51 protein-coding genes and 2 riboswitches (1 of these 53 only partly in view) are annotated in these 57370 nt (G+C 74.7%); of the genes, 27 read left to right on the forward strand and 24 right to left on the reverse strand.

From position 1 onward, the window contains the following. Positions 1-347: 347 nt before the first annotated feature. A complete protein-coding gene (locus Ae505Ps2_RS19160; protein WP_170917141.1) occupies positions 348-1211 on the reverse strand; it encodes an EamA family transporter in 864 nt (287 codons plus the stop codon). 362 nt (positions 1212-1573) lie between these two features. Between Ae505Ps2_RS19160 and Ae505Ps2_RS19165 the strand changes: the two genes are divergently transcribed. Beyond that, the gene (locus Ae505Ps2_RS19165; RefSeq protein ID WP_020623547.1) at positions 1574-1759 is read left to right on the forward strand and encodes a hypothetical protein; all 186 of its coding nucleotides are present in this window, start codon (positions 1574-1576) and stop codon (positions 1757-1759) included. A 107-nt stretch (positions 1760-1866) separates the two neighbouring features. Here the strand turns inward: Ae505Ps2_RS19165 and Ae505Ps2_RS19170 are convergent, their stop codons facing one another. Beyond that, positions 1867-3570, reverse strand: coding sequence for a choline dehydrogenase (locus Ae505Ps2_RS19170; RefSeq protein ID WP_075553831.1), 1704 nt, complete (start codon positions 3568-3570; stop codon positions 1867-1869). Positions 3571-3687: 117 nt separating this feature from the next. Here Ae505Ps2_RS19170 and Ae505Ps2_RS19175 point away from each other — a divergent pair, with 117 nt between their 5' ends. Then, positions 3688-4116 carry a hypothetical protein gene (locus tag Ae505Ps2_RS19175; protein ID WP_075305748.1) on the forward strand — a complete coding sequence of 143 codons (429 nt, stop codon included), beginning with the start codon at positions 3688-3690 and terminating at the stop codon, positions 4114-4116. Positions 4117-4125: 9 nt separating this feature from the next. Here Ae505Ps2_RS19175 and Ae505Ps2_RS19180 read toward each other — a convergent pair whose 3' ends face one another. After that, the gene (locus Ae505Ps2_RS19180; RefSeq protein ID WP_075305749.1) at positions 4126-4848 is read right to left on the reverse strand and encodes a hypothetical protein; all 723 of its coding nucleotides are present in this window, start codon (positions 4846-4848) and stop codon (positions 4126-4128) included. Positions 4849-5084: 236 nt separating this feature from the next. Beyond that, positions 5085-5174: riboswitch (TPP riboswitch) on the forward strand. Positions 5175-5181: 7 nt separating this feature from the next. Here Ae505Ps2_RS19180 and Ae505Ps2_RS19185 point away from each other — a divergent pair. The 7 genes from Ae505Ps2_RS19185 (at position 5182) to Ae505Ps2_RS19215 (ending at position 12572) form a co-directional block, all read left to right on the forward strand. Then, on the forward strand, positions 5182-6207 hold the full coding sequence (locus tag Ae505Ps2_RS19185; RefSeq protein WP_075553832.1) for an ABC transporter substrate-binding protein: 1026 nt from the start codon (positions 5182-5184) through the stop codon (positions 6205-6207). Next, the gene (locus Ae505Ps2_RS19190; protein ID WP_020626771.1) at positions 6204-6971 is read left to right on the forward strand and encodes an ABC transporter permease; all 768 of its coding nucleotides are present in this window, start codon (positions 6204-6206) and stop codon (positions 6969-6971) included. Before Ae505Ps2_RS19185 ends, Ae505Ps2_RS19190 begins: the two co-directional genes overlap by 4 nt. Further along, positions 6968-7696 (forward strand): ABC transporter ATP-binding protein, encoded by a 729-nt coding sequence (locus Ae505Ps2_RS19195; protein ID WP_020626772.1) that lies wholly within the window; start codon positions 6968-6970, stop codon positions 7694-7696. The genes Ae505Ps2_RS19190 and Ae505Ps2_RS19195 overlap by 4 nt, the downstream gene beginning before the upstream one ends. Before the next feature lie 203 nt (positions 7697-7899). Next, positions 7900-9048 carry a substrate-binding domain-containing protein gene (locus Ae505Ps2_RS19200; protein WP_075305752.1) on the forward strand — a complete coding sequence of 383 codons (1149 nt, stop codon included), beginning with the start codon at positions 7900-7902 and terminating at the stop codon, positions 9046-9048. A 74-nt stretch (positions 9049-9122) separates the two neighbouring features. Beyond that, entirely contained in the window at positions 9123-9896 is a 774-nt protein-coding gene (locus tag Ae505Ps2_RS19205) for an ATP-binding cassette domain-containing protein (RefSeq protein WP_075305753.1), read from the forward strand. A gap of 50 nt (positions 9897-9946) precedes the next feature. Then, a complete protein-coding gene (locus Ae505Ps2_RS19210) occupies positions 9947-11398 on the forward strand; it encodes an ABC transporter permease (protein WP_043281127.1) in 1452 nt (483 codons plus the stop codon). Position 11399: 1 nt separating this feature from the next. Then, complete coding sequence (locus tag Ae505Ps2_RS19215) at positions 11400-12572, forward strand: ROK family protein (RefSeq protein WP_043281129.1); 1173 nt, start codon at positions 11400-11402, stop codon at positions 12570-12572. A 43-nt stretch (positions 12573-12615) separates the two neighbouring features. Here Ae505Ps2_RS19215 and Ae505Ps2_RS19220 read toward each other — a convergent pair whose 3' ends face one another. Continuing rightward, complete coding sequence (locus Ae505Ps2_RS19220; RefSeq protein WP_075305754.1) at positions 12616-13278, reverse strand: haloacid dehalogenase type II; 663 nt, start codon at positions 13276-13278, stop codon at positions 12616-12618. A gap of 18 nt (positions 13279-13296) precedes the next feature. Here Ae505Ps2_RS19220 and Ae505Ps2_RS19225 point away from each other — a divergent pair, with 18 nt between their 5' ends. Beyond that, a complete protein-coding gene (locus tag Ae505Ps2_RS19225; RefSeq protein ID WP_075553833.1) occupies positions 13297-14052 on the forward strand; it encodes a cobalt-precorrin-6A reductase in 756 nt (251 codons plus the stop codon). On the opposite strand, the gene Ae505Ps2_RS19230 is transcribed toward Ae505Ps2_RS19225, so the two are convergent. Then, on the reverse strand, positions 14053-14817 hold the full coding sequence (locus Ae505Ps2_RS19230) for an SDR family NAD(P)-dependent oxidoreductase (protein ID WP_249265301.1): 765 nt from the start codon (positions 14815-14817) through the stop codon (positions 14053-14055). Between the two features lie 58 nt (positions 14818-14875). On the opposite strand from Ae505Ps2_RS19230, the gene Ae505Ps2_RS19235 reads away from it, so the two are divergent. Continuing rightward, a complete protein-coding gene (locus tag Ae505Ps2_RS19235; RefSeq protein ID WP_075305756.1) occupies positions 14876-15505 on the forward strand; it encodes a TetR family transcriptional regulator in 630 nt (209 codons plus the stop codon). A gap of 129 nt (positions 15506-15634) precedes the next feature. Here the strand turns inward: Ae505Ps2_RS19235 and Ae505Ps2_RS19240 are convergent, their stop codons facing one another. Next, complete coding sequence (locus Ae505Ps2_RS19240; protein WP_075553834.1) at positions 15635-16651, reverse strand: alcohol dehydrogenase catalytic domain-containing protein; 1017 nt, start codon at positions 16649-16651, stop codon at positions 15635-15637. 56 nt (positions 16652-16707) lie between these two features. On the opposite strand from Ae505Ps2_RS19240, the gene Ae505Ps2_RS19245 reads away from it, so the two are divergent. Continuing rightward, positions 16708-17337, forward strand: a complete 630-nt coding sequence (locus Ae505Ps2_RS19245) for an HAD-IA family hydrolase (RefSeq protein WP_233147510.1) — start codon at positions 16708-16710, stop codon at positions 17335-17337. On the opposite strand, the gene Ae505Ps2_RS19250 is transcribed toward Ae505Ps2_RS19245, so the two are convergent. From Ae505Ps2_RS19250 to Ae505Ps2_RS19270, 5 genes are all read right to left on the reverse strand, one after another. Beyond that, positions 17318-17773, reverse strand: coding sequence for a GNAT family N-acetyltransferase (locus Ae505Ps2_RS19250; protein WP_075305758.1), 456 nt, complete (start codon positions 17771-17773; stop codon positions 17318-17320). The genes Ae505Ps2_RS19245 and Ae505Ps2_RS19250 overlap by 20 nt on opposite strands. A gap of 58 nt (positions 17774-17831) precedes the next feature. Next, the gene (locus tag Ae505Ps2_RS19255; protein WP_075334218.1) at positions 17832-19388 is read right to left on the reverse strand and encodes a precorrin-2 C(20)-methyltransferase; all 1557 of its coding nucleotides are present in this window, start codon (positions 19386-19388) and stop codon (positions 17832-17834) included. 89 nt (positions 19389-19477) lie between these two features. Beyond that, positions 19478-20119, reverse strand: a complete 642-nt coding sequence (locus Ae505Ps2_RS19260) for a precorrin-8X methylmutase (protein ID WP_060714708.1) — start codon at positions 20117-20119, stop codon at positions 19478-19480. Further along, positions 20116-21315: a precorrin-3B synthase gene (locus Ae505Ps2_RS19265; protein ID WP_139318692.1), complete on the reverse strand. Its 1200-nt coding sequence runs from the start codon at positions 21313-21315 to the stop codon at positions 20116-20118. Before Ae505Ps2_RS19265 ends, Ae505Ps2_RS19260 begins: the two co-directional genes overlap by 4 nt. 75 nt (positions 21316-21390) lie before the next feature. Then, entirely contained in the window at positions 21391-22371 is a 981-nt protein-coding gene (locus Ae505Ps2_RS19270) for a C40 family peptidase (protein WP_075305760.1), read from the reverse strand. A gap of 193 nt (positions 22372-22564) precedes the next feature. Between Ae505Ps2_RS19270 and hisD (Ae505Ps2_RS19275) the strand changes: the two genes are divergently transcribed. The 5 genes from hisD (Ae505Ps2_RS19275) to Ae505Ps2_RS19295 all read left to right on the forward strand — a co-directional run bounded on the left by hisD (Ae505Ps2_RS19275) (position 22565) and on the right by Ae505Ps2_RS19295 (position 27756). Continuing rightward, a complete protein-coding gene (hisD, locus tag Ae505Ps2_RS19275) occupies positions 22565-23884 on the forward strand; it encodes a histidinol dehydrogenase (RefSeq protein WP_075553835.1) in 1320 nt (439 codons plus the stop codon). Between the two features lie 6 nt (positions 23885-23890). Next, positions 23891-25231 (forward strand): extracellular solute-binding protein, encoded by a 1341-nt coding sequence (locus tag Ae505Ps2_RS19280; protein WP_083696049.1) that lies wholly within the window; start codon positions 23891-23893, stop codon positions 25229-25231. 66 nt (positions 25232-25297) lie between these two features. Continuing rightward, positions 25298-26164 carry a sugar ABC transporter permease gene (locus Ae505Ps2_RS19285; RefSeq protein ID WP_075305763.1) on the forward strand — a complete coding sequence of 289 codons (867 nt, stop codon included), beginning with the start codon at positions 25298-25300 and terminating at the stop codon, positions 26162-26164. After that, positions 26161-27060 (forward strand): carbohydrate ABC transporter permease, encoded by a 900-nt coding sequence (locus Ae505Ps2_RS19290; RefSeq protein ID WP_075305764.1) that lies wholly within the window; start codon positions 26161-26163, stop codon positions 27058-27060. The genes Ae505Ps2_RS19285 and Ae505Ps2_RS19290 overlap by 4 nt, the downstream gene beginning before the upstream one ends. Before the next feature lie 3 nt (positions 27061-27063). Then, positions 27064-27756: an alpha/beta hydrolase gene (locus Ae505Ps2_RS19295; RefSeq protein WP_083696048.1), complete on the forward strand. Its 693-nt coding sequence runs from the start codon at positions 27064-27066 to the stop codon at positions 27754-27756. Between the two features lie 347 nt (positions 27757-28103). Here Ae505Ps2_RS19295 and Ae505Ps2_RS19300 read toward each other — a convergent pair whose 3' ends face one another. The 3 genes from Ae505Ps2_RS19300 to hisD (Ae505Ps2_RS19310) are packed head-to-tail and all read right to left on the reverse strand — an operon-like array spanning position 28104 to position 30918. After that, positions 28104-28832, reverse strand: a complete 729-nt coding sequence (locus Ae505Ps2_RS19300) for an aldolase/citrate lyase family protein (RefSeq protein ID WP_075305765.1) — start codon at positions 28830-28832, stop codon at positions 28104-28106. Further along, positions 28829-29590 (reverse strand): SDR family oxidoreductase, encoded by a 762-nt coding sequence (locus Ae505Ps2_RS19305; protein WP_075553836.1) that lies wholly within the window; start codon positions 29588-29590, stop codon positions 28829-28831. The genes Ae505Ps2_RS19300 and Ae505Ps2_RS19305 overlap by 4 nt, the downstream gene beginning before the upstream one ends. Beyond that, the gene (gene hisD, locus Ae505Ps2_RS19310; protein ID WP_075333242.1) at positions 29587-30918 is read right to left on the reverse strand and encodes a histidinol dehydrogenase; all 1332 of its coding nucleotides are present in this window, start codon (positions 30916-30918) and stop codon (positions 29587-29589) included. The genes Ae505Ps2_RS19305 and hisD (Ae505Ps2_RS19310) overlap by 4 nt, the downstream gene beginning before the upstream one ends. 124 nt (positions 30919-31042) lie before the next feature. Between hisD (Ae505Ps2_RS19310) and Ae505Ps2_RS19315 the strand changes: the two genes are divergently transcribed. The 5 genes from Ae505Ps2_RS19315 (at position 31043) to ugpC (ending at position 36321) form a co-directional block, all read left to right on the forward strand. Continuing rightward, complete coding sequence (locus Ae505Ps2_RS19315) at positions 31043-32038, forward strand: LacI family DNA-binding transcriptional regulator (RefSeq protein ID WP_020626026.1); 996 nt, start codon at positions 31043-31045, stop codon at positions 32036-32038. Between the two features lie 94 nt (positions 32039-32132). Then, a complete protein-coding gene (locus Ae505Ps2_RS19320) occupies positions 32133-33128 on the forward strand; it encodes an ester cyclase (protein ID WP_075553837.1) in 996 nt (331 codons plus the stop codon). 13 nt (positions 33129-33141) lie between these two features. Continuing rightward, a complete protein-coding gene (locus tag Ae505Ps2_RS19325; RefSeq protein ID WP_075305769.1) occupies positions 33142-34308 on the forward strand; it encodes a hypothetical protein in 1167 nt (388 codons plus the stop codon). A gap of 82 nt (positions 34309-34390) precedes the next feature. Next, positions 34391-35278 (forward strand): nitrilase-related carbon-nitrogen hydrolase, encoded by an 888-nt coding sequence (locus Ae505Ps2_RS19330; protein WP_075554276.1) that lies wholly within the window; start codon positions 34391-34393, stop codon positions 35276-35278. After that, complete coding sequence (gene ugpC, locus Ae505Ps2_RS19335; protein ID WP_020624048.1) at positions 35266-36321, forward strand: sn-glycerol-3-phosphate ABC transporter ATP-binding protein UgpC; 1056 nt, start codon at positions 35266-35268, stop codon at positions 36319-36321. Before Ae505Ps2_RS19330 ends, ugpC begins: the two co-directional genes overlap by 13 nt. A 28-nt stretch (positions 36322-36349) precedes the next feature. Here the strand turns inward: ugpC and Ae505Ps2_RS19340 are convergent, their stop codons facing one another. Both Ae505Ps2_RS19340 and speB read right to left on the reverse strand, forming a co-directional pair. Further along, positions 36350-37801, reverse strand: a complete 1452-nt coding sequence (locus Ae505Ps2_RS19340; protein ID WP_075333243.1) for a sodium:solute symporter — start codon at positions 37799-37801, stop codon at positions 36350-36352. 6 nt (positions 37802-37807) lie between these two features. Then, positions 37808-38749: an agmatinase gene (speB, locus tag Ae505Ps2_RS19345; RefSeq protein ID WP_170917059.1), complete on the reverse strand. Its 942-nt coding sequence runs from the start codon at positions 38747-38749 to the stop codon at positions 37808-37810. A gap of 106 nt (positions 38750-38855) precedes the next feature. On the opposite strand from speB, the gene Ae505Ps2_RS19350 reads away from it, so the two are divergent. Further along, positions 38856-40445, forward strand: coding sequence for a PucR family transcriptional regulator (locus Ae505Ps2_RS19350; RefSeq protein WP_170918274.1), 1590 nt, complete (start codon positions 38856-38858; stop codon positions 40443-40445). Positions 40446-40585: 140 nt separating this feature from the next. Next, a riboswitch (cobalamin riboswitch) is annotated at positions 40586-40662 on the forward strand. A gap of 90 nt (positions 40663-40752) precedes the next feature. Then, positions 40753-44397, forward strand: coding sequence for a cobaltochelatase subunit CobN (gene cobN, locus Ae505Ps2_RS19355; protein WP_075553838.1), 3645 nt, complete (start codon positions 40753-40755; stop codon positions 44395-44397). A 69-nt stretch (positions 44398-44466) separates the two neighbouring features. On the opposite strand, the gene Ae505Ps2_RS19360 is transcribed toward cobN, so the two are convergent. From Ae505Ps2_RS19360 to Ae505Ps2_RS19370, 4 genes are all read right to left on the reverse strand, one after another. Next, positions 44467-45450, reverse strand: a complete 984-nt coding sequence (locus Ae505Ps2_RS19360; protein WP_075305774.1) for a DUF4073 domain-containing protein — start codon at positions 45448-45450, stop codon at positions 44467-44469. Positions 45451-45557: 107 nt separating this feature from the next. Continuing rightward, a complete protein-coding gene (locus tag Ae505Ps2_RS19365; RefSeq protein ID WP_249265302.1) occupies positions 45558-46490 on the reverse strand; it encodes an MFS transporter in 933 nt (310 codons plus the stop codon). Next, complete coding sequence (locus Ae505Ps2_RS33555; protein ID WP_249265303.1) at positions 46475-46909, reverse strand: MFS transporter; 435 nt, start codon at positions 46907-46909, stop codon at positions 46475-46477. The genes Ae505Ps2_RS19365 and Ae505Ps2_RS33555 overlap by 16 nt, the downstream gene beginning before the upstream one ends. 138 nt (positions 46910-47047) lie before the next feature. Then, positions 47048-48604, reverse strand: a complete 1557-nt coding sequence (locus Ae505Ps2_RS19370) for an acetolactate synthase large subunit (protein ID WP_075553839.1) — start codon at positions 48602-48604, stop codon at positions 47048-47050. Positions 48605-48721: 117 nt separating this feature from the next. Here Ae505Ps2_RS19370 and Ae505Ps2_RS19375 point away from each other — a divergent pair, with 117 nt between their 5' ends. Then, the gene (locus tag Ae505Ps2_RS19375; RefSeq protein WP_075333247.1) at positions 48722-50197 is read left to right on the forward strand and encodes an MFS transporter; all 1476 of its coding nucleotides are present in this window, start codon (positions 48722-48724) and stop codon (positions 50195-50197) included. 17 nt (positions 50198-50214) lie between these two features. On the opposite strand, the gene Ae505Ps2_RS19380 is transcribed toward Ae505Ps2_RS19375, so the two are convergent. The 3 genes from Ae505Ps2_RS19380 to Ae505Ps2_RS19390 form a co-directional block, all read right to left on the reverse strand. After that, positions 50215-51543, reverse strand: coding sequence for an MFS transporter (locus Ae505Ps2_RS19380; RefSeq protein WP_020623907.1), 1329 nt, complete (start codon positions 51541-51543; stop codon positions 50215-50217). An 87-nt stretch (positions 51544-51630) separates the two neighbouring features. After that, a complete protein-coding gene (locus Ae505Ps2_RS19385) occupies positions 51631-52845 on the reverse strand; it encodes an MFS transporter (RefSeq protein ID WP_075333249.1) in 1215 nt (404 codons plus the stop codon). A gap of 78 nt (positions 52846-52923) precedes the next feature. Beyond that, positions 52924-53925, reverse strand: a complete 1002-nt coding sequence (locus tag Ae505Ps2_RS19390) for a glycosyltransferase family A protein (RefSeq protein WP_170917060.1) — start codon at positions 53923-53925, stop codon at positions 52924-52926. Between the two features lie 212 nt (positions 53926-54137). Between Ae505Ps2_RS19390 and Ae505Ps2_RS19395 the strand changes: the two genes are divergently transcribed. Both Ae505Ps2_RS19395 and Ae505Ps2_RS19400 read left to right on the forward strand, forming a co-directional pair. Then, the gene (locus Ae505Ps2_RS19395) at positions 54138-54962 is read left to right on the forward strand and encodes a transposase family protein (RefSeq protein ID WP_075553319.1); all 825 of its coding nucleotides are present in this window, start codon (positions 54138-54140) and stop codon (positions 54960-54962) included. Positions 54963-55163: 201 nt separating this feature from the next. Then, on the forward strand, positions 55164-56054 hold the full coding sequence (locus Ae505Ps2_RS19400) for an ATP-grasp fold amidoligase family protein (protein WP_075305780.1): 891 nt from the start codon (positions 55164-55166) through the stop codon (positions 56052-56054). Positions 56055-56374: 320 nt separating this feature from the next. Here the strand turns inward: Ae505Ps2_RS19400 and Ae505Ps2_RS19405 are convergent, their stop codons facing one another. Continuing rightward, on the reverse strand, positions 56375-57370 hold the 3' portion of the coding sequence (locus tag Ae505Ps2_RS19405) for an oligosaccharide flippase family protein (RefSeq protein ID WP_139318693.1). Its footprint extends 435 nt past the window's final position; 996 of the gene's 1431 nt are visible here — the last part of the coding sequence; the start codon falls outside the window, past its right edge — the gene reads right to left on this strand; its stop codon occupies positions 56375-56377.

The following is a 57370-nucleotide window of genomic DNA, read 5'->3' on the forward strand; positions in this document are numbered from 1 at the left end:
GCGGATCACCGCGCAGACTGCGGATCACCGCGCAGACTGCGGATCACCGCGCAGACTGCGGATCACCGCGCAGACTGCGGATCACCGCGCAGACTGCGGATCTGCGCGCGCACCGCGGATCACCGTGGGGATGGCGGATCAGCGCGCGGACTCCGGATCAGCGCGGACTGGGGATCAGCGAGCGCCGCGGATCAGTGTGCGGACTCCGGAGGACCGTGCGCGGACGGATCAGCGTGCGGACTCCGGATCAGCGCGCGGACGGCGGATCACCGTGCGGACTGCGGATCACCGCGCGCGGAACGGATCACCGTGGGCGTCGTGTCGCCGTGCCGGTCAGGGCGGATCGGTCAGGACGGGGCGGCCCGGTCCCGGGCGGACGTGGCGGGCAGGGGGACCGGTTCGTCGCCGTCACGGGACCGCAGGGCCACGGCGAGGACCACCAGGCCGATCCCGACCGCCTCCAGCGTCCCGGGCAGCTGACCGAGCACCACGAGCCCGACCAGGGTCGCGGTGGCGGGCAGCAGCGCCAGCAGCACCGCGAACCGGGCCTGCCCGACCCGGCGCAGCACGACCTGGTCCAGCACGTAGGGGATCAGCGAGCTGAGCACACCCAGCCCGATGGACAGGGCGAGCACCGCCGGATCGGCGAGCGGTGCGAGGTTCGCGACGCCGAACCCGGTCACGGCTCCCGGACCCCCGACGAACAGCAGCGGGACCAGGACGACGGCGGCCACGGTGAACCCCGTCGCCAGGTCGTCGATGCCGGAACCGGCGCGTGCGACCCGTTTGCCCAGCACGATGTAGACGGCCCACATCGCCGCCGCGCCCAAGGCCCACAGCACCCCGGCCGGGCTGCCGGACCAGCGGACGTCGGCGATCAGGAGCACGCCGGCGGCGGCCAGGCCGACCGCGCCGATGTCGCGGAACCGGCGGGAGGCGAGCGCCGCGACCAGGACCGGTCCGGTGAACTCGACTGCCACCGCAGTGCCGAGCGGCAGCCGGGCGATCGCCTCGTAGTAGGCGACGTTCATCAGGGCCGTGGCCAGCCCGAACACCCCCGCGCGGACGAGGCGGACGCCGCGCCAGGCGTCGCGGCCGGGGCGGCGCCAGGCCAGCAGCAGCAGCGCGGCACCGATCAGCCGCAGCTCGGCGACCGCCGACGGCGCCAGCCGGTCGAACAGCCCGACGGCCAGTGCGGCCCCCACGTACATCGAGATCCCACCGGCCAGGAACAGCAGCGGAGCGGGAACACGATCGGGCGACGGGCGGGGACTCACTCGCCCACCGTAGTCCGCGACACACCGTATTTACCGTGGCGCGCTTGCACGTCGGCCGAGTTCCCCGCATGATTCACACGCAGTGAACTTCATACGCAATCGGTCACCGCGGGTACATCGCGGCGCCACCAGACCGTGCGGCCCGCGCCACACGTGACGGACGTCGCGACGCATCCCGGGAACACGTACAGGGGCCTCGAGCGTCTGTACAGGTGTGGGCGAGCCGCTCGTGCGGTCGTCACAGTGATACGGCGGCGAGCGCCCGAAGCCCGCCGCCGCGACGGAGGGAGACCGCTATGCAGCCCGAAACGCTGACCCGGCCCGAACTGACCCTTGCCGACCGTTGCGACCGCTGCGGTGCGGCTGCCAAGGTGCGCGCGATCCTGCCCTCCGGTGGGGAACTCCTGTTCTGCAACCACCACGGTCGTGCCCACGCCGAGAAGCTGCGTGAGTCCGGGGTGCAGGTGCAGACCGGGGAGTGACGCCCGGGGCCGCCGCGGCCCCCACACACAGACCCGCGAACGGGGCGGGGATCCGATCGGATCCCCGCCCCGTTCGGCATGTCGGGGGTGTCAGGAGGTCGGGCGCCTCAGGATGCCGGTGCGAACGGCTCCTGCCCTGAGCCCGTGCCCTCGTGCGTCCCGGCCCGCCGCGACGGCGCCGGGTCAGCGGGCAGCGGGGTCGCGCCGGTGACGATGTCGGCGGCCCGCTCGGCCACCGCCACCACGGGGCCGTAGGTGTTGGCGTTGGGCACGTCCGGGAAGATCGACGCGTCGACGATCCGCAGGCCCTCGGTGCCGTGCACCTGCAGCGTCGACGGGTCCACGACGGCGTCGGCGTCGGTGCCCATCCGCGCGGTGCTGGTCGGGTGCAGCCCGTTCTGGGCGCGCCGGGACACCCAGTCGAGGATCTCGGCGTCGGAGCGGACGGCCTCCCCGGGGAAGGTCTCCCCGGCGTCGAGGTCGGCGAACGCAGACTGGTTCAGGATCTCCCTGGCCAGGCCGACGGCCTCCACCCAGCGACGCCGGTCGCCGTCGGTGACCAGGTAGTTCTGCACCAGGCGCGGCGGGACCGCGGTGTCGCGGGACACCGCGCGCACCGTCCCCCGGACGTCGCCCGCCATCACCGAGACGTGCATCTCGTAGCCGTGCCCGACCGGCGGGACGTCCGGCGCGAAGCGCATCGCGACCGGCGCGAACAGCATCATCACGTCCGGGATGTCCCCGGCCATCGAGGTGGAGGCGAACCCGCCGATCTCGAAGTGGTTGCTCGCCCCGACCCCGGTGCCCGAGACCAGCCAGCGGGCCGCCGCGGCGGGCAGCCGGTGCGGTGCCCGCTGCGGCGCCAGCGAGATCGGCTGGGAGCAGGCGTGCTGCAGGTGCACCGCGAGGTGGTCCTGCAGGTTCGCGCCGACCCCCGGCAGCGCCACCCGGGTCTCGACGCCGATGCCCGCGAGGTGCTCCGGGTCGCCGAAACCGGACACCTGGAGCAGCTGCGGGGTCGCGATGGAACCGGCGGCCAGGATCGTCTCGCCGGCGTCGACGTCGCGGATGGTGCCGTCGGAGGCGCGGTAGCGGACCCCGATGACCCGGGTGCCGCGGGCGTCGGTGCGTAGCGCGCGGACCAGGGCGCCGGTGCGCACGGTCAGGTTGGGCCGGGAGCCGGCGACCGGGTGCAGCCACGCATCGGTGGCCGAGAAGCGGCGCCCGCGCGAGATCGTGCGTTCGGTGCGGGAGAAGCCCTCCTGGACCGGACCGTTCGTCGAGTCGACCAGCGCGTGCCCGGCCTGCTGGGCCGCGGCCAGGAACGCCGCGTTCAGCGGGCCGGCCGCCGGGGCCCGCTCGAGGACCTGCGGGCCGTGGCCGCCGTCGGGCAGCGGGGTGCCGTGCTCGGAGGTTCGACGCTCCAGGCGGCGGAAGTAGGGCAGCAGGTGGGCCGAGCTCCACTGCTCGCAGCCGGGCAGGCGGGACCAGCGGTCGTAGTCGCCCGGGTGGGCCCGCTGGTAGACCATCCCGTTGATGCTGCTGCTGCCGCCCAGGACCTTCCCGCGCGGGACGGCGATCCGCCGCCCGGCCAGACCCGACTCGGGCTCGGTGACGTAGCACCAGTCGTAGCGCGGGTTGCCCCACGCCTTGGACAGCGCGGCGGGCATCCGGATGATCGGGTCCCAGCGGTGGTCGGGGCGGCCCGCCTCGAGCATCAGCACCCGGCGTGTGGGATCCTCCGTGAGCCGCGAGGCCAGCACCGCCCCCGCGGATCCTCCGCCGACGATGACGACGTCGTACCGGCCCATTCGCGTCCTCCACACGTACTGTCGGGATTGCCCTGTTCGAGGGAGCAACCCCCCTTGCGTGGATCACGGTACGCCGCGGCCACCGCCCGTCGTCGCCGCCCCCGTACGCTCGACGGCGTGACGACGACCGAGCGTGGTGCGGACGACGGAGCGGACCTCCGCGACCGGCCCGCGGACGACGCCGACACCGCGCTGGCCGCCCTCGCGGCCCAGCTGGACGCGTCGGTCGCCGCGCTGTCCTCGGCCCGCCGACGGGTGGCCGAGCTGCAGGAACTGCGGGCACAGGGGCTGAGCTGGCGGGAGATCGTCCCGCGCGAGGCACGGCCGCTGATCGTCGAGACCCTCACCCGCACCCTCGACGGCCTGGGCGCCGTGGGTGGCCGGTTCCGCCGTGAGGAGGCCGTCGCGCTGCACGGCGAGGGCGAGTCGATCGCCGGGATCGGCAGGCTGTTCGGGGTCAGCCGCCAGCGCGCGTCGGCCTACCTGCAGGAGCACCAGCAGCTCCTCGAACGGGGCGCGTCCCGCGAGGACCGGCCGGAGACCTGACCCCGGGGATCAGGTCTGGTCGCGCCGGCGGTGCCGGGCCTGCCGCTGGGCGGGCACCCGCGGCGCCACCGGTGCCGCGGGGGAGCGGCGGGCCGCCGGGATCAGCGCGGTGCGGTCGACCGCGTCGGACTGCTCGGGCACCGCGGAGGCCGCGGTGCGCAGCTGCAGCCGGGCCAGCTCGCGGACGTCGGTGAGCCGGGCCGCGAGTGCGGTGACCACCGGCGCCAGCGCGACGACCAGCCGCTCGCCCAGCGGGTCGTCGGGCCCGCCCCGGGCGAACAGCTGCAGGGCGCCCGCGGTGCGCCCGGCGACCGGGACCGGCACGGACAGCGAGCGGACCAGGCCGCAGTCGGCCGCGGCCGCGGCCAGCTCGGGCGGCCCGGTCCGGGTCAGGTCCGGGGTGGTCAGCGTGCGGTCGCCGCGCTCGGCGGCGGGGCCCGGCCCGGCGTCGGCCCGGCGCTGCAGCTCCCCGAGGCGCAGGGCGGCGGTGTCGGACCCGAAGACCCGCCGAGCCTCGGGGTCGCGGGGGTCGGCGGGCTCGCGCAGCAGCAGCGCCGCACCTCCGACCCGGGCGGCGGGCACCAGTGCGACGCAGATCCCGGACAGCATCGCGGCGACGTCCGCGTGCGCGACGGAGACGGAACCGGCCTGCAACGCGACCCGCACCAGGGCGGGTGCCGGGTCGGGCGTCGGCCGCCCGGTCGTGCCGGAGGTCCAGAGCGAGGCCGCCATCTCGTCCCTTCCGCGTCAGCTCCCGCGAGCGAGGTCCGTGACACAGCGTCGCGGGTGTGGTGGGTGAGGATAACGATCGTGGTCACCGCCGCGGACGGCGGCTCGCCCGGCGCGTCCGACCGATCACCGCAGGTGACCGAAGTCGCGGCTCCGGTGACGGGGGGTGTCCGAACGGTGCGGTGCGACCGACGTCGCCCCGGCGGGACCGGGTGGGCCGCGTAAGGTCTCCGGACGTACCGCGGGAGCCCGCGCACCGAGGCTGAGAGGGCGGCAGGACCGGCCGCCGACCGTTCGAACCTGATCCGGGTCACACCGGCGTAGGGAGGCCGCCCCGTGCTGTCACGTGCTCTCCGTCCACTGGCCGTCGTGCTGGCGCTCGCGCTCGCCCTGTCCGGCTGCGCCGCGGGCGACGGCTCCGGGGCCGCGGCCGGGGGTGGGCCGATCCGCGTCGCGCTGGACTGGACGCCGAACACCAACCACATCGGGTTGTTCGCAGCCGAGCAGGCGGGCTACTTCCGCGACGCCGGTCTCGACGTCGAGTTCCTGCCCTACAACCAGACCTCGCCGGACACCCTGGTCGGCTCCGGCGCCGCGGACTTCGGCGTCGGCTTCCAGGACTCGTTCACCTTCTCCAAGGCCGCGGGTGCCGACATCACCTCGGTCATGGCGATCCTGCAGCACTGGGCCACCGAGATCGCCGTGCGCGCCGACCGGTCCGACCTCACGCGGCCGCGCGACCTCGACGGGAAGGTCTACGCCGGGTTCGGCGGGCCCGGCGAGAACCAGAAGATGCAGGCCGTGATCCGGGCCGACGGCGGGCGCGGCGACTTCCGCACCGAGGTGCTGTCCACCGCCGCCTACGAGGCGCTCTACTCGGGGCAGGCCGACTTCACCGAGCCGTTCGTCAACGTCGAGGGGATCGAGGCACAGCTGCGGGGCGAGCCGATCCGTACCTTCCGCTACACCGACTACGGCTTCCCGGACTCCTACAACGTGCTGCTGCTGGGCAACTCGACCTGGCTGCGGGACAACCCGGACACCGCCCGGAGGTTCGTGCAGGCCGTCCAGAAGGGCTACGCGCTGGCCGCGCAGGACCCGGCGACGGCGGCGCGGATGCTGAAGGAGGCCAACCCCGGCGCGTTCACCTCCGACGAGCTGGTCGACCGGGGCGCGCAGATGCTCAGTGAGCGCTTCCTGCGCGACGCGCAGGGCCGTGTGGGGTTCCAGACCCCGCAGCAGTGGGCCGGCTTCTCCGGGTTCCTCTACGACACCGGCACCGTCGCGGGGCCGGACGGGGCCCCGGTGCGGCAGAAGCCGGACTTCTCGACCTGGTTCACCAACGACTACCTGGCACCGTGACCCGTCGGCTGTGGCCGGCCGCCGCGCTGGTCACCGCGCTGCTGCTCACCTGGCAGGTCGCGGTCACCGTCGCCGGCACCCGGCCCCAGGTGCTGCCCTCGCCGCTGCGGGTGGTCGAGCAGGGCTGGGCGTTCCGGGCCGAGCTCTGGGCGAACACCCTCCCGACGGTCCAGGTGACGCTGATCGGGTTCACCGTCTCGATGGCGCTGGCCTGGGCCGCGGCGGTCGCGGTGGACTTCTCGCCCTGGCTGCGGCGGGCGCTGACCCCCCTCCTGGTGGCCTCGCAGACACTGCCGGTGGTCGCGATCGCGCCGCTGCTCATCATCTGGTTCGGTTTCGGCCTGCTGCCGAAGGTGCTGGTCATCGCCCTGGTGACGTTCTTCCCGGTGGCGGTCGGGCTGATCGAGGGCTTCGCCGCGACCGACCGCGCCGCGACCGCCCTGCTGCGGTCGATGGGTGCCTCGCGCTGGCAGCGGTTCCGCTACGTGCGGCTGCCGGGGGCGCTGCCGTCGTTCTTCACGGCGCTGCGGATCGCGATCACCTACGCGGTGACCGGGGCGATCTTCGCCGAGTACGTCGGCGCCCGGGCCGGCCTGGGGATCTTCATGCAGCTCCAGAAGAACCAGTTCCGCACCGACCTGGTGCTCGCCGCGGTCGGCGTCACCGCCGTGCTGTCGGTGACGTTGTTCGCACTGACCTTCCTGCTCCAGCGCCTGGTCACGCCCTGGTACGTGGCCGACCACGACGGAGGAGGTGCGCGGTGAAGGTCGTGGTGCGCGACCTGTCGGTGTCCTACGGCGACCTGCCGGTGCTGTCCGGGGTGCACCTGGACGTCGCGCCGGGGGAGTTCGTGTCGCTCGTCGGGCCGTCGGGATGCGGCAAGTCGACGCTGTTCGGGGCGCTGGCGGGCATCCTCGACGGGGCGACGGTGACCGGCGACATCGAGGTCGACGGCGGCCCGGTGCGCGGTGCCCCGTTCGGTCTGATGCCCCAGCAGGACCTGCTGTTCCCGTGGCGCACGGTCCTCGACAACACCGCCCTCGGGCTGGAGGTCGCCCGCGTGCCGCGCCGCGAGGCCCGCGAGCGCGCCCGCGCGCTGTTCGAGCCGTTCGGGCTGGCCGGCTTCGAGGACGCCCGCCCGGGCGAGCTCTCGGGCGGCATGCGCCAGCGCGCGGCGCTGCTGCGCACCGTCGTCGCGGGCCGGCAGGTGCTGCTGCTCGACGAGCCGTTCGGCGCGCTGGACGCGCTCACCCGGACCGCGATGCAGGACTGGCTGGAGTCGGTGCGCGCCCGCTACGGCTGGACGACGGTCCTGATCACCCACGACGTGCGGGAGGCGGCCCTGCTCTCGGACCGGGTGCTGGTGTTCTCGCCGCGCCCGGCGACGGTGGTGCGGGAGCTCGTCGTCGACTCCGGGCGCCCGCGCAGCCGTACCGACCCGGCGCTGGCCGCGGTCGAGGCGGACCTGCTGGACACCCTGCGCGGCTGAGGCAGGGCCGGCGTTCCGGCGCTCCGGATCGTGCCCGAGGGCAACAAAGTCGGCGTTCGTGACCGGATCGTGATGACGAAACGGGAACTGTCTCGATTCAGAAGGCTGTTGCGGAGCCGGTTCCGCCCAATACGTTGGCGCTCGCAACATTCACCCGTTCGTGATCATGCGAGCGGTCCACAACGTCGTGGAGGGAGACCCCGATGGGGGCACGGAACACGGGGCGCGGTCCCCGGCTGCGTCGGGCGGTCGCGGCGGCGGGCCTCGGCCTGCTGCTGGCCGTCGCGGGCTGCGGACAGAACAGCGCGGGCGGCGGCGGGGACACCGCCGGCGGTGGCTCCGGCGGGTCCGGCGGTGGGGTGAAGGTCGGGGTGATCCTCCCCGAGACCGACTCCTCGGCCCGCTGGGAGGGCTTCGACAAGCCCATGCTGGACGCGGCGCTGCGCGCCGAGGGCATGGACCCCGACATCCAGAACGCCCAGGGCGACGAGCAGAAGTTCTCCACCCTGGCCGACGGCATGATCTCCAGCGGCGTCAAGGTCATGATCATCGCCTCGATCAGCAGCGACGGCGGCACGGCCGTCGCCCAGAAGGCGAAGGCCCAGGGCATCCCGGTCATCGACTACGACCGGCTCAACCTCGGCGGCGTCAGCGACTACTACGTCTCCTTCGACAACGAGAAGGTCGGCGCCCTGCAGGGCGAGGGCCTGGTCCAGGGCATCGGCAACAAGCCGGGCGCCCAGGTCATCGAGATCGAGGGCGCGCCGACCGACAACAACGCGACCCTGTTCTACAACGGCCAGCAGAGCGTGCTGAAGCCCAAGTACGAGTCCGGGGCCCTGAAGCTGGTGCAGAGCCAGAAGATCGACAAGTGGGACAACCAGGTCGGCGGCACCACCTTCGAGCAGATCCTCACCGGCAACGGCGGCAAGGTCGACGGCGTCGTCGCCGCCAACGACGGCCTCGCCGGCGCCATCGTCACGGTGCTGGCCAAGTACGGCCTGAACGGCAAGGTCGTGGTCACCGGCCAGGACGCCACCGCCGACGGCCTCGCCGCGATCCTGCGCGGGGACCAGTACATGACGGTGTTCAAGCCGATCGAGCAGGAGGCGCAGGCCGCCGCGAAGCTCGCCGGCGCCCTGGCCAAGGGCGACACCGCGGCCGCCGACGGCGTCGCCACCCAGACGGTCAAGGACCCGAAGGGCAACCGTGATGTCAAGTCGCTGCTGCTCGAGCCGCAGCTGATCACCAAGGACTCGGTCAAGAAGGTCACCGACGCCGGCTACGTCAAGGCCTCGGAGATCTGCAACGCCGAGACCCAGGCCGCCTGCGGCCAGCTCGGCATCAAGTAGGACCCGCAGCCGGTCCGGGCCGCGGCGGTGATCCCGCCGCGGCCCGGCCGGCGCCCACGTGGAAGGTGCCCGAAGTGGCCGACCCCATCCTCTCCCTGCGCGGTGTCTCCAAGAGCTTCGGCGCCGTGCAGGTCCTGCACGACGTCGACCTGACCGTGCGCGCCGGCGAGGTCACCGCGCTCGTCGGCGACAACGGCGCGGGAAAGTCCACCCTGGTCAAGTGCGTCGCGGGGATCCACCCGATCGACTCCGGCGAGGTCCTGTTCGAGGGGGCTCCGGTGACCGTCGCCGGCCCGTCGGACGCCGCCAAGCTCGGCATCGAGGTCGTCTACCAGGACCTCGCGCTCGCCGACAACCTCGACATCGTCCAGAACATGTTCCTCGGCCGCGAGCGCGGGCGCTCCTGGATGCTCGACGAGGGCTCGATGGAGCAGGCCGCCCGCGACACCCTCGCGTCGCTCTCGGTCCGCACCGTCACCTCGGTCCGGACCCCGGTCGCGTCGCTGTCCGGCGGGCAGCGCCAGACCGTCGCGATCGCCAAGGCGGTGCTCTGGGACTCGCGTGTCGTGCTGCTCGACGAGCCGACCGCGGCGCTCGGCGTCGCCCAGACCCGCCAGGTGCTCGACCTCGTGCGACGGCTGGCCGAGCAGGGCCTCGGCGTCGTGCTCATCAGCCACAACATGGCCGACGTCTTCGAGGTGTCCGACCGGATCGCCTGCCTCTACCTCGGCCGGATGGTCGCGCAGGTCCCGACCCGCGAGGTCACCCACTCCGACGTCGTCGCGCTCATCACCGCGGGCCGCTCCGGCGAGCTCGGGCTGCCGCGGCCCGAGCAGGCGGTGTCCTGATGGCCCCCCACCCCGACCCGTCCGGCCCGGCCGGCCCGGGAGGAGACACCGTGACCGAACGGACGCCCGCGCCCGAGCAGGAGCAGAGCGCGGCCCGCCGGGCGAACCCCGCCAACCGGGCCGCCGACTTCGGCATCGACACCACCGCCCGCACCACCCGCGAGGCGATCACGGCCTACCTGCGCGGGCTGCGCGGCGGCGACCTGGGCTCGCTGCCCGCGCTGCTCGGCCTGGCCGCGCTGTTCGTGCTGTTCAGCGTGCTCGACTCGGGCGGCACGTTCCCGAGTCTGCTCAACCTCGCCAACCTGCTCCAACAGGGCGCCGGTCCGACCATCATCGCGATGGGCCTGGTGTTCGTGCTGCTCACCGGGGAGATCGACCTGGCCGCCGGCACGGCGTCCGGGCTGGCCGCGGCGCTGATGGCGCTGCACCTGATGAGCGACGGCAACGTGCTCGGCGCCACCGGCACCACCGTGTTCGTCCTGCTGGTGGCGGTCATGCTGGCCGGTGCCGTGCTCGCGGCGCTGGTCCGGGTGTGGGCCGGGTCGGTGATCAGCCTGCTCACCGCGGTCGTGCTCGTGATCGGGGTCCCGGCGAACGCGTTCACCGTGATGGGGCTCGCCGTCGGCGTCGGGGTGGTGATCGGCTGCCTCACCGGGTTCCTCGTGGCCCGGATCGGGATGCCGTCGTTCGTCGTGACGCTGGCGTTGTTCATCACGTGGCAGGGGGTGATCCTGCAGCTCATCGGCGACGGCGGCACCATCGCGCTGCGGGACCCCTTGATCAACGCGGTGGCGAACGGCAATCTCTCGGTCACGGCGTCGTGGGTGCTGTTCGTGGTCGTCGCCGGTGGCTACGCGCTGGTCCAGACGGTCCGGCTGCGGACCCGGCTGCGCAGCGGGCTGGTCGCGCCGCCGACGGGCCTGGTCGCGTTGAAGATCGGAGCGGTGGTGGTGCTCGGCGGCCTGGTGACGTTCGCGCTGGTCCAGGACCGTTCACCGGGCGTCATCGCGATCGCCGGGGTGCCCTACGTCGTCCCGATCGTGCTCGTCCTGCTGGTGCTCGGCACCTGGGTGCTCGACCGGACCCGGTTCGGCCGCCACGTCTACGCCGTCGGCGGCAACCGGGAGGCCGCGCGCCGGGCCGGCATCGACGTCGCCCGCATCCGGGCGTCGGTGTTCGTCATCTCCACCGCCTTCGCCGCGATCGGCGCGATCGTCTACTCGTCGAAGATCGGGTCGGTGAACCCGGCGGCCGGTGGCGGCAACACCCTCCTGTTCGCGGTCGGCGCCGCGGTCATCGGCGGCACCTCGCTGTTCGGCGGACGCGGCCGGATCAGCAACGCCGTCATCGGCGGCACGGTGCTGGCCACGGTGCAGAACGGCCTCGGCCTGCTCAAGCAGCCCGCCGCCGTCGTGTTCGTGGTGACCGGCCTGGTGCTGCTGCTCGCGGCCGGTGTCGACGTGGCGTCACGGCGCCGGGCGGCGGCCACCGGCCGGTGACATGACCCAGCCCGGATCGGGGACCCGACCCGACGACGCGCGCCGGCACAACCGGGCCGTCCTCTTGCGTCGGCTGCACGTCGAGGGACCCTGCACCCGCGCGACGCTGGCCGGCGAGCTCGGCCTCAACCGCAGCACGATCAAGGCGGTGGTGGACGGGCTCGCCGAGGCGGGCGTCGTCACCGAGGCCGTCCCGGCCCGGCGCTCGGGGGCCGGACGGCCGTCGCTGCTGGTGCTGCCCGACCCGCAGGCGGCGGTGGTGCTCGCCGTCGACATCCGGGTCGAGCAGGTGGCGCTGGCGATGGTCGGCATCGGCGGCCAGATCCTCGGGCGGCACAGCTGGAACCTGCACCGCACCACCCGGCTGCCCGGCGAGGTGATCACCCACCTCGCCGAGTCCGCCGCCCTGCTCCGCGACGAGCTGGGCGTCGCCGAGCAGGCGGTCGGGGTGTCGGTGCCCGGCGTCGTCCGGCGCTCCGACGGCTTCGTGCACGAGGCACCCAACCTCGGCTGGCGCGACGTCGACCTGGGCACCCGGCTCGCCGCCGTCCTGGCCCGGCCGGTGCAGGTCGCCAACGACGCCGAGGCCGGAGCACTCGCCGAGCACCTGCGCGGGATCGGCCGCGACGTCGCCGACATGGTCTACCTGTCCGCCGACGTCGGCGTGGGCGGCGGTGTCGTGTCCGGCGGGACGCCGCTGCGCGGCACCGGCGGCTACGTCGGCGAGCTCGGGCACCTCATGGTCCGACCGGACGGGCGGGAGTGCTTCTGCGGCTCGCACGGCTGCTGGGAGACCGAGGTCGGCGAGCCCGCGCTGTGCCGCGCGCTGGGGCTGCCCGAGGACACCCCGCGCGGGGTGCTCGTCGCCGAGCTGCGCGACCTGGCCGCGGTACCGGGGCGGGCCGACCGGCTGCTGGCGGACTACGCCGGATGGATGACCGCCGGGCTCGTCACGGTGGTGAACATGCTGGCCCCGGAGCTCGTCGTACTGGGGGACCTGTTCGGGGCGCTGCCGCCGTCGGTCGTCGAACGGGTCGGCTCCGAGCTGCGCCGACGCAGCCTGGTCAGCCGGGCCACGGGCGGGACCCGGCTCGCGGTGTCCCCGCTCGGCCGCGACGGCGCGCTCGTCGGCGCGGCCGAGATCGCGTTCGAGCCGGTGCTGGCGGCGGTCTGACGCCGTGCCGGGGCCGGCCCGGCACCACGGCCGGCCCGCGGGCTCAGGCCAGGTGGCCGGCCAGCGCCGCCAGCGCGCCGACGGTGAAGGTCGGCGGGGTGAGGTACCCGGGCCAGGTGTCGCCGTGGCGGTCCAGCCAGGCCGTCGCCATCCCGACCCGCGCGGCGCCGTGCAGGTCCCACGGGTGCACCGCGACCATCACCGCCTCGCCCGCGTCGACCCCGCAGGCCCGCAGCGCGTACCGGTAGGACTCCGGCGCCGGCTTCCAGATCCCGGCGTCCTCGACCGACAGCACGGCGTCGAACTGCTCGCGCAGGCCGTGGTCGCCGAGCAACCGCTCGGCCACCGACGCGGCGCCGTTCGACAGCGTCACCAGCCGCAGCCCCGCGGCCCGCAGCGCCGCGACCCCGCCGTGCACGTCGTCGTGCACCGGCAGCTCCAGAAATCCGTCGACGACGTGCCGGGCGCCCCGGTCGGGGTCGGTGACCCCGTGCCGGCGCAGCAGCCCGGCCGCGGTCGCCGTCGCCAGCTCGGCGAAGGTCGTCAGCTCCCCGCCCGCGGCCTGCGCCATGCCCTCGCGCAGGGTCGCGGCGAACCACAGGGGCCCGAGCGACTCCGGTGCGCCCAGCGCGGCGAACCGGGCCCCCATGGGTGTCAGGCCCGACAGGGTCTCGTTGACGTCGAACACCACGGTCGTGATCGCCATCCCCCTACCCTGACGGGTGTGAGTGCTCCCCGCACGGTGCTGGTCCTCGGCGGTACGACCGACGGCCGTGCCGCGGCCGCCGCGCTGGCCGTCCGCGACGACGTCCGGGTCGTGTCGTCGCTGGCCGGGGCCGTGCGCAGCCCGGCCCTGCCCGACGGCGAGGTCCGGATCGGCGGGTTCGGCGGTGCCGACGGGCTGGCCGCGCACCTGCGTACCGAGCGGGTGGCGGTGGTGCTCGACGCCACCCATCCGTTCGCGTCGACGATGACCGCGAACGCGGCCGCCGCCTGCGCGGGCACCGGGGTGCCGCTGGTCGTGCTGCGCCGGCCGGGCTGGACGCCCGGGCCGGGGGACCGGTGGCACCGGGTCCCCTCGGTCGCCGCCGCGGCGGCCGCGCTGCCCGACCTGCTCCCCGGCCCCGCCGGGCGGGTCCTGCTCACGACCGGCCGCGGGGGACTGGCGCACTTCGCCGATGTCGACGCGGCGTTCTGGATCCGGGCGGTCGACCCGCCCGACGGCCCGCTGCCCGCCCGGCACGAGCTGCTGCTCGACCGGGGCCCGTTCGCCCTCGACGACGAGCGCGCCCTGTTCGACGCCGTCGTCCCGCACGTGCTGGTCACCAAGGACTCCGGCGGCGCGGCGACCGCGCCGAAGCTCGCCGCGGCCCGGGAGCGCGGGGTGGCGGTCCTGCTCGTCGACCGGCCGCCGCTGCCCGGTGGGGTCGCGGTGGAGTCCACGGTGGAGGCGGCTCTGGCCCGGCTGCTCGGGGACTGATCACCAGGGGACCGGCTCGCCCGTCCAGTCGACGAAGGTGCCGGTCGGGCCGCCGTCGGGGGCCAGCAGGAGCCGCACCGCGCCGGCGGCGGCCTCGGCCGGGTCCCCGGCGGACGTGGCCGCGCGGGCGTTGAGGTTGGTCGCCCGCAGCCCCGGGGCCAGCGCGTTCACCGCGATCCCGGCGTCGGCGAGCGACTGGGCGTAGGACACGGTGAGCGCGTTCAGGGCCGTCTTCGACGACCGGTAGGCCGCCGCGCCCCCGCCCGAGCGGTGGTCGAACTGCCGGTTCGGGCCGGTGCTCCAGGTCAGCGACCCGGTCCCGCTGGAGACGTTGAGGATCCGTGGATGAGCCGAGCGCCGCAGCGCGGGCAGGAACGCGTTGGTCACCGTGACGACGCCGAACACGTTCACCTCGTAGACCCGGCGCAGGTCCTCTGCGGTCGACTCCGGGGCCGTCGCGAACGAGTCGCCCACCCCGGCGTTGTTCACCAGCAGGTCCACCCGTTCGACGGCGGCAGCCGCCGCCGCGACCGAGGCCGCATCGGTCACCTCCAGCGCGAGCGGCCGGGCGCCCGCACCGAGTGCGGCGACCGCGTCGGCACCGCGGGCGGCGTCGCGCGCCCCGACGTACACGGTGAGTCCCGCGGCCAGCAGCCCGCGGGCGATCTCGAACCCGATCCCGCTGTTCGCGCCGGTGACGACGGCGACGTCGCCCGCACCCGGTCCGGTCGGCTCGGTCATGACGGCCTCCATCTCGATCTCCATCTCCAACTCCAACGATGGCGTTGGAGATGAGCGTACGCCCCTCCGCTACCGTGCGGCCATGGCCTGGGACACCGAGGGGACGCGACGCAGGCTGAAGGACGCGGCCACCGCCGAGTTCGCCGAGCGCGGCCGCGAGGGCACGACGATGAGCCGCATCGCCGCCCGGGCCGGGATCAACAAGGAGCGCCTCTACAGCTACTTCGGCGACAAGCAGGCACTCTGGGACCTCGTGCTGGCCGAGCAGCTCGAGCTGCTCGCCGCCGGCGTCCGCGCGACCGGGACCGGCCTCGACGACGTCGGCGAGTTCGCCGGGGCCACGTTCGACCACCACGCCGACCACCCGGTGCTCGCCCGGCTGCTGCAGTGGGAGGGGCTGGACGCCACCGGACACGTCGCCGGGCGCCCGGGGCGCAGCCGGCACTACCGGGAGAAGGTCGAGCGGTTCGCGGCCGCGCAGCGCGCCGGGACGATCGACGACGGCCTCGACCCGGCCCATCTGGTGTTCGCGCTGATCGCGCTGGCCGCCTGGTGGCACACGGTGCCCCAGCTCGCCTCGATGGTGACCGGTGCCGAGCCCGGTGACCCGGCCGAGCGGGCCGCGCGCCGTGCCTTCGTCGTGGAGGCCGCCCGGCGCCTCGCCGCGCCGCGGCGGTCCCCGGACGAGGTGCCCGGCCCGGATCGGGGGTAGCGGCCGGCCCACCGGTCGCGCGTCGTCCGTCGGGGCATCCGGAACCCGGGGGCTGCCGGAACCCGGGGGAGGCCGGAACGTGGGCACGCCGCACCCCGGGGCGGACCGGGTCCCGGGGCAGGCCGGGGCTCAGGGCAGGCCGACGAGGATCCCGCCCGGTTCCGGGGCCGCGGCCAGCGCCCCGGCGAGCGCGTCCAGCCCGGTCCGCCGGGTGACCAGCCGGCCCGGGTCGAGGCGGCCCTCGGCGACGAGTGCCATCAGCTCCGGGTAGTCCGCGGCGGCCATGCCGTGGCTCCCGGTGACCGTCAGCTCGTGCGCGATCATCAGCGGCACCGGCACCACCGGCTCCCGGGCGAGCAGGCCGATCTGCACCAGCGTCCCCTGCCTGCGCAGCGACCGGACGCCGAGGTCCAGGGCGTCCGCCCGGCCCGCGGCCTCCACCGCGAGGCGGGCGCCGCCGTCGCCGACGGCCTCGCGGACCGCGTCCGGGCCGTGGGCGGTGTCCACCGCCGCCGCCGCGCCCAGCTCGACCGCCCGGGCCCGGGCCGCGGGCGAGGGGTCCGCGACGACCGACTCGGCGCCCAGCGCCGCCGCGATCAGCACCGCGGCCAGGCCGACCCCGCCCGCGCCGAGCACGAGGACCCGCTCCCCGGCGACCAGCCCGCCGCGCCCGACCAGCGCCCGGTGCGCGGTGGCGACCCGGCAGCCGAGCAGCGCGGCCCCGGCGGCGTCGGCGTCGTCGGGGACCGGCACCAGGTTGTGGTCGGCATGGTGCAGCGCGACGAGCTCGGCGAAGGAGCCGTCGTGGGTGAAGCCGGGCTGCTGCTGGTGCGGGCAGACCTGTGCGCGGCCCGCCCGGCAGTCCGGGCACACACCGCAGCCGCAGACGAACGGCGCCGTGACCCGGTCACCGGCCCGGAACCGGGTGACCCCGGTGCCGGTCGCGGCCACGCGCCCGACCAGCTCGTGGCCGGGGACGTGGGGGAGCGTCACGTCGCCGTCGTGCCCGGCCCAGGCGAAGCGGTCGCTGGCACACAACCCGGTCGCCTCCACCTGCACGACCACCCCGCCCGCGGGCGGCGTGGGGTCCGGCAGGTCGACGACCTCGGGTGGCGCACCGAACGCGGTGATCCGTACTGCTCGCATGGAGGGGATCCTTCCAGGCTCGATATGCTCGCCGTCCGAGGGAAAGGGGTGGTGCGGTGTACGCCGCGATCCTGTTCGACATGGACGGCACCCTGGTGGAGTCCGACGAGGCGGTCGCCCGGTCCTGGGCCGCCTGGGCCCGCGAGTACGGCGTCGCCGAGGCCGACCTGGTCCGCGTCGCGCACGGGGTGCCGAGCGACGGCACGATCCGGCTGCTGCGCCCGGACCTCACCGGTGCCGTGCTCGACGCGGCCGCGGCCCGCCAGCTCGAGCTGCAGTACGACGACCTCGACGACGTCGTCGCGCTGCCCGGCGCGCACGCGCTGCTCGCCGCCCTCGACGCGGCGCGGATCCCGTGGGCCGTCGTGACCAGCGCCGACCGGCGGCTCGCCGAGGCCCGCCTCGGCGCCGCCGGGATCGTCGCACCGGTGCTCGTCGCCCGCGACGACGTGCGGCACGGCAAGCCGGACCCGGAGGGCTACCGCGCCGCGGCGGCCGCACTCGGGGTGGACCCGGCCACCTGCCTCGTCGTCGAGGACGCACGGGCCGGGCTCGACGCGGGCCGGGCCGCCGGCGCGGCGACCGCGGCGCTGCGGGGACTCGACGGGGACCTGCGACTCTCCGGGCTGCCCGAGCTCACGGCCCTGCTGGGGCTCGCGGACGCGGTCAGACCGGGCGGCTCATGACGGTCAGCCCCGGACCGGGCACGCCGTCGGCGACGAACCCGGTCCGGAGGTAGAAGGCGATCGCGCGGGCGTTGTCCGGCTCCACCTTCAGCGACAGCGTGCGCGACCCGTTCTCGCGAGCGACGGCGGTGACCGCGTCGACCAGCGCGTCGGCCACCCCGGTACCGCGAAGGTCGGGGTGCACCCACATGCCGTACAGCAGGCCGTCGCCGTCGTCACCGGCCCGCCAGCACGCGGTGCCGACCGGGCGGTCGCCGTCGAAGGCGGCGAAGCGGACGTGCTCGGTCAGGACCACCCGCCAGGCGGCCGGTTCGAGGGCGGCCTGCTCGCGGTAGAAGTCGCTGTCCTCACCGAACCCGTCCCGCACCGACGCGAGGCGGGCCACGCGGGCCTGCTCCCAGTCGTCGGGCCCGAATCGCCACACCCGCAGTTGCACGGCGTGACGCTAGCGCGGAACCGGCATCCGTCAGGATGTCGTCAACGAGCCGATGTGATCAGTCGGTCGTCGTGCCGCCGGGGCCGTAGTGCCGGGGGGTGAACACGACGGTCGTGCCGCCGCGCTCGACCGCCCGGGTCGTCGACGAGCCGACGACCACCAGGGTCCGCATGTCCACCTGCTCCGGGTCCAGCTCGCCCAGCGTGGTGACGACGACCCGCTGCCCGGCGCCGCCGACGTCGCGGCCCAGCACCACCGGCGTGTCCGGGGCGCGGTGCTCCAGCAGCACGTCGCGGGCCGCCCCGACCTGCCACGGCCGGGCCTTCGAGCGCGGGTTGTAGATCGCGATCGCCAGGTCGGCCGCGGCCACGGCACGCAGCCGGTCCGCGACGACGTCCCACGGCTTGAGCCGGTCCGACAGCGAGATCAGGGCGTGGTCGTGCCCCAGCGGGGCGCCGACGGCGGCCGCCACGGCCTGCGCCGCGGACATGCCGGGCAGCACCCGGACCGGGACGTCGTGGTACTTCGGCTCCGCGGCCACCTCCAGCACCGCGGTCGCCATCGCGAACACCCCCGGGTCCCCGGCGGAGACGACGGCGACCCGCCGACCCGAGGCGGCGAGGTCCAGCGCGTGCGCGGCCCGCTCGGACTCGACCTTGTTGTCCGAGGCGTGCCGCGTCTGACGCGGGTTCGGCGGCACCCGGTCCAGGTAGGGGCCGTAGCCGACGAGGTCGTCCGCCTCGGACAGCGCGCGGGCGACCTGCGGGGTCAGCCAGTCCCGCCCGGCGGGCCCGGTCCCGACGACGACGACCTCACCCGGCCCGCGCACCGACCGCTCCTCGGCCGCCGCGCCCCCGCGCTCCGCGACGGACGCCACGGCCTCCTCGGGCACCGATGCGGCGACCTCGCCGGGCACCAGGGTGATCGCGAAGTAGGGCACGTCCGAGGGGTCCACGTCGGACAGTGCCCCGGTCCGCTGCCCCTCCATCGTCGCCCGCTCGACGTAGCGGGCCCGGTCGAGCACGCCGGCGTCGGCCATCGCCCCGCGGACCGCGGTGAAGGTGCGCCCGAGCTTCATCACCGCCGCCGAGTCGGTCCCCGCGAGCCGCCGGGCCAGCTCCTCACGGGGCAGCGTGCCCGGGAGCACGGTGAGTACCTCGTCGCGCTCCACCAGCGGCTGCCCGATCGCCGCGGCCGCACCGCTGATCGAGGTCACGCCCGGCACGACCTCGGTGCGATAGCGCCCCGCCAGGCGCTTGTGCATGTGCATGTAGGAGCCGTAGAACAGCGGGTCGCCCTCGGCGAGCAGCACGACGTCGCGGCCCGCGTCCAGGTGCGCGGCGAGCCGGGCGGCGGCCTCGGCGTAGAACGCGTCGATCGCGCCCTGGTAGCCGCCGGGGTGGTCGGTTGCCTCGGTGGTGACCGGGTAGACCAGGGCCTCCTCGATCGCGGTGCCCGACAGGTGCGGCTCGGCGATCCGGCGCGCGATGGAGCGGCCGTGCCGCGCGGAGTGGTAGGCGATGACGTCGGCGTCGCGGACGAGCCGGGCGGCCTTAATGGTCGTCAGCTCGGGGTCGCCCGGACCGAGGCCGACGCCGTAGAGGGTGCCCGTCACGCTGTGCTGCTGCGCGTCACTCGCAGGCTCGTTCTCGCTGTGCTGATGCGCGTCACTCGCAGGCTCGTTCTCGCTGTGCTGCTGCGCGTTCACGCGATGATCTCCTGTTCGTGGGCCAGCGCGTTCAGCGCCGCCGCGGTGATCGCCGACCCGCCACGACGGCCGTGGACGACGAGGTGCTCCAGGTCGGTCCGCTCGGACAGGGCCACCTTGGACTCGGCGGCACCGATGAACCCGACCGGGATGCCGATGATCGCGGCCGGGCGGGGTGCGTCGCCCCGGTCGATGAGGTCCAGCACGTGGAACAACGCGGTCGGGGCGTTCCCGATCGCGACCACCGCGCCCTCGAAGCGGTCGGCGAGCAGCTCCAGCGCGGCCGCGGACCGGGTGTTGCCGATCCGGCGCGCGTGGTCGGGGACCCGGGCGTCGCGCAGCAGGCAGAGCACCTCGTTGTCCGCGGGGAGCCGGGCGGCGGTCACCCCGGAGGCGACCATCATCGCGTCGCACAGGATCGGGGCACCGGCCCGCAGCGCGGAGCGGGCGGCCGCGACGACGCCGTCGGAGGCGGCGATGTCGTCGACGAGGTCGACCTGGCCGCAGGCGTGGATCATGCGGACGGCGATGTCGTCGACACCGGGCGGGAGCCCGGAGAGATCGGTCTCCGCGCGGATCGTCGCGAACGAGCGGCGGTAGATCTCGTTGCCGTCGGTGATGTAGTCGTACCCGCTCAGCGGAGCTCCTCGGTCGTGATCGTGCGTCCGTCGATGACGTAGGTGTCGCGCCCGGTGGCGACCGCGTCGCGGTGCGCCGTGTGCGGGGCGCCGCAGCGCCGGCCACAGCCGACGACGTGCACCGCGTCGGGCCCCGCGCCCGCTCGCGGCCCGCCCCGCGCGATCAGCACGAGCGCGTGCGCGCGGACGTCGGCCCGGGACTTCGCGCAGCCCGGAGCGCCCGCGCAGGCACTGACCCGCACCGCCGGGTGCCCGGGGTCGACGACGAGCCCCGCCGCCGCCAGCCGGGCCGCGGCACCGGGTGCGGGGGTGGGCAGCACCAGGGTGCGCCACGGGGTGACCAGCAGCTGCGCAGCCGACTCGGCCAGCAGGTCCAGCTGCCCGGCCGACAGCTCCCCGAGCACCGGCGCGACCCCCAGCGCGCCGCCACCCAGCGCTCCGACGAGCACCGGGCCGGGACCCCCGGGCGTGCTGTCGTCGAGCCCCGGACCGGGGGAGGACACCGACCGGTGTCCGCGCAGCCGGGCCGCCACCCCGGTCGCGGCGCCGGGCAGCTCCGCGGCGCGCCAGGCCCGCGCGGCCGGGTCGGCGGCGTGCGCGGCCCGCAGGTCGAGGAACGCCGCGGCCGCGTCGAGCAGCAGCGCGGGCGCCTCGGCGGGGGAGCAGCACAGGCCGGTCGGGACGCCCGCCACGAGGAGCTCGCCCTCCTCGGGGCCCCGTGCCCGCCAGCACAGGTCGGCACGCTCGGCGGCGACGTCGCCGCGGCCGTCGTCGAGGGCGAACAGGAACCGGCCGGGCAGCGCCGACAGCGCGGGGCGTGCGCACAGGCCGCGGTCGAGCGCGGTGGCCAGACCGCGGACGTCGGCAAGACCCCCGGCGATCCCCGAGAGCGGGGAGGCCAGCACGTTGCGGACCCGCTCGTGGGTGGTCGACGGCAGCAGCCCGGCCACGGTCAGCCGCTCCACCGGGCGCGGGTCGGCCGGGTCGAGGCCGCGCAGCTGCAGGTTCCCGCGCGAGGTCAGGTGGACGGCGCCGTCCCCGGCCTCGCGGGCCAGGGCCGCGACCGCCCGCAGCGCCGCCGCGGTGACCATCCCGCCCGGCAGCCGGATCCGCGCGAGCGCCCCGTCCGCGGCCGCGTGCGGCGAGACGACGCCGGGACAGGCGTCGGTGCGGGTGCGGGTGGTCGGCGACGGCACGCCGGACACTGTAGGCATCCGAGACCGCCGAAGGGACCTGCCGGGGCGGCGGTCACACCTCGTCAGGTGTTCAGATCACGGCAGGTACCGGCGGGCCCCGGAGTACGTCGCGTCGAACCGCACCGGGGTCACCCGGACCGGGGTGGCCGCGTCGAACGCCTCGATCATCCTGCCGCCGCCGGCGTACATCGCGACGTGCGTCGCGGGGGAGTTCCAGAACAGCAGGTCACCGGGCCGCAGGTCGGCGGGGTCGCCGACCGGCCGTCCACCGCGGGACTGGTCGGAGGCGTCGCGCCCGACGGTGATCCCGTGCAGCGCGTAGGCCAGCCCGGTCAGGCCCGAGCAGTCCGGGCCGAACCCGGAGCGCCCGCCCCAGAGGTACGGACGGTCCAGGAACAGCCGCGCGGTCGCGACCAGCCCCTCCCCGGTCGGAGAGGGTGGCGCCCCCGGCCGGAGGGTCTCCGCCGCCGTCCATGCCTGGTCGCCGCCGGGCAGCGCGACCCGGACCGCGTCGCCCGCCTCGCCGACGACCGGCAGCCGGGTACCGACGCTGATCTCGCGCAGCCGCTCGGTGCGGGCCGGGTCGCGGTACAGCCAGGTCGTCGCGACGTCGTCGACGGTGCCGGCGGGCGCCCCCGCGGCGAGCGCGCCGAACGCGGGGTCGTCGACGAGCTGGGCCTCGGGGACCCAGCCGGGGTAGCCACGGTGGTCCTTGGCCGACGGCTGGCCGGGCACGACGATCTGCGCCCAGCCGTCGCGACGCGCCGTCACGGTCACGGGGGCGCCGAGCAGCACCTGGGTCTGGGTGCGCGAGGCGGTGGTGAGCTCGCGGCGGTCCTCGCTGCTCATCGACCCCAGCCACCCGGCCGGGTCGGCCGGGGTGGCGACGGCGGCCCGGTCCCGCGGGCGCGGACTGTCCGGTGAGGTCCACACCGTCGCGACCGACACGGCGACGAACGTCCGCCCCTGTCCCTCGGCGGCCGCGGGGACGGCGGCCGCGGGTAGGACGGCGCAACCGAGCACCGCGGCGAACAGGACGGGCAGGACACGGGGCACGGCCGGGACTCTCGACGGCGGGAGGCGTCGGGGCAAGCACCCACACCGCCGGGTCATCACGACGAGTGGGGTGGCCCCGCTCACCGTTCACGACCCGCCTCGCAGGTCGTCGCCGGGTACCGGGAGGTGAAACGCGCGGCCCGAACGCCGTCAGCCTCTTGTCAGGTCCCCCCGCTGCTCTTAGTGTATGCGTATGCATCTTACTGAAGCGGACCTGCGGCGCATCGGGTCGCCCGTCACCGTGGCGAAGGCGCCTGCCGTCGTCGACAGCGCGGACCTGCGCGACCCGGCCGTGGTCGCCACCGTCTCGGAGATGCTGCGCACCATCTCCGCCGGCGGGATGGACGCGGTGCTGCGCTACGCCCGGGAGCTCGACGGGTTCACCGGCACCGACCTGCTCGTCGGCCCCGCCGAGCTGGCTCGTGCCGGGGACGAGCTGCCCGCGGACCTGCGCGAGGCGCTGGAGGCGGGCGCGGACCGGACCCGTCGGTTCGCGCGGATGCAGCGGGACCGGCTGCAGGACTTCGAGGCCGAGGTCCTGCCCGGGGTGGTGTGCGGTCAGCGTCTGATCCCGGTCGGGAACGTCGGCGCCTACCTCCCGGCGGGCCGGTTCCCGCTGCTGGCCGGCGCGTTCATGACGGTCGGGGTGGCCGGGGTGGCGGGCGTGCCGAACATCGTCGCGGCGACCCCGCCCTCGCGCGACGGGCGCCCGCACCCGGCCGTGCTCTACGCGGCGCACATCAGCGGTGCCGACGCGGTGTACGCCGTCGGCGGTGTGCAGGCACTCGCCGCCATGGCGTTCGGGCTGCTCGACGGGACGCCCTCGGACATGATCGTCGGCGCCGGCAACGCCTACGTGGCCGAGGCCAAGCGCCAGCTCTACGGGCAGGTGGGCATCGACGTGCTGGCCGGGCCGTCGGAGATCGCGGTGATCGCCGACGACACCGCCGACGCCGCGACCGTCGCCGCGGACCTGCTGGCCCAGGCCGAGCACGGGCCGACCTCGCCCGCGTCGCTGGCCACCACCTCCGCGCGGCTGGCCGAGGAGGTCCCGCGGGAGATCGAGAAGCAGCTCGCGGGCCTGGCCACCGCGGAGATCGCCGGCGCGGCCTGGCGCGACCAGGGCACGGTCTACCTGGCGCCCGACCGCGAGACCGTCGCCCGGGTCATGGACACCCTCGCTCCCGAGCACCTCGAGGTGATCGCCGAGGACCTCGACTGGTGGCTGGGGCGGCTGCGCAACTACGGCTCGCTGTTCCTCGGCCCGCACTCGACGGTGGCCTACGCCGACAAGGGCATGTCCGGCACCAACCACGTGCTGCCGACGACCCGGGGGGCGCGCTACACCGGCGGGCTGTCGGTGGCCGGCTTCCTCAAGCAGCTGACCTACCAGCGGGCCACGCGCGAGGCGACCCGGGCCCAGGCCGAGCCGACCGTGACCGTGTCCGACTTCGAGCAGCTCGTCGGACACCGGGACAGCGCCCGCATCCGACTCGACGCGCTCAGGAGCTGAACGCGCATGCGTATGTATACACGGGGCGTGGTCGCCGGCCGCGGCGCCCGCCTTCCGGTGGTCGCGGTGGGGCTCGCCGTCGTCCTGCTGCTCGCGGGGTGCGGCGCCGGGTCGCGGACCCCCGCCGCCACCGCCACGCTCGTCCCGTGTGACTTCCCGCCGCCGCCGTCGTCGGTGGACGTCAACGTCCTGGCCTACAACTCCTCGGCCATCGACCCGTTCACCAACTCCATGGTGCGCAGCTGCTCCAAGGACGGGGTGACCCTGCACCACGAGCCGGTCGACTACGCGGGCCAGTCGCAGAAGACGACGGCCACCCTGGCCGGGCGCTACGGCACGTACGACATCCTCGAGACCTACGGATTCGTCGTCCCGCAGCAGGCCTCGACCGGCAAGCTGCACCCGCTCGACGATCTGATGGTCCGCTACGGCGCGGAGCTCGGTCTCGACCGGCTCAACCCCGAGATGCGCGAGGCGCTGTCCTACGACGGGAAGCTCTACGGCATCCCGATGCAGGCCCAGACCTTCGTCATGGCCTACCGCCGCGACGTGTTCGACCGCCTCGGCATCGCCCCGCCGCGGACCTTCGCCGAGCTGCGCCAGGCCGCCGACCGCATCCAGCGCGAGGGCGGGATCCGCTACCCGCTGGCCCTGCCGCTGCTGGCGAGCTCGGACGTCGCGACCGCCTACGACGCGGCGCTGGGCTCGCTGGGCACCGACTACGTCGACCGTGACACCGGCCGCCCGAACTTCGACACCCCACAGGCCGCGCGGGCCTTCACCGAGCTGCGGTCGCTGCTGCCGTTCATGGACCCGCAGGTGACGACCTTCGCCCAGCCCGCGGTGCAGCAGCAGATGTACAACGGCTCGGCCGCGATCGCGATCATGTTCAGCGGCCGCATGCTGGATCTCACCGACCCCGCCAACAGCCGGTTCGCGACCGACTTCGCGTTCGCCGCGCCGCCGTCGGTCGCCGGTGGGGACGTCCTCTACAACGCCCTGTCGGTGGACGGCTGGGCCATCCCGGAGAACACCGAGGTGGACAAGGACCTGCTGTTCCGGCTGGTCGCCGCCTCGGTGGGCGAGGAGGCGTCGCGGGCCGCGGTGCCGGCGGCCTTCCCGGCCCGCGAGGGCAGCGTGACGCCGGCGAGCAGCCCGTTCGCGCCGGCGCAGCTGACCGCGCTCGGGAAGGCCCCGCCGCCGGAGCCGTTCCCGTGGACCTCCCGGATCAGCAACGAGACCCGCCCGGTCGTCGCCGACGTGCTGGCCGGCCGGACGACGATCCCCGACGGTCAGCGGCAGATGCAGGAGATCGCGACCGCGATCGTCGCCGAGTACCGGCGCTGACGTACTGGCGCTGAGGTACTGGCACTGACCCCTTCCCACTACCCACGAGAGCGAGGTGAGGCGATCATGCGCAGGCGCGAGTTCCTGGGGCTGGTCTCCCCGAGCCTGCTGGTGATGCTCGGCCTGCTGCTGTTCCCGCTCTACAAGACGGTGGAGTGGAGCCTGCAGCGGGTCAACTACGGCGAACCCGGCACCTTCCTCGGCCTGGACAACTACGCCCAGGCCCTGTCCGACCCCCGGCTCGGGCGGGCCGTGCTGTTCACCGTCGGCCTGACCGTCGCGGTCGTCGCCGTCCTACTGGTCGGGGGCTACGTGCTCGCCGTCCTGGTCAACGGGCTCGGCCGGTCCCGCCCGTGGGTCCTCGGCGTGCTGCTGGTGTCCTACGTCGTGCCCAACGTCGTCGGCGCCACGATGTTCTCCTGGCTGTTCGACTCCAACTTCGGCGGCGTCGTCGACTACCTGATCACCGAACTCACCGGGGCCGAGATCCTCTGGTTCACCGAGCCGTGGGCGAACCGGGTCATGATCGGGCTCGACACGGTCTGGTTCATGCTGCCGTTCGCCATGCTGGTGATCCTCGCCGGGCTGCAGGGCGTGCCGGGGGAGATCGTCGAGGCCGCCCGGATCGACGGCGCGACCGGCTGGCGGGTGCACTGGCACGTGATCGTGCCGAGCATCCGGGGCGTCCTCACCTTCGTCTCGATCATCTCGATCATGGACGTGCTGCGGACGTTCGACCAGCTCGTCCCGCTCTCGCCGCAGGCACCGCAGATCGGCAACGAGTCGATCATGCTCTACATCTACAACATCGCCTTCCAGGACGGCGGCCAGCAGCTGGGGCTCGGCAGCGCGATCAACGTGCTGCTCATCGTCCTGATCGTGCTGCTGCTCTCCCCGTTCATCCGGGACATGGCCAAGGAGGCCCGCCAGTGACCAGCGTGCAGACCACCCCGCCGGCCACCACCGCCCCCGGCCCGTCCGACGATGCCGGCCCCGCCCGGGCCCGCCGCCGCCCGCGGGGGAGGACCGTGCTGGTCGGCGGCCTGCTGCTGGTGGTCTGCTGGGTGATGCTGAGCCCGGTGCTGTGGACGGCCATGTCGGTCACCAAGCCGACCGACGTCGCCTTCCTCGACCCGCCGGTGTTCACCTGGACCCCGACGTTCACCGCGTTCGTCGACCTGTGGCAGACCACCGAGTTCTACCGGTACCTGCTCAACACCCTGGTCGTCGCGCTGATCAGCACGGTGATCGCGCTGCTCATCGGCATCCCCGCCGCCTACGCGCTGTCGCGCTACCCGGGCTGGGTGTCGGTGGCCCTGCTCATCACGGCGCTGATCTTCCGTGCGCTGCCCCGCTTCGCGGTCGTACTGCCGATGTACGAGCTGTCGCGCTCGCTGGGGATCTACGACACGACCGTCGCCGTCGCCGCCGCGCTCGTGGCGATCAACCAGCCGTTCTCGATCTGGCTGCTGCGCAACTTCTTCGCCGAGATCCCCAAGGAGCTCGACGAGGCCGCCATGCTCGACGGCTGCAGCCGCTTCCAGATCCTCTGGCGGGTCATGGTGCCGCTGATGGGCCCCGGGATCCTGACCGCGGGGATCTTCATGTTCCTGTTCGCGTTCCAGGAGTACCTGACGGCGAACGTGCTCACCGACGTCGTCGCCCGCACCGTCCCGGTCTTCATCGCCACCCAGCTCGGGCAGACCCTGCCGATGCTCCAGCAGGCCGGCGCCGCCGCGATCCTGCTGACGCTGCCGGTGATCGGGTTCGCCTTCGTCGCCCAGCGCTACCTCGTCGCCGGTCTGGGCGCGGGCTCGGTCAAGGGCTGAGCGGTGCCCGCCGTCCCGTCGTCCCCGCCGCTGGTCCTGCTGCCGGGCATGAACTGCTCGGCCCGGCTGTGGGGCCCGGCGGGGGCCGGGGCGCTGCACCCGGTCCTCGACCGGCCGACCCTCGACGAGCAGGTCCAGGCGCTGCTCGACGCCCTGCCCGACCGGTTCGCCCTCGGCGGGCTCAGCCTGGGCGGGATCGTCGCGATGGCGTTGACCCGGCGGGCCCCGGAGCGGGTCGCCGGGCTGTGCCTGATGGCGACCAACGCCCGCGCGCCCACCCCCGAACAGCGCGCCGGCTGGGACGCGGCGCTCACCCGGCTCGACGACGGCGCCCCCGCCCGGGCCCTGCAGCCGCTGGACCTGCTGCTGCACGACCGGTCGCTCGACGCCACCGCCCTCCAGATGGCCGACGAGACGGGGGAGCGGCGCCTCGCGGCCCAGCTGCGACTGCAGGGCACCCGCGTCGACGAGCGCCCGGCCCTGCCCGCCGTCGCGGTGCCGACCCTGGTGCTGGCCGGCGAGCAGGACCGGCTGTGCCCGGTCGAGCGGCACACCGAGATCGCCGAGCTGGTGCCGGACGCCCGGCTGCACGTGCTGCCGGGCGTCGGTCACCTGCTCCCGGTCGAGGACCAGGACACAGTGGCGGCATTGCTGGGGGAGTGGCTGTCCGAGGTGCACGGGCGCTCCGCCCGCTGATCGCTCGCGTGTGTGATCCGGAGCCCGCGCGGTGATCCCGCGTTCGCGTGCTGATCCGACGCCCGCGCGGTGATCCGACGCTCGCGCGGTGATCGGCTGTTCGCGCGCGTCGGGACGCGCGCGACGACCGGTTCTGCGCGCGTACCGCGGATCACCGCGCGGCCGTCGGGCACGTGGGGGAGCCGACGCGCCCGGGGGCAGGGGGACGCGCCGAGCCCCGGCTCGGGGGTGTTGTGCGCCGGGCCGACCGCAAGATTGCCGCGAGCGAGGGTTCCGGTGCCACGGACGGCACCGGAACCCTCACTCGCGGCGATCATGGTCGGAGCCTGCCCTGCCGGCGGCGGCGCTCAGCCCGTCGCCGTGGCCAGCTCCCGGAACGACGCCATCATCACCGCGGTCAGGTTGTAGACCACCAGCTGCGCCCCGCCGTCGAACGACGCCGCGGCCGCGTCCGCCGATCCCGCCAGGTCGGCCCGCACGGCGCCGCGGACCGCCGGGTCGGCGCGCACCGCCGCCAGCAGCTCCGCGACGGGCGGGTCGGTGTCGGTGCGGGACGCGCCCAGGTCCGCGACGCCGACGAGCCAGCCGTCGATCCCGTCCACCCCGACGATCTCCCCGGCCCGGGCGAGGGCGCCGGGTGACTCGAGCATCGCCACGACCAGGACGTCCTGCGCCGCCGCCCGGTGCTGCGCCGCGGTGACCTCGCCGAACCGGCCCGCCCGCGGGTACGTCGCGAACCCCCGGGTCCCGTGCGGTGGGTACCGCAGCGCCCGCACCAGCGCGGCGGCCTGCTCCGCGTCCTCCACGTGCGGGGCGACGATCCCGCGGGCGCCCTGGTCGAGCGCGCGCTGGGCCAGGTGGTGCTCGCCCTCCCCGGGCCGGACCAGCACCGGGAGCCCGTGCGCGTCGGCGAACGCGATGTGGGTGCGCAGCGACGACACGTCGGCCGGGCCGTGCTCGCAGTCGATCAGGACGAAGTCCAGACCGGCGACGGCGAGCATCTCCACGATCTCCTCGCACGGCATCCGCACCAGGGCCCCGGCGAGCCGCTCCCCGGCGGCGACCCGCGCCCTCACGCGATCATCCCGGCCGACAGGTCGACGTCGGCGCCCGACAGCCCCGGCATGGCGAGCATCGCGACGACGGCCGCACCCACCTCGTCGGCGGTGATCATGCGGCCGAGCGCGGCCCGCCCGACGAACGCCGCGCGCGCCGCGGCGACGTCGGTGCCGGTCCGCCGCGCCTCGAGGGCGAAGTTCCGGTCCATCCGGTCACCCTCGACCGGGCCGGGCGACAGGGCGTTGACCCGCACCCCGGCCGGGCCGGCCTCGAACGCGAGCGTCGAGGTCAGCCCGAGCACCGCGGTCTTCGACGCGCAGTACGGCGTGCGTCGGGCGAGCGGCCGCTTCCCCGACACCGAGGCCACGTTGACCACGTCGCCGTCGCCGCGCTCCAGCATCGGCGGCAGGAACGCCCGGCACACCAGGTAGGTGCCGCGCACGTTGACCGCGAACACCTCGTCCCACTCCTGCGGGCTCACCTCGACCAGCGGGGCGACCGGACCGGCGATCCCGGCGTTGTTGACGACGATCGAGACCTCCTCGTCGCCGAGCCGGTCCGCCAGGTCCGCGACGGAGTCCGGGTCGGCGACGTCGCACGTCTCGGCCCGGGCGGCGGGCCCGATCCGGGCCGCGGTCGCGGCGAGGGCGTCGGCGCGCCGTCCGGCGAGTACGACCCGGGCGCCGGCGCGGGCCAGGTGCGACGCGATCGCCGCACCCAGCCCGCTGCCGCCGCCGGTCACCAGCGCGGTGCGCCCCGTGACCGATCCGCTCACGACCCGGCCACCGGGACGGCCGGGGTGGCGGCCGTGACCTCATCGAGCCAGCCGAACCGGTCGCCGCCGTGCCGCCAGGCTCGCAGGTCGCCTGAGCGGGCGTGCCCCTCGAACAGCTCCACCCGCGACGCCCGCCCGCAGACCCGGCCGAGCTCGGCGCTCGCCGCGGGGTCGCGCACCTCCTGGTAGGTGCAGGTCTTGAGGTACTTCCCGACCCACAGCCCGCCGGTGTAGCGGGCCGCGCCCAGGGTGGGCAGCACGTGGTTGGTGCCGATCACCTTGTCGCCGTAGGAGACGCAGGTGTTCTCCCCGAGGAACAGTGCCCCGTAGTTCCGCATCCGGTCCAGCGCCTCGCGCGGCCGGGCGGTGAACACCTGGACGTGCTCGGCGGCGAGGTCGTCGGCGACGCGCCACATCTCGTCGGCGTCGTCGCAGACCACGATCCGGCCGTGGTCGCGCCACGCGGGCCCGGCCAGGTCGTTCGTGGGCAGCCCCGGCAGCAGCCGGTCGACCAGGTCGAGCACCGCCCGTCCCAGTGCGGCGGAGGTGGTGACGAGTACGGCGGGGGAGTCCGGGCCGTGCTCGGCCTGCGACAGCAGGTCGACGGCGACGGTGAGCGGCTCGGCGGTGTCGTCGGCGACGACCAGGATCTCGGTGGGCCCGGCGAACAGGTCGATGCCGACCTCGCCGAACAGCTGCCGCTTGGCCTCGGCGACGTAGGCGTTGCCCGGTCCGGCCAGCATGTCGACCGGGGAGATCGAGTCGGTGCCCAGTGCCATCGCCGCGACCGCCTGGACCCCGCCCAGGACGTGGATCTCGTCCGCGCCGGCCAGGTGCATCGCCGCGACCGTCGCCGCCGGGACCTCGCCGCGGATCGGGGGCGTGCAGGCGACCACGTGCGGGACGCCCGCGGCCTTCGCGGTCACGATCGTCATGTGCGCCGACGCCGTCAGCGGGTACCGCCCGCCCGGCACGTACGCACCCGCCGAGCCGACCGGGACGTGCCGGTGCCCGAGGACCACACCCGGCAGGGTCTCGACCTCGACGTCGTGCAGGGACTCCCGCTGGACCCGCGCGAAGTTCCGGACCTGGTCCTGCACGAACCGGATGTCGTCGACCACCTGCCGCGGCAGCGACGCGACCAGCTCGTCGACCCGCTCGGGGGTCAGGCGCTCCGGGGCGCGGCCGTCGAACCGGTCCGCGTACTCCCGCACCGCCGCGTCGCCGCGCGTGCGCACGTCGTCCACGATCGCCCGGACCCGCTCGGCGACGCCCGCGTCGCTGCGGCGCGGGGCCGTCCCCGTCGCACTCTTCAGTTCCTGCGCCATACCGCCCTCTCTTGGTAGCATACGTATGCGCTACGGCTCAGCAGTGAACGGCGGCGACGCGCCGCTGTCAAGGGTGTGTCCGGCGGAGCACTAGGCTCGACGGCCGGTCGGGGGAAGGGCGGACATGGTCACCAGTCGCGACGTGGCGAGGCTCGCCGGGGTCTCGCAGCCGACGGTGTCGCGCGCGCTCACCGACCACCCCCGGGTGTCGGAGGCGACCAAGCGCAAGGTCCGCGAGGCGGCCCTGGCCCTGGGCTACTCGACCAACGCGATCGGGCGGGCGCTGTCGGTGGGCCGCTCGAACCGGATCGGGCTGGTCGTCGCCGACCTGGAGAACCAGTTCTACGCGAACATGATCGGCCCGCTGCACCACGAGCTGGAGGGGCTCGGCCACGAGCTCGTGCTGATCACCGAGTCGGCCGGGACCGCGCCGCTGCCCGAGCGGGTCGCCGCGCACGGCCTGGCCGGGGTGGTGCTGTCCACGACGACGGTGGACTCCATCCAGCCCGCCCGGCTGCGCGACCGCGGCGTGCCGTTCGTCTACCTGAACCGGACCGCACCCAGCGTGGCCGCCGACGCGGTGACCGTCGACCCCGAGCAGGGTGTGCGCGAGGTGCTCGACGAGGCCGTCCGGCTGGGCCACACCCGGATCGGGGCGATCTTCGGGCCGCGCAACACCAGCACCGGTGAGGTGCGCGAGCAGGTCGTGCGCACGGTGCTCGACGAGCACGGCCTGACGCTCGCCCAGCGCGACGTGCTGCACGGCCCGTTCGACTTCGCCACCGGCCGGGAGGGGTTCCGCACGCTGTACGAGCGGGCCGGCGGACCGACCCTGCTGCTGTGCGGCAACGACGTCGTCGCGCTCGGGGTGCTCGACGCCGCCGCCGAGGCCGGCGTCCCGGTGCCCGGTCACACCTCGGTGGTCGGCTTCGACGACCTGCCGACCTCGCGCTGGGCCATGGTCCGTCTCAGCACCGTCGCCTACGACCTCGACGAGGTCGCCCGGGAGTCCGCCCGCCTGGTCGTCGCGCGGCTGACCGACCCCACGGCCGAGCCGCGGCACGTCGTGTACCCGACGCACTACGTCGCCCGCGCGACCGTGGCCGCTCCCCGGGCGTAGCCGGTCCGGTCGCCGGAAATCCCCGCGCGGCCCTTGCCGGCAGATGTGCATACGCATACAGTCGTGGCACGGATCCCGGCGAGGAAGGACGACCATGGCGCTCGACCCGGTCGCGTATGAGCCCTACAACGACCCGGACGACTTCATCCGGGAGGTGACCGACCGGATCTGGGTCCAGCGGGACGTGTCCTACATCGTCGACAACTACGAGCCGGACTCGATCGTCCACGGCGGGCTCGGCACCGTGGTCGGCCGCGACGGGGTGATCGAGGGCAGCCTGATGCGCATCGCGGGCGCACCGCAGCACGTCGGGCAGGCGGAGGACGTGGTGTGGGAGGCCCGCGGCGACGACGCGTTCCTCAGCTCGCACCTGGTCTTCTCCGCCGACGAGATCCTCGTCGACGGCGTCGTGCGGCGGATCCGCAAGCGCACCATCGCCAACTGTCTCTACCGCCGCGGGCGGATGGTGGAGGAGTGGGTGGTGCGCGACGAGCTCGCCGACTGCCTGCAGCGGGGCATCGACCCCGCCGAGGCCGCCCGGGAGCTGCGGTTCCGCGGCTACCAGGGCTCGATGACCGAGCAGCCGCCCAAGGACGTGCTCGCGGTCGGCGACAGCGGCCCGCGGCCGGACGACTTCCGGCCCGAGTGCGAGATGGTACTGGAGTTCCTCGAGGAGGTCTGGAACTCCCGGCGCTACCAGAAGGTCACCGACTACATGCACCGTGACCTGTTCCTGCACACCGTCGGGGACCAGACCGTCGTCCGCCCGGACGGCTACCAGCGCGACCTGCTCGCGCTCGTCGCGCCGTTCCCGGACGCCAGGTTCGAGGTCCGCGACGTCCAGACCAACCACGCCGAGCGCTACGCGGGCCTGCGGATCGCGGTGACCTGGGTGATGCGCGGGACCTACCGCGGCACGCCCGCGTTCGGTCCGCTCACCGGCGGCGAGGTGGAGCTGCTCGGCGTCTCGCAGTTCCTGGTCCAGGGCGGCCGCATCGTCAAGGAGGTCCGGGTCTTCGACGAGATCGCGCTGCGTGCGCAGATCGACGCCGGCCGGACCGAGGCGTTCACCGACACCAACATCTACTGACCGGAGCACCGACATGCACGACACGGTGGTCAGCGTGGGCGAGCTCGCCCGCCGCACCGTCCGGCACGCGGACTGGGTCCCGTGCAAGGCCGCGTTCATCGACTGCCGCACCCCGGGCTCGGACCGCAAGGACAACTACTCCTTCATCGGCCCCGGGGTCACGCAGAACGCGTCCCAGCACGTCAACCTGCGCGAGCCGCACGGCTTCAACCTCGGTGCGGCGGGCATGCCGCACGGCACCACGAACAGCCTGCACCTGCACTTCACCGCCGAGGTCTTCATCAACTTCGACGGCGACTACGAGCTGCGCTGGGGCCCGGACGGCACCCAGGGCACCTACCGCAGCGTCGACGGCGACGTCGTCTCGGTCCCGCCGTGGATCTTCCGCGGCTTCACCAACGTCGGCGACGACGACGGCATCCTGCTCACCGTCCTGGGGCGCGACGACACCGGCGGCATCATCTGGGGCCCCACGGTCCTGGCCGAGGCGGCCGGTCACGGCCTGCACCTCACCGCGGACAACCGGCTCGTCGACACCGTCGCCGGGGACGCGCTGCCCGACGACGTCGCGCTGATCCGGCCGATGGAGCAGGCCGAGATCGACCGGCTCGACGTCTACACCCGCGAGCAGTTCCGTGGCCGCGTGGTGCACGCCGCCGACCGGCCGTGGGTCGCCGAGCCGTACCTGTGCTCGCGGCTGCCCGGCGGCGGCGCCGAGTTCGCCCCGGTCATCGGCTGGGGCAGTGTGGAGAGCCGGGCCGCCGTACCGCGGCTGCTCGACCCGCACGGGTTCGCGCTGGCGTGGCTGCGGGCCCTGCCCGGCGACGGCGTGCTCACCCACCGGCACGACGCGACCCAGGTGCTGACGGTGAAGGCCGGGCACTGGGCGGTCACCCTCAACACCGGCGACGACGCGCGCAGCGTCGAGCTCGGCCCGCGGGACACCCTGTCGGTGCCGCCCGGCGCCTGGCGCTCGGTGACGGCGCTCGACGCCGAGGGCGGCCGGACCGCCACCCCCGGCACCGCGGAGCTGCTGGTGGTCACCGGCGGCGACGGCCGGGTCCGGCACGAGTGGGCGCGCGAGGTCGTGGCCGCTGCCCGTGACCGGGGCCGGGTCCTCGACGCCGACGGCTACCTCGCACCGGCCGCGGTGCTGGCGTTCGCGGCCGAGGACGACTGAGGCGGCCGGGATGTCGGCGACGGACCCCACGGAGGCGGGGCCGGCGGCGGGCCCCACGGTGCCTGCACCGGAGGCGGGGCCCGTGGCCCCCGCACCGGCGGCGGCCACCGACGGCCGGGTGACGGTGGCGGCGTGCCGGATCCCGGCGCGGATCGACGCCCCGGACCCGGCGATCGCCGAGCGCGCGGTGCGCGAGGCGGTCGCCGGCGGCGCCCGGCTGGTCGTCCTGCCCGAGCTCGCCGTCTGCGGGTACGCCTTCGCCGACGCCGCCGAGGCGCGGGCCGCCGCCGAACCGGCCGACGGGCCCACCGTCGCCCGGTTCGCGGCCCTGTCGGCGGAGCTGCGCTGCGTCGTCGTGGCCGGGTTCGCGGAGCTCGGCGCCGACGGCCGGGTCTACAACAGCGCCGTCGTCGTCGAGGACGGGCTGCGGCGCGCGGTCTACCGCAAGGTCCACCTGTGGGACCGCGAGCACACGCTGTTCACCCCCGGCGACGCCGCACCTCCGGTGGTCGCGACCGCGGCCGGCCGGATCGCCCCGATGGTCTGCTACGACCTGGAGTTCCCCGAGTGGGTACGCCGGGCCGCGCAGGACGGCGCCGAGATCGTCGCCGCGCCGGTGAACTGGCCGTGGCGCCCGACCCCCGGCGGGCAGGACCCGCTGGAGGTCGCCAAGGTCCGCGCCGTCGCCGGGGCGTACCGGGTGCACGTGGTCGCCGCGGACCGCTGCGGAACCGAGCGCGGGGTCGCCTGGTTCGAGGCGCCGGTGATCGCCGACGCCGACGGGAACCTGCTCGCCGGGCCCGGCGGTCCGCCGCCGGGGGAGCCCGGCGTGCTGCTGGCCGCCCTCGACCCGGCCGCCGCCCGCGACAAGCGCCTCACCCCGCACAACCACGTCCTGCGCGACCGCAGACCCGACCTGTACCGCGCGCCCGACCCCCCACCGGAAGGACCACCACCATGGCCGGCGTGACCTACGACGCGGTGACACGGCGCTACCCGGGCTCGCCCCGGGCCGCCGTCGACGCCCTCGACCTCGAGATCGCCGACGGCGAGTTCCTCGTCCTGGTCGGGCCCTCGGGCTGCGGCAAGACCACCTCGCTGCGGATGCTCGCCGGGCTGGAGGACGTCGACGGCGGCCACATCCGGATCGGCGAGCGCGACGTCACCGGCGTCGCGCCCAAGGAACGCGACATCGCCATGGTGTTCCAGAACTACGCCCTCTACCCGCACATGTCGGTCGCCGAGAACATGGGCTTCGCGCTGCGGATGGCGGGCACCGCCAGGGCCGAGATCGCCCACCGGGTCGCCGAGGCCGCCCGCATCCTCGACCTGGAGGCCTACCTGGACCGCAAGCCCAAGGCGCTCTCGGGCGGGCAGCGTCAGCGCGTCGCGATGGGCCGCGCGATCGTCCGCCAGCCGCAGGTGTTCCTGATGGACGAGCCGCTGTCCAACCTCGACGCGAAGCTGCGCGTGCAGACCCGCACCCAGATCGCGTCGCTGCAGCGACGGCTGGGGGTCACCACCGTCTACGTCACCCACGACCAGGTCGAGGCGATGACGATGGGCGACCGAGTGGCCGTGCTCAAGGACGGCCTGCTGCAGCAGTGCGCCGCCCCCGGCGAGCTGTACGCCCGGCCGGCCAACGCGTTCGTCGCCGGGTTCATCGGCTCGCCGGCGATGAACCTGCTGAGCCTCCCGGTGACCCCCGACGGGGTCCGGCTGGGCGGCGTCGACGTCGCGGTGCCGCGCGGGGCGGGGGACACGGTCACCGTGGGCGTCCGCCCGGAGGACCTGCGCCTGGCCGAGGACGGGATCCCGCTGGAGATCGACCTCGTGGAGGAGCTCGGCGCGGACGCCTACGTCTACGGCCGCGCCCGCGTCGACGGCGTCGAGCACCCGATGGTGGCCCGGGTGGACGGACGCCGCCCACCGGCGCGGGGCACCGGGGTGCACCTCGCGCCGGACCCGGCGCGCACGCACCTGTTCGCCGCCGACGGCGCCCGTCTCGGCTGACCGTGCGGGTGGGCCCGCCGGCCGCTGCTCAGTCCCGGCCCGCGGCGGCGCCCACCCGCGCGTCCCACCCGGCCCGCACGTCGGCCTCGACCGGGCGGGTCGCGAGCGACACCACGACGAAGGCGACCAGCCCCGTCCCGAGCCCGGCGAACACCGGCTCGTTGGCGTAGAGGTCGCCCAGCGCGAGCATCGTCGCGAGGGTGACCACCGTCCCGGTGCCCATCGCGGCGAGCGCCCCGGCCCGGGTGGCGCGCCGCCAGAGCAGCCCGCCCAGCACCGGCACGAGCAGCCCGCCGACCAGGATCCCGTAGGCCAGGGTGAGGGCGGCGACGACGTCGCGCAGCAGGCAGGCGATCCCGACCATGACGACGCCGAACGCGGCCACCGCCCAGCGGTTCCCGGACAGCTCGTCGTGCGCCGGGTCCGCGGTGCCCGTGGCCCCCGCGGCCGCGCCCCGCCGGCGGCGCAGCGCGCCGAGCAGGTCCTGGTCGAACACCGTCGCCGTCGCCAGCAGCGCGCCGCTGGAGGTCGACATGACCGCCGAGAGCGCAGCGGCGAGCACCAGCCCGGCCAGCACCGGCGGCATCGCGGCCTCGACGATCGCGGCGAACGCGTCGTCGCGCGAGTCCAGGCCGGGCACGACGACCTGCGCGGCGGTGCCGATCAGCGCGCCGACCACGCCGTAGGCCAGGCAGTACAGCCCGGCGCCGAACCCGGCCCAACGCGCCACGCCGGGGGAGCGGGCGGTGAACACCCGCTGCCAGATGTCCTGGCCGATCAGCAGCCCGAAGCCGTAGGTCACGAAGTAGGTGAGGATCGTGCCGCCGCCGATCGAGGTGAGCGACAGCGCGTCGGCGGGGACCGCGGCGACCAGCCCGTCCCAGCCGCCCGCCCGCCACAGCGCGACCGGCAGCAGCACCAGGAAGATCCCGACGGTCTTGATCAGGAACTGGACGAAGTCGGTGAGCGTCACCGACCACATGCCGCCCAGCGTGGAGTACACGACCACGACCGCACCGCCGATCAGGATCGACGGCACCCGCGGCAGGTCCAGCAGCACCCCGAAGATGGTCGCGTAGGCGATCGTCGAGGTGACGGCCAGCATCAGGGTGTAGGCCCACATGACGATCCCGGACGGGGCGCCGAGCCCGGTGCCGTAGCGCAGCTCCAGCATCTGCCCGACGGTGAACACCCCGAGCCGCTGGATCCGCCCGGAGAACGCCAGCGACAGCACCAGGATCCCGGCGCCGATCGCGACGACCAGCCACATCCCGGACAGCCCGTACTGGTAGCCGAGCCCGACCCCGCCGATCGTGGAGGCGCCGCCGAGGACGACCGCGGCCATCGTCCCGGAGTAGAGCCACGGCCCGAGCCGGCGCCCGGCCACGAGGAAGTCGGTGCGGTCGGTGGTGCGGCGACGCCCCCAGAACCCGAAGGCGATCATGGCGGCGAGGTAGAGCACGACGACGGCGACGTCCATGGCGGATCAGCCCTTCCGGTTGGCGGCGAGCACGGACACCAGCTCGTAGGCGACGTGGGCGGCGGCGATCCCGGTGATCTCCGCGTGGTCGTAGGCGGGGGAGACCTCGACGACGTCGGCGCCGACGACGTCGACCCCCACCAGCCCGCGCAGGCAGTGCAGCAGCTCACGGCTGGTCAGCCCGCCGGCCTCCGGGGTGCCGATGCCGGGGGCGTGCGCGGGGTCGAGCACGTCGATGTCGACCGACACGTACACCGGCCCGGTGCCCAGCCGGCGCCGCATCCGCTCGACGACGGCGGGCACCCCGTCGGTCTGGAAGTCGTCGGTGCCGATCACCTGGAAGCCGAGGACCTCGTCGTCGGCGAGGTCCTGCTCGCTGTAGAGCGGGCCGCGGATGCCGACGTGCACGCAGCGCCGCGGGTCGAGCAACCCCTCCTGCGCGGCGTTGCGGAACGGGGTGCCGTGGGTGATGTCGGCGCCGAAGTAGGTGTCCCAGGTGTCGAGGTGGGCGTCGAAGTGCACGACGCCGACCGGCCCGTGGGTGCGGGCCACCGACCGCAGCAGCGGCAGCGCCACGGTGTGGTCCCCGCCGAGCGCGAGCAGCGTGGTGCCACCGGCGCGCAGCCGGTCCGCGGCCTGTTCGACGGTGGCGATCGCCTCGTCGATCGAGAACGGGTTGATGCCGAGGTCACCGGCGTCGGCCACTTGCTGGGCGGCGAACGGGGAGACGCCCAGCGGCGGGTGGTAGGGCCGCAGCAGCTTCGACGCCGCCCGCACGTGCGCCGGGCCGAACCGGGCGCCGGGCCGGTAGGACACCCCGGCGTCGAACGGGAGCCCCAGCACCACGACGTCGGCGTGCTCCACCTCGTCGAGGCGGGGGAGCCGGGCGAACGTGGTGGGTCCGGCGAAACGGGGGACGACGCTGGCGTCGACCGGGCCGACGGTCACGGTGGGCCTCCTCGGGGCGGCGGTCTCGGGTGCGCCCACGGTCGGGCACCGGGCACGCAGGGGGAAGTGACGAAACGTCGAAGTCCGCGCGATGATCCTCGACGTGGTGTCCATCCCGTCGTCCGGTGTCACGCTCGCGACCCTGCTCGCCGACCCCGCGCTGCGGCTCGGGCGCGCCGCCGTCGACGACGCCGACCTCGACGTCGTGGTCGCGGCGGCCGCGGTGTCGGAGCTGACCGAGCCCGGCTCGTGGCTGGAGGGCGGCGAGCTGGTGCTCACCGTGGGGTTCCTGCTGCCCTCGGACGTCGAGGGGCTCACCGCCTACGCCCGGCACCTGCGCGCGCACGGCGTCGTCGCGCTCGGGCTCGGGCTGGGTGCGGACCTGCCGCACCGCCGGGTCCCGGCCGAGCTGGTCACCGCCGCCCGCCGGGCCGGGCTGCCGCTGCTGGGGGTCCCGGACGGGGTGCCGTTCGTCGCGGTGACCCGGGCCGTGTTCGCCCACCGCGACGCCGCCGAGCGGGCCCGGCTGCAGTGGGCGCTGCGCACCCAGCGGGCGCTCACCGCGGCCGCCGTCGTCCCGGGTGGGCCGGCGGCGGTGCTCGCGGTGCACGCGCAGGCCACCGGGCGCACCGCGGTGGTCGTCGACCTGCTCGGACGGGTGCTGGCCGCCGCCCCGCCGGACGGCGCCGACGCCCTCGCCGCCGGCCTGGCGGGCACCGTCGCCGCCGTGCGTGCCCAGGGGCTGCTGGGGGCGGCGGTCGAGACCGGCGGCGGGCGCCGCCGCGAGGTGCACCCGCTGGGCTCGCACCGGATCCGGGCGCTGCTGCTCGTGGACGGGCCCGCCGCGGGACCGCACTCCAACCAGGTCACCGGGGACCTGGTGTCGCTGCTGTCGCTGGACCTGGAACGCCGCGCCGGTCTCGACGCCGCGGTGCGCCGTGGCCGGGCCCGGTTGCTCGCGTCCCTGGAACGCGGGGTGGTCGACGACGCCGTCGCCGGACGCAGGCTGGCCGCCGCCGGTCTGTCCGAACAGCCGCTGCGCGCCGCGGTCGTCGCCGCGCCGCGCCCGGACGAGCTGGCCGCCGACCTCGCCGCCGTGCTGCCCGACGCCCTGGTCCGGGTGGTGCGCGACGGCCCGGGGACCGAGCCCGCCGACCCCGCGGGCCGGGTCGAGCTGGCCGTGCCCGCGCCGGTCGACCTGGACACCGTGCTCACCACCCTGGCCGCGGGCCGCCCGGCCGGGATCGGGATCGCGGTGCGCCCCGGCGCGCTGGCGGTGTCGCTGCGCCAGGCCCGCTCGGCACTGCCGGTGGCCCGGCTGACCGGACGGACCGCGCACGCCGAGGACGTGGCGTCGAGCCGGATGCTGCTCGCGCTGCTCGACCACGACCGCCTCGGCGGGTTCGCCGACGCCGTCCTCGGCCCGTTCGACGCCGACCCGCGCGGCGCGCAGCTGCTGCGCGCGGTGGCCGCGTTCGTCGAGCGCAACGGCCACTGGGAGGCCACCGCCGCCGCGCTGGGCGTGCACCGGCACACCGTGCGGAACCGGATCGCCGCGGCCGAGCGGCTCAGCGGTCGCCGGTTGTCCTCGGCCCAGGACCGCCACGAGCTGTGGCTGGCGCTGCAGGCCCGCGACCTCGGCCGGGCCGGTGACGACACCCCGCCCGCGGGCGGGGCGGGCGCCGATCGGTTCTGACGGCGGGGTGCCCCCGTTCCGCTCCCGCCCCGCCCACCACGCCGCCGCACGTGCGGATCACCACCCTGGTCCGGCGCACCTTGACGGGACCCCGGGCCGCCACCGAAGGTGACTCACGACAACCGAAGACGGCGAGCGGGAACCAGGAAGCCGGTGCGAGTCCGGCGCGGTCCCGCCACTGTCACCCCCGGCCACGGCCGGGGGGAGCCAGACACTGCGCCCGTTCGCCGCGCCACCCCACCCGGGACGAGGATCCCGAGGAAGGTCCGTCGATGACGCGCGCCCATGCTGTGCCCGGAGCCCTCCGGTGATCCTCCTGTTGTCCACCTCGGACACCGACCTGCTCTCGGCCCGGTCCTCGGGCGCGGACTACCGCCTCGCCAACCCGAACCGGGTCACCCACGACGAGCTGGCCGAGATGGCCGACGCCGCCGACGTCGTCGTCGTCCGTGTCCTCGGCGGGTACCGCTACTTCGAGGAGGGCCTGGACCTGCTGCGGGCCCGCGCGACGCCGCTGGTCTGCCTGGGCGGGGAGATGGCCCCGGACGCGGAGATGATGGAGCTGTCCTCGGTGCCCGCGGGCGTCGCGGCCCAGGCGCACACCTACCTGGCACAGGGCGGCACCGAGAACCTGGCGCAGCTGCACGCGTTCCTGTCCGACACCGTGCTGCTCACCGGTGAGGGCTTCGCGCCGCCGGTGGATCTGCCCGAGTGGGGTGAGCTGTCCGTCCCGGCCACCGACGTCGACGGTCCGACGGTCGCGGTGCTGTTCTACCGCGCCCAGTTCCTCGCCGGGAACACCCGCTACATCGAGGCCCTCTGCGAGCAGATCGCGGCGAAGGGCGCCCGCGCGCTGCCGATCTGGTGCGCGTCGCTGCGCCAGGCCCCGGCCGCTCTGCTCGAGCGGCTGCGCGAGGCCGACGCCATGGTCGTCACCGTGCTCGCCGCGGGCGGTACCAAGCCCGCCGGCGCCCAGGCCGGTGGCGAGGACGAGGAGTGGGACGTCACCGAGCTGGCCGCGCTCGACGTCCCGATCCTGCAGGGCCTGTGCCTGACCAGCTCCCGGGCCACCTGGGAGGCCAACGACGACGGGATGTCCCCGCTCGACGTCGCCACCCAGGTCGCGGTGCCGGAGTTCGACGGCCGGCTGATCACCGTCCCGTTCTCGTTCAAGGAGACCGACGCCGACGGCCTCTCGGTCTACGTCCCCGACGACGAGCGGGCCGCCCGGGTCGCCGGGATCGCCGTGAAGCACGCGACGCTGCGCCGGGTCCCGAACGCGGACAAGAAGATCGTGCTGATGCTGTCGGCGTACCCGACCAAGCACGCGCGGATCGGGAACGCGGTCGGGCTGGACACCCCGGCGTCGACGGTGGCGCTGCTGCGCACGATGGCCGCGGCGGGCTACGCGGTCGCCACCGAGGGCGAGGCGGCGTTCCCGGGCGTCGAGGCCGGCGACGGCGACGCGCTCATGCACGCCCTGATCGAGGCCGGCGGGCAGGACCCGGACTGGCTCACCGAGGACAAGCTGGCCGGCAACCCGGTCCGCATCTCCGCCGCGACCTACCGCAGCTGGTTCGACACGCTGCCCGAGGACTTCCGCGACGGCGTCGTCGAGCACTGGGGCGAGGCGCCGGGCGAGCACTACGTCGACCGCTCGCAGAACCCGGACGGCGACATCGTCGTCGCGGCGCTGCGCCGCGGGAACGTCGTGCTGATCGTGCAGCCGCCGCGCGGTTTCGGGGAGAACCCGGTCGCGATCTACCACGACCCGGACCTGCCGCCGTCGCACCACTACCTGGGCGCCTACCGCTGGCTGGCCGCGCCGGAGTCCGAGGGCGGGTTCGGTGCGCACGCGATCGTGCACATCGGCAAGCACGGCAACCTGGAGTGGCTGCCCGGCAAGACACTGGGGATGTCGGCCTCCTGCGGCACCGACGCCGTCCTCGGCGACCTGCCGCTGGTCTACCCCTTCCTGGTGAACGACCCCGGCGAGGGCACGCAGGCCAAGCGCCGTGCGCACGCCACCCTGGTCGACCACCTCATCCCGCCGATGGCGCGCGCCGAGTCCTACGGCGACATCGCCCGCCTGGAGCAGCTGCTCGACGAGCACGCCAACATCTCCGCGCTGGACCCGGCGAAGCTGCCCGCGATCCGCCAGCAGATCTGGACGCTGATGACCGCGGCGCAGATGCACCAGGACCTCGGGCTGGAGCAGCGTCCCGACGAGGACGTCTTCGACGACATGCTCATGCACGTCGACGGCTGGCTGTGCGAGATCAAGGACGTCCAGATCCGCGACGGCCTGCACGTGCTCGCCCAGGCCCCGGCCGGGGAGCAGCGCGTCGACCTGGTGCTGGCGGTGCTCCGCGCCCGGCAGATGTGGGGCGGCGAGCAGTCGGTCCCCGGTCTGCGCCAGGCCCTCGGGCTGGTCGAGGACGGCTCGGAGACCAACGCCCGCACCGACGCCGTCGAGCAGGTGGCCCGCGCCCTCGTCGCGGCGATGGAGTCCCGCGGCTGGGACCCGGCCGCAGTCGACGCCGTCGTCGACGAGCACCTGACCCCCGGCCCGGCCGGCTCCGAGGTGCTCCCCGCCGTGGACGCCGACGGGGTGCGTGCGGTGCTGCGCTTCGCCGCCGACGAGGTCGTGCCGCGGCTCGACGCCACCGCGCACGAGCTCGACCGGGTGCTGCACGCCCTCGACGGCGGCTTCATCCCGGCCGGCCCGTCCGGCTCCCCGCTGCGCGGGCTGGTCAACGTGCTCCCGACCGGGCGGAACTTCTACTCGGTCGACCCGAAGGCCGTCCCGTCGAAGCTGGCCTGGGAGACCGGGCAGGCGATGGCCGAGTCGCTGGTCGAGCGCTACCGGGCCGACCACGGCGAGTACCCGCGCAGCGTCGGCCTGTCGGTGTGGGGGACCAGCGCGATGCGGACCTCCGGCGACGACGTCGCCGAGGTGTTCGCCCTGCTCGGCGTCCGCCCGGTGTGGGACGACGCGAGCCGCCGCGTCCGCAGCCTGGAGGTGATCGACCTCGACGAGCTCGGCCGCCCGCGCGTCGACGTCACGGTCCGCATCTCCGGGTTCTTCCGCGACGCGTTCCCGCACGTGCTGGCCCTGCTCGACGACGCGGTGAAGCTGGTCGCCGAGCTGGACGAGACCCCGGAGCAGAACTACGTCCGCGCCCACGTCGAGGCCGATCGCGAGCGCACCGGCGACGACCGCCGCGCCCGCACCCGGATCTTCGGCTCCAAGCCGGGCACCTACGGCGCCGGGCTGCTCCAGCTCGTCGACTCCCGCGACTGGCGCGGCGACGCCGACCTCGCCGAGGTCTACTCCACCTGGGGCGGCTACGCCTACGGCCGCGGCCTCGACGGCGTCCCGGCCCGGGACGACATGGAGAACGCCTACCGGCGGATCGCGGTGGCGGCCAAGAACATCGACACCCGCGAGCACGACATCGCCGACTCCGACGACTACTACCAGTACCACGGCGGCATGGTCGCCACGGTGCGCGCGCTGACCGGCACCGCGCCGGCCGCCTACGTCGGGGACTCGACCCGTCCGGAGGCGGTGCGCACCCGCAGCCTGCACGAGGAGACCGCCCGGGTCTTCCGTGCCCGCGTGGTGAACCCGCGCTGGATCGCCGCGATGCGCCGGCACGGCTACAAGGGCGCGTTCGAGATGGCCGCGACCGTCGACTACCTGTTCGGCTGGGACGCCACCACCGGCGTCATCGCGGACTGGCAGTACGAGACGCTGACCGCCGAGTACGTGCTGGACCCGGACAACCGCAAGTTCCTGTCCGAGTCCAACCCGTGGGCGCTGCACGGCATGGCCGAACGACTGCTGGAGGCCGTCGACCGCGGGCTCTGGGAGAGCCCGGAGCAGGCGACGCTGGACGCGCTGCGCCAGGCCTACCTGGAGTCCGAGGGCGACATCGAGGGTGACTGATCCCGTCGTGCCCCGGCCCGGGCCACGCCCCCTCGTCGAGCGGGTCGTGGCCCGGGCCGTCGGCGGTGGTCAGCCGCCCGTGGTGATCTCGATGCGGTTCACCACGGTGTCCGCGGCGAAGTCGTGCGCCTCGACCACGGTCCGCCCGCCGTCGACGACCAGCCGCAGCCCCTGGTTCATCGCCCGGGTCGGGGCGGCCACCTCGCTGCCGTCCGGCGCGGTCGACCACTGCGTCTGCAGTGAGCCGGTGTTGACGGCGGTGAACCCCTCGGGGTGGCCGCCCGGGACGGTGCGGCGGACCGCCCAGTCGTCGAGCCCCAGGTCGTAGTGGGTGTGCCCGGTCAGGAACACGACGTCGGGATGGTCGCCCATGATCTGCAGCAGCCGGTCGTGCTCGGGCCGCGGGTACTGGCAGCAGTAGTTGTCCGCGCCCGTGGCACCCCGGGTCCCCGACACGGTGTCGAGCAGCGGGTGGTGGGAGAACACGAGCACCGGACCCGGCCGGGCCGAGGCGCGGTCGAGCTCGCGGTCGAACCAGTCCAGCTGCTCGTCGCCGAGGACGGCATAGGCGTCGTCGCCCGGCGCCGCCACGCTGCCGAGGAACAGCACCGGCACCCCACGGACGTCGCTGCGGTGGTAGGGCGCCGGCATCCCGGTGTAGCGCAGGAACCGCTCGGTGAGCACGGCGTCCGGCTCCCCGGTGTAGTACTCGTGGTTGCCGATCGCGGCCAGCGTTCGGGCCCGCGGCGGACCGGCGGCCAGCGCGGCGGTGAACGCCTCGTACTCGGCGACCGTGCCGGAGGGGACCAGATCGCCGTTGACGACGAGCGCGTCGGCGGGACCGGGGCCGTCGGCGTCGCGGCCGAGGTCGTCCAGATCCGCGAGGGTGTGTGCGAGGTCGGGCAGATCACCCTGCACGTCGCTGACCACGTCGAGCACGGCCCGCGGCCCGGCCTGCGGCGCGGGAGCGGCGAGGGCGGCCGGCGCGACGGCGAGGGACAGGGCGAGCACCGCTGCGGCGACGAGGCGGATGCGGGGGGACGGGCGGGTCACGGGACCTCCGGGGGAGTGGGGACGACGACGCCCACCCTCACCCGGCCGGGTGATCACCAGACCGACGGCAGGTGTCGATCCGGACACGGCGGCCCGAACCGGTCGCCTCAGGCGCGGACGCGGGTCCGCCCCGCGGTCACCGCGCCGATCCCGGAGAGGCAGGCCACGACCGCGACGAGCACCGGCAGCGCGACCGCGGGCGAACCCAGCGCCACCAGCAGCGCCCCGCCCAGACCGACGAACACCGCCGTCGCGAGCTGGTCGAGCAGCTGGGCCGCCGAGGAGTGCGCACCGACGTCACCGGCGTCGGAGTGGGCCAGGGTCAGGTAGGCGATCGCGGAGAACGCCACGCCCATCCCGAGCCCGGACACGCCCCAGAACCCCACGGCGAGCCAGCCCGGCAGCAGCCCGGCGGCGACCGGGACCAGCGCGACCTGGCCCGCGGCGATCATCGCGAACCCGGTGCGCAGCATCAGTGCGCGGTCGGCGTCGGGTCTGCGGGCCTGCCAGGCGGCGGCGCCCGACCAGCCCAGCGACGCGACGATCAGCGGCGTCCCGGCGGCGGTCAGCGACCAGCCGTGCGTCGCGGTGAGCACCAGGGGCAGGAACGACACGACCGGGAAGAACGCCCCGGCGACCAGGCCGCGGGCCGCGACGACCGCGGCGATGCCCGGGCGCGCGACGACGGTCCCGCGGGGCAGCAGCCTGCGCAGCGACGGCACCAGCACCGCGAGCGCGACGACGCCGGCCACCGCCCCGCCGACGTCGAGGTTCTCCAGCGCCCAGCTCAGCCCGGCGACGCCGACCGCGGCACCGAGTGCCGCGGGCACCAGACCCGTCCCACGGTCGCCGGCCGCCGGACCGGTGGGCGGTCGCAGGACGCGCACCACCGGCGCGATCAGCACCAGGGCCAGCCCCACCACCGGCAGCAGACCGAGGAAGACCCAGTGCCAGGAGAGGTGCTCGGTGACCAGCCCGGCCAGTGGCGGGCCGACGAGCGCGGGCAGCACCCACGCCGAGGAGATCAGCCCGAACACCACCGGGCGCGCCCGCGTGGGTACACCTCGGCGACGAGCACGTACACCGCGACACCCTGGGCTCCCGCACCCAGCCCCTGCAGGACCCGTCCGGCCAGCAGCCCGGCCATCGTCGTCGCGAACCCGGCGACGATCAAGCCCGCCCCGAACAGGACCGGCGCGGCGACGAGCGGCACCCGCGGGCCCCGGACGTCGCACCAGCGACCGCCGGCGACGGTGCCGAAGACCGCCGCGGCCAGGAACAGCACGAACGGCCAGGCGTACCGGGAGACCCCGCCCAGGTCGGCGACGACGGCGGGCATCGCGGTCCCCACACCCATCGCCTCGAACGCGGTCAGGCTGATCAGCAGCAGGATCCCGACGGTCGTCGGCGCGCGGCCCGGGGACCAGACCCCCGCACCGTCCGTCCGCGCCTCGACCACGGCGCCACCCTGCTCCCTGAACCCGGGTGCAGGTCAAGCCGATTCAGGGAGCGCCTGGTCGGCGACCTGGCCGTGGTGGCGCAGGTCGCCGACCGGGACGCGGTGCCGGCGCGGCCGTGCGGTCGGCACCGGGAGCGCTCAGCCCAGCGCCGGGACGATCGCCTCGACCAGGTGCGGGCCCGGCTCTGCCTGCGCCCGCCGCAGCGCGTCGAGCAGGCCCTCGGTGGTGGTGACCCGCTCGGCGGGCACCCCCAGCCCGGTCGCCAGCGCGGTGAAGTCCGGCGTCGGGTCGGAGAGGTCGAGCATCCGTCCCGCCCGCCCCGAGTGGGCCGCCTCCCCGGCACCGGTGCGGGCGAGCTCCACCCGCAGGATCGAGTAGGCCGCGTTGTTGATCAGGACGACGGTGACGTCGAGCCGCTCGCGGGCCATCGTCCACAGTGCCTGCAGCGTGTAGAGCGCGCTGCCGTCGGCCTGCACCGCCACCACCGGACGGTCCGGGGCGGCGACGGCGGCGCCCACCGCGGCGGGCAGCCCCATCCCGATCGCGCCGCCGGTCAGCGCGAGCTGGGTGTGCCGCGGCGCGGTCTGCAACGACATCGCCAGCGTCGCCGTCGCCGTCAGCGCCTCGTCGACCACGATCGCGTCCTGCGGCAGCGTCGCGGCGACGCCGGCGCACAGCCCCCGCACGTCGAGCGGCCCCGGCGCGGGCTCCGGCGCCTCGTGCGGGGCGAGCGCGGCGGCCGCGTCCCCGGAGACGACGTCGGCGAGGGCCTCCAGCGCGGCCGTCGCGTCGGTCGTCGCGTCGGCCAGCCCCACCACGGCGGCACCCTCGGGCACCAGGTCCCCGGGCACGCCCGGGTAGCCGAAGAACGACACCGGCGACCGCGCCCCGGCCAGCACCAGCGACGACGTGCCGTCCAGCTGTGCGATCGCCTGCTCGGCGAAGTAGGCCAGCTTGTCGATGCGGGTCCGGCCGGCGCCGGTCTCCCAGCGCCGGGGGAAGGTCTCCACCAGCAGCCGTGTCCCGGTCGCCGCGGCGATCCGCCCGGCGGCGTCGACGCCCGCCGCGCTCAGTGCGGGCCCGCCCAGCAGCAGCGTCGCGCCGGGCGCGCGGACGGCGTCGGCGGCCGCGGCGACCCGTGAGGCGTCCGGCGGGACCGGCCCGGTGACCGGCAGCGGCGGGGCGAGCGACGCACCCTCGGACCAGGACACGTCGGCGGGCAGCACCAGCGTCGCGACCTGCCCGCCGCGCTCGCCGGTCGCGGCGAGGGAACGCATGGCGTCGGCGGCGACGTCGCGGACGTCGCCGCTGGTGTGCACCCACCCGGACACGGTCCGTGCGACCGCGGTGATGTCGGACTGCAGCGGCGCGTCGAACCGGACGTGGTCTGTCGCGTGCCCCCCGACGACGCACAGCAGCGGGATCCCGGCCCGGCGCGCGTTGTGCAGGTTCGCCAACCCGTTGCCCAGCCCCGGCCCCAGGTGCAGCAGCACCGCCGCGGGCTTCCCGGCGATGCGCGCGTAGGCGTCGGCGGCGCCGGTCGCGACGCCCTCGAACAGGGCCAGCACGCCACGCATCTCCGGCACCGCGTCGAGCGCCTGCACGAAGTGCATCTCCGAGGTGCCCGGGTTCATGAAGCACACGTCGACACCGGCCGCGGTGAGCGACCCGACCAGCGCCTCGGCGCCCCTCACGACCGGTTCCCGATCTGTACGGTCCACATGGTCGGTGAGTCCACACGATGTGACGCGCGCCCGCAGGACCCGGGTTCGAGTTGCGCCCCGCCGCGCCAGGGCGGGGAATGAGGGACTGTGAGCGACGACCGCACCGCCCCCGAGGTGTACACCCCCGACCCCCGACGCTGGCGGGCACTGTCGGTCTGCCTGGTCGCCGGGTTCATGAGCCTGCTCGACGTCAGCATCGTCAACGTCGCGCTGCCCGCCATGCAGACCGCGCTGCGGGCCTCGGCCGCGCAGCTGTCCTGGATCGTGTCCGGCTACGCGCTCACGTTCGGCCTGGTCCTGGTCGCGTCCGGACGGCTGGGCGACGACCGTGGCCGCCGTCGCATGTTCGTCACCGGGCTGGCGCTGTTCACCCTCACCAGCGCCGTCGCCGGGTTCGCGCCGAACCCGGAGGTGCTCGTCGCGGTCCGGCTGGTGCAGGGTGTCGCGGCCGGGCTGCTGTCCCCGCAGGTCGTCGGGTTCATCCAGGACCTGTTCCGCGGTCCGGAGCGGGGCACCGCGTTCGGCATGTTCGGCGCCGTCGTCGGGATCTCCACCGCGGTCGGCCCACTGCTCGGCGGGCTGTTGCTGGCCTGGGCCGGCGACGCCGACGGCTGGCGCTGGGTCTTCTTCGTCAACATCCCGATCGGCGTCGCGGCGCTGGTCGCCGCGTTCCGGCTGTTGCCGGCCGACACCGCGCCGGCGGGGGAACGGCGCCCGCTGGACCTGGGCGGTTCGGCGCTGCTCGGTGTCGCCGTCGTCGCGCTGATGCTGCCGCTGGTGCTCGCCGAGCGGGACCCGGCGTCGGCGCCCTGGTGGCTGGTCGCGGTCTCGGTCGTGGCGCTGGTGGCGTTCGTGGCGTGGGAGCGGCGGGCCAAGCGCGTCCACGGCCACCCGCTGGTCGACTTCGCGCTGCTGCGGACCCGCAGCTACGCCGTCGGCGCCTCGCTCGGCGCCGTCTACTTCGCCGGGTTCACCTCGATCTTCTTCGTGCTCACCCTCTACCTGCAGAACGGGCTGGGATACACCCCGTTGCAGACCGGTCTCACGCTGACGGCGTTCGCGCTGGGCTCGGCCGTCACCTCCGCCCTGAGCGGACGCCTGGTGGCGCGCTTCGGGCAGCCGATGATCGTCGTCGGGCTGGCGACGGTGATGGTCGGGCTCGGTGTCACCGACCTCGTCCTCGCCGCGACCGCGCACAGCCCGTGGACCGGGCTCGCGATCGCCGGGCCGCTGCTGCTCGCCGGGGCGGGCGGCGGGCTGGTGATCGCCCCGAACCAGACCCTCGCGCTGTCGGAGATCCCGCACACCTCCGGCGGCACCGCGGGCGGGGTGCTGCAGACCGGGCAGCGGATCGGGACGGCGATCGGGCTGTCCGCGGTCGGTGCGGTGTTCTTCGGCAGGCTCACCGCGTCCGGCGGGGACTGGGCGGACGCCATCTCGCACGGCCTGCTCATCACCGTCGGGCTGGTGGCGCTGGCCCTGGTGCTCGGTGTCGCCGACCTGGTCGCGGCCCGGCGCGCCCGGGGCAGGGGAACGCCGGCGACCGCGACCGGCCGGCGGTAGAGGTCAGAAGTCAGGGGTCAGGTCCGGGCGACGGCGACGGCGTCGTCGCGCAGCCCCGACCGGAGCGTCTCGGTCATCAGCCAGGAACAGACCAGCGACACCAGCGCGATCCCGACGACGTAGCCGGCGACGGCGTAGAGCGACCCGGTCAGCGCGACGAGCGCGGTGCACAGCAGCGGTGCGAGGCCGCCCAGGATCGACGCGATCTGGTAGGCCAGCGACGCCCCCGAGTACCGCATGCTGGTGGAGAACTGCTCGGCGAAGAACGCCGACTGCGGCCCGTACACCGCCGAGCGCGCCACCTGGACGATCAGCCCGCCCAGCAGGAAAAGCCAGATGCTGCCGGTGGACACGAGCCAGAAGTACGGCACCGCGAACACGGCCAGCAGCGCCATCCCGCCGACGAACATCGGGCGCCGACCGATCCGGTCCGACAGCAGACCGAACGCCAGGATCAGCGGGATGTCCGACAGCGACAGCACCGAGTTCGCGGCGAGGATCGTGGTGCGGTCGTAGGACAGCTGCTGGGTGGCGTAGGTGACCAGCCAGACCGAGGAGACGTAGAACGTCGAGTTCGTCGCGAGGAACGAGCCGGCCGCGAGCCCGATCTCCTTCGGGTAGGTGCGCAGCGCCTCCAGCACCGGCATCCGGTTCGCGGCCTTCTCGTCCATCGCCTGCTGGAACACCGGTGACTCGTGGACGCCGAGCCGGATCCACATCCCGACCGCGATCAGCGCGACGCTGGCGAGGAACGGCACCCGCCAGCCCCAGGCCAGGAACTGCTCGTCGGTCAGCGTCGCCGACAGCACCGCGAACGTCGCGGTCCCCAGGACCAGGCCGAGGGGGACTCCGACCTGCGGCCAGCTGCCGTAGAACCCGCGACGGTGCGCCGGGGCGTGCTCGACGGCCATCAGCGCCGCCCCGCCCCACTCGCCGCCGACACCGAAGCCCTGCAGGAACCGCAGGACCACCAGCAGGACCGGTGCCCAGATGCCGAGGGTGTCGTAGCCGGGCAGCAGGCCCATCCCGACGGTCGCCGCGCCCATCAGGAGCAGCGAGTACACGAGCATCGGCTTGCGGCCGACCTTGTCGCCGAAGTGCGCGAACACCGCCCCGCCCAGCGGGCGGGCGATGAACCCGACGGCGAACGCGCCGAACGCGGACAGGGTTCCGGTGACGGGGTCGACCGACGGGAAGAACACCTGGTTGAAGACCAGGGCCGCGGCCGTGCCGAAGATGAAGAAGTCGTACCACTCGATGGTGGTGCCGACGAGACTGGCGGTGGCGACCTTGCGGGACGACCGGAGCGTGGGTCCCGGCGGCGCCGGCGGGACGGTGGGTGACATGCGTCACGACGCTAGGGCGCCGACCGATTCGTGTCGAGACGTACGGATGATCCTGTCGGATCCGGTCGTGATCATGTCGACCGGTGCTCAGCCGGGCCGGCGCCGCCCGGCCAGCACCCCGGCGAGGAGCACCACCACCAGCCCCGCGAGGGGGACGACGAGCAGCCCCACCCGCAGCGACGTCGCGTCGGCGACCAGCCCGACCACCGGCGGTGAGATCAGGAACCCGACCCGCATCAGCCAGGTGACGATCGTCAGCCCGGTGCCCGGTGCCAGCCCCGGCAGGTGGTCGGCGGCGGTCATCGCGGCCGGGACGAGCGTCGCCACCCCGAAACCGGCGAGACCGAACCCGGCGACGGTGCCGGGCACGGTCGGGAACGCCAGCGCGAGGCCCATCCCGGCGAGTACGAGCCCGCCACCGGCGCGGGCCACCGCGCGCTGGCCGAACCGGTCGACCACCCGGTCACCGACCAGCCTGCCGACGAACTGGCAGCCCTGCAGCGCCACGAACCCGAGGCCGGCGACGGCCGCACCGGCCCCGAGCCCCTGCAGGTAGACCGCCGCCCAGGTGGCGCCGGAGTCCTCCACCAGGGTGCCGGAGATCGCGACCAGCCCGAACACGGCGAGCAGCGCCACGGTGCGGGTGCCGAGCCCGGTCCACGGCCTGCGCGGCGGTGCACCGTCGGCCGCACCGTCGGCCGCGCCGGGGGCCGGACGGTCGTCGCGGTCGTCGCCGCGCAGCAGCAGCGGGTGGACCGCGACCGCGATCACCACTGAGAGCAGCGACGACAGCCCCAGGTGCACCGGCAGCGCCAGCCCGGCCCCGGCTGCGGCCGAGCCCATCAGTCCGCCCGCGACCGCCCCGACCGACCAGAGCGCGTGGAACCCGTTGAGGATCGACCGGCCGTAGCGGCGCTGCACCCGCAGCCCGTGCGCGTTCTGCGCGACGTCCACGACGGCGTCGGCCGCCCCGACCAGCAGCATCGCCGTGGCGAACAGCCCCCAGGACGGCGCGAACCCGACGAGCACGACGCCGAGGGCGATCACCGCCATCCCGAACGACGCCACCTTCGCCGAGGTGAACCGGGCGATCAGCGGGCCCGCGGTGAGCCCGGCCAGCAGCGCCGCGAACGGCATCGCGGCCACCGCGAGCCCGAGCTGGGTGTTGGACAGGCCGAGGTCGGCCTTGACCTGCGGGAAGCGGGGCAGCAGGTTGGCGTAGACCAGGCCGTTGGTGAGGAAGACCAGGGCCACCGCCAGCCGGGCCCGTCGTTCCGTCCGGCCCGCTCCGACTGCCACCACGGGCCCATCATGCTGGAGCGGGCGGGCGCCTGCGGGTCGCGGGTCAGCCGTGGCGTTCCCGCAGGCGCGGTGCCGGGGTCATCCCCGCAGCGAGTTGAGCTTCACCGCGGTGCGCAGCGCCCCGGACACGCCCTTGTAGGCGCTGTTGCGGGCGGTGTCGCGGACGTTGCGCAGCTGCGCGCGCCGCTCGCGGCCCGCACTGTTCCACGCCAGCAGCGACCGGCCCCACGAGTCCTTCGCGAGCTCCTTCGTGCCGGCCTCGCGGGCCAGCAGCGCCCACCGGTCGCCGAAGTCGTCGAGCCCGTCGCGGTAGGCGAACACCGCCGGCCGGACGTAGGCCATCCCCGGGTGCTGGCGCCGCATCCGCGGTGCGTAGTCGGCGATGACCTTGTCCAGGCACTCGAACCGGCGCTGCCGGTTGGAGCTGATCGAGCCGGTGCGCATCAGCCGCATGTCGAGCAGCCAGCGGCGGGTGCCCCACATCAGCGGGTAGTTCGACCCGGCGGCGATCCGCAGCCACATCTCGAAGTCCACCGCGGAGGGCAGCGAGCAGTCGAAGCCGCCGACCTGGTCGAAGCAGGCCCGGCGGATCATGAGCGAGCTGCCGTTGTGCGGCGGGTTGTTCTCCACCAGCTGCTTGTCGATGTCGACCTTGCCCGACGGCTGCCAGCGCAGCGCCACGACCTGCCCGGACTCCATCATCACGCGGGTGTGGCAGTACGCCATCCCGACCCCGGGCGGGGCGGTGTGCAGGGTCTCGAGCATGTGCGACAGGAACTCGGGGTGCCAGCGGTCGTCGCCGTCGAGGAACGCGACGAACGGGGCGGCGCTCTCGGCCAGCGCGCGGTTGCGCGCGGCGCCCGAGCCGCCGTTCTCCACCTGGATCAGCCGCACCCGCGGGTCGCGCTCGGCGCGCGAGCGCACGATGTCGGCGGTGTCGTCGGTCGACCCGTCGTCCACGACGAGGTACTCGAACCGGGACTCGGTCTGCGCGAGCACCGAGTCGATGGCCTCACCGATCCACGGGCCGACGTTGTAGGCCGGCGTGATCACGGTGACGAGAACGTGGGGGTTCCGCACGATCGGCACAGTCGGTGCTCCTTCCGGGGTGCGCCGTCTTCGGCGCCGTCGGCCCCTCAATCACCGTAAGGGGTGACGCAGTGAGGTGTTCTCAGTAGCGGGGTGGCAGGTCGTGGCGACACGCCGAGGGTGGTGAGATGAGCGGGAACGGGGCAGGACCCCGGTAGATCGGTTCGGTCCAGCACAGATCGACACCGTCACCGAGGTCCTGCATGTCTGATCCTGTCACCTACACCGCTGTCCTCCCGATCGGGGAGCGCACCGTGGCCTATCTGGCGCGGCTCCTGGTCCTTCAACGCCGTCGACGTGGCACCCGGCGGCGGGCGTTGACCCCGTTCGCCCAGGCAGTGCTGGTGATCCGCTGGTTCTGTGATGCTACCCGGGTCCGATGTTCGGCCGGTGACAACGCGATCAGCACTGCAACGGCCTACCGTTACCTGCACGAAGGCATCGACGTCCTCGCCGCGGCCGCACCCGGCCTGCACGGAGCCCTGCTCGCCGCCCGCACAGCCGGGCACACCCACGTGAATCTCGACGGCACCCTGATCGCCACCGACCGGTGCCGCGCGCTCGGCCTCACCCCCGGGGTCGACCTGTGGTGGTCGGGCAAGCACCGCCGCCACGGCGGGAACATCCAGGTCCTCACCGCACCTGATGGATGGCCGCTATGGACCAGCGACGTGCGGCCGGGCCGCGAGCACGACACCCGCTGCGCCCGTACCCACCCCGGGCTGCTCGAGGGCCTGGCCGCGTTCACCGACGACACCCACGCCGCGCTGGGCGACCTCGGCTACGAAGGCGAAGCCGACCGGCTCACCGTGCCCATCAAACTCGCCCCCGGCCGCGGGCAGACGGTCAACCAGCGCACCGTCAACACCCTGCACTCAGCCCTTCGTGCTCTGGCCGAACGCGGAAACGCCCTGCTCAAGACCACCTTCGCCGCGTTGCGGCGAGTCACGCTATGTCCCTGGCGCACCGGCGCGATCACCGCAGCTGCGCTCGTACTACTCCACACCGAGTACGACCGCACGACATGATCAACCCGCTACTGAGAACACCTCAGTGCGTTCGGCACGCCCTCGACCGAGGCCGTGCTGCGGGCATTCCTCGCGAATGGCAACGAGCGTGCCCACTGTTGGTGACGTCCGTGCGGCATCCGGGGTTGCCCCGGGTGGTCGGGCCACCCGGTCCGGGGCCGGTGCGCCGGGCGGTGGGAGAGGGTCGCTATCGTCCGGAGAATGTCGTTCGACGCACGGGTGATGCTGTCCCGACGGCTCCGGTTCCTGCCGCATCGCGCCTTCGCGATGGCCCACCACGCCCTGTTCCAGGGGGAGTTGACGACGTTCCGGCGGCCGCGGACCTGGTCCCAGCTGCTCGCCAAGAAGAACCTCGACGACCAGCCCGAACTGGTGCACGTCACCGCGGACAAGTACACCGTCCGCGAGCACGTCGCCGAGCGCATCGGGGCGGAGCACCTCATCCCGCTCCTCCAGGTGGTCGAGCGCGCCGAGGACCTCGACCTGGAGGCGCCCACCGGCCCCTACGTCGTCAAGGGCACCCACGGCTGCGACATGACGATCCTGGTGCGCCACCCGGCGGCCGCCGACCACGCGAAGATCCGCTCGACGGTCGCCCGCTGGCTGCGCACCGACTTCTTCACCCACGGCTGGCGCGAGCGCCCCTACGAGGGGCTCACGCCGCGCGCCGTCGTCGAGGAGATGATCGGCGACGGCACCACGCCGCCCGCCGACTACAAGTTCTTCGTCTTCCACGGCGAGCCCGCGATGGTCGTCGTCGACCAGGACCGGTTCACCGCCCACACCTCGACGATGCTGCACCCGGACTGGGTGCCGTTCCGGATCTCCGGGCGGTTCTCCCAGGCCGACGCGCTGCCGGAGAAGCCCGCCTCCTACGAGCGGATGCTGGAGATCGCCCGCGCGCTGGGCAAGGACTTCACCTTCTGCCGCGTCGACCTCTACGACGTCGACGGCCACGTCTACTTCGGCGAGATCACCCACAACCCGGGCGGCGGGCTCGTCCGGCTGCGGCCCCGCGCCTTCGACCGGGCCCTGGGGAACCTGTGGCGCAACGGGACACCGATCCCGGAGAAGTTCATCCAGCGTTCCTGACCGGGCTCGCGCACCCACCCGGCGGCCCTCGCAGCCCCCGCGGTCCCGCTGCCCCGCGGCGACCCGCCGCCCGCCGCGGCACCCCACGCGGCCAGTCGCCGCGCGTCGTCGCGGGTCGCCGCAGGTCCACACCCCTTCGCCGGCAGCCACACCCGCTGCAACAGGTGTGGCTGCCCGCGAAGGGGTGTGGCGACGGCGCGCCACCCGTCGATCAGTACCTGAGCGCTGTCGACGGCCGATCGGACAGCGCTCAGGTACTGATCGACGGGGCCTCGGGACGCTGCGTGGGCCGCCGGACGGAGCCCCTGATCGCCGAGGGGTCAGTCGCGGACGCGGGGGAACTCGTGGGTCCGCGCCTCCGGCCCGCTGATGGGCCGGGTGTCGTCGTCGCGGTCGAGGAGGTCCTTGCCGTCCGGGCTGGCGGGACCGCCGTCGCCGGGCGGGTGCGGCGGGGCCGGCCGGCGCAGCCAACGCACCACCGACGGCGCGAAGACGACCGCCAGCACCAACTCGCCCGCGAGCCACGTCCAGCCGACGGCGTCGACCCCGAGCGTCGGGGCGAGCAGCGGGATCCCGCCGAGCACGATCGCGCAGTGCACGAGCTGCTGCGCGGCCAGGGGGAAGGTGCGGTTCGCGAGCCGCGACTTCGTCATCCACATCGTCACGATCACGCGCGGGAACATCGAGGCCATCAGCAGCTGCAGCAGCGTCGTGGAGTTCTCGACGTACTGCGGCCCGTAGAACCACAGCAGCAGCGGTGCGGCCAGCGCGATGACCAGCGAGGCGGGCCACACCAGCAGGCAGATCCGGCGCAGCACAGCGCGGGCGAACACGTGCGCGTGCTCCGGGTTCCGGGAGCCCTCCACGACCAGCGCCGAGGTGATCGCCATCGACAGCATGCTCATCGCGAGGAAGACGGTCTGGGCCGGCAGCAGGTAGGCGCTGGCCGCCTGGCTGATCGTCATGACCACCAGCACCGGCAGGAACGACGACATGGCCTGGTTGAACACCTGGCCCAGGTAGTCGCCGCCCATGTAGCGGGCCAGCGTGGCGCGGTCCGGGGCACCGGCGTCGTCGCGGTCCACGGTCTCCGCGGTGTGCCGGGGGAGCAGCCGCCGCGAGATCAGCAGGGTGAACGGCACCAGCAGGGCGATGACCGGCGCGCTCCAGGAGGTGAACACGCCGTCGGACACCGAGGTGAACGCGACGACGACGAGCAGGCCGAGCTTCACGACGCCGTAGACGCCGTTCTCCAGCACCACCCACATCGCCGAGCGCAGCCCGGTGAGGACCTGGTCCTGCAGGTTGAAGATGGA

The organism is Pseudonocardia sp. Ae505_Ps2 (genome assembly GCF_001932425.1).
Classification (GTDB): domain Bacteria; phylum Actinomycetota; class Actinomycetes; order Mycobacteriales; family Pseudonocardiaceae; genus Pseudonocardia.

What these genes read in the sequence shown, in the direction of transcription:
- Ae505Ps2_RS19160 (WP_170917141.1), bottom strand. Translation starts at nt 1,211, where the DNA reads ATGTACGTGGGGGCCGCACTGGCCGTCGGGCTGTTCGACCGGCTGGCG.
- Ae505Ps2_RS19165 (WP_020623547.1), top strand. Translation starts at nt 1,574, where the DNA reads ATGCAGCCCGAAACGCTGACCCGGCCCGAACTGACCCTTGCCGACCGT.
- Ae505Ps2_RS19170 (WP_075553831.1), bottom strand. Translation starts at nt 3,570, where the DNA reads ATGGGCCGGTACGACGTCGTCATCGTCGGCGGAGGATCCGCGGGGGCG.
- Ae505Ps2_RS19180 (WP_075305749.1), bottom strand. Translation starts at nt 4,848, where the DNA reads ATGGCGGCCTCGCTCTGGACCTCCGGCACGACCGGGCGGCCGACGCCC.
- Ae505Ps2_RS19200 (WP_075305752.1), top strand. Translation starts at nt 7,900, where the DNA reads ATGGGGGCACGGAACACGGGGCGCGGTCCCCGGCTGCGTCGGGCGGTC.
- Ae505Ps2_RS19215 (WP_043281129.1), top strand. Translation starts at nt 11,400, where the DNA reads ATGACCCAGCCCGGATCGGGGACCCGACCCGACGACGCGCGCCGGCAC.
- Ae505Ps2_RS19220 (WP_075305754.1), bottom strand. Translation starts at nt 13,278, where the DNA reads ATGGCGATCACGACCGTGGTGTTCGACGTCAACGAGACCCTGTCGGGC.
- Ae505Ps2_RS19230 (WP_249265301.1), bottom strand. Translation starts at nt 14,817, where the DNA reads ATGGAGATCGAGATGGAGGCCGTCATGACCGAGCCGACCGGACCGGGT.
- Ae505Ps2_RS19235 (WP_075305756.1), top strand. Translation starts at nt 14,876, where the DNA reads ATGGCCTGGGACACCGAGGGGACGCGACGCAGGCTGAAGGACGCGGCC.
- Ae505Ps2_RS19240 (WP_075553834.1), bottom strand. Translation starts at nt 16,651, where the DNA reads ATGCGAGCAGTACGGATCACCGCGTTCGGTGCGCCACCCGAGGTCGTC.
- hisD (WP_075553835.1), top strand. Translation starts at nt 22,565, where the DNA reads ATGCATCTTACTGAAGCGGACCTGCGGCGCATCGGGTCGCCCGTCACC.
- Ae505Ps2_RS19280 (WP_083696049.1), top strand. Translation starts at nt 23,891, where the DNA reads ATGCGTATGTATACACGGGGCGTGGTCGCCGGCCGCGGCGCCCGCCTT.
- Ae505Ps2_RS19285 (WP_075305763.1), top strand. Translation starts at nt 25,298, where the DNA reads ATGCGCAGGCGCGAGTTCCTGGGGCTGGTCTCCCCGAGCCTGCTGGTG.
- hisD (WP_075333242.1), bottom strand. Translation starts at nt 30,918, where the DNA reads ATGGCGCAGGAACTGAAGAGTGCGACGGGGACGGCCCCGCGCCGCAGC.
- Ae505Ps2_RS19315 (WP_020626026.1), top strand. Translation starts at nt 31,043, where the DNA reads ATGGTCACCAGTCGCGACGTGGCGAGGCTCGCCGGGGTCTCGCAGCCG.
- Ae505Ps2_RS19320 (WP_075553837.1), top strand. Translation starts at nt 32,133, where the DNA reads ATGGCGCTCGACCCGGTCGCGTATGAGCCCTACAACGACCCGGACGAC.
- Ae505Ps2_RS19325 (WP_075305769.1), top strand. Translation starts at nt 33,142, where the DNA reads ATGCACGACACGGTGGTCAGCGTGGGCGAGCTCGCCCGCCGCACCGTC.
- ugpC (WP_020624048.1), top strand. Translation starts at nt 35,266, where the DNA reads ATGGCCGGCGTGACCTACGACGCGGTGACACGGCGCTACCCGGGCTCG.
- Ae505Ps2_RS19340 (WP_075333243.1), bottom strand. Translation starts at nt 37,801, where the DNA reads ATGGACGTCGCCGTCGTCGTGCTCTACCTCGCCGCCATGATCGCCTTC.
- Ae505Ps2_RS19380 (WP_020623907.1), bottom strand. Translation starts at nt 51,543, where the DNA reads ATGTCACCCACCGTCCCGCCGGCGCCGCCGGGACCCACGCTCCGGTCG.
- Ae505Ps2_RS19395 (WP_075553319.1), top strand. Translation starts at nt 54,138, where the DNA reads ATGTCTGATCCTGTCACCTACACCGCTGTCCTCCCGATCGGGGAGCGC.
- Ae505Ps2_RS19400 (WP_075305780.1), top strand. Translation starts at nt 55,164, where the DNA reads ATGTCGTTCGACGCACGGGTGATGCTGTCCCGACGGCTCCGGTTCCTG.